Genomic DNA, 57,671 nt, shown 5'->3' on the forward strand with positions numbered 1-57,671 from the left:
AAAGCGGTGGCCGGCATGGCGCACGTGATGCTGCCGCATTCCTCGATGGCGCGCGGCGGGGACATCAACGTTGCCAAGTACGCCGACACGGCGGTGGAAGCGCTCATTCGGCTCGTCGTTGCCGCCGGGGGCCGGAAGGGAATGCTAAGAGCGAAGCTGGCCGGCGGAGCGCAAATGTTTTCGTTTTCTGCGGCCGGCGGAGATATGATGCGCATTGGCGCCCGCAATGTCGAAGAAGTCAAAAAACAGCTCGAACGGTTTCATATTCCGGTTGTCGCCGAAGACGTCGGCGGCCATAACGGCCGGACGATTGAGTTTCATCCGCAAACAGGCGTGCTGTCCATTCGCACGGCTAGCCAGGAACTCAAGGAAATATAACGCCGTTGTGCAAGACGAGGGGGAGAATGATGGGGAGCGCGGTAAAAGGTGAAGAGCGGAAATATTGGGATGACTGGGTCAACCGCCGCGACCGTCATGCGGCCGAGGAACTTGTGGTGCGCTATATGCCGCTCGTTTCCTACCACGTGCAGCGGCTTGCCGCCACGCTGCCGAGCTCCGTGCCCAAAGAGGAGCTTGTCAGCTTGGGGCTTGTCGGTTTGTACGATGCGCTTGAAAAGTTTGACCCATCGCGCGATCTCAAGTTTGACACGTATGCCTCGTTTCGCATCCGCGGCGCCATCTTGGACGGTTTGCGCAAGCAAGACTGGCTGCCGCGGAGCGTGCGCGACAAAGCGAAAAAAATCGAAGAAACGGCGGAGCGGCTCGTGCAGCAACATATGCGGTCGGTGACGGCAAAGGAAATCGCCGCCGAGCTTGGCATGACGGAGGATGAAGTGCAGGCGGCGGCCGGCGAGACGCTGTTTTCTCATTGGCTGCCGCTCGGCCAGACGGCGGCTGAAGAAGAGGACGAAGCGTTTTCGATCCGGGATGATCGTGCCGTGCTGCCGGAAGAACAGGTCGTCAAGCAGGAGCTGGTGGAAAAGCTGGCCGAGGGCATCAAACAGCTGAATGAAAAGGAGCAGCTTGTCATCAGTTTGTTTTACAAAGAGGAGTTGACGTTTACGGAAATCGGGAATCTTCTACGCTTGTCCACATCAAGAATTTCCCAAATTCATGCTAAAGCGTTGTGGAAATTGCGCCGCTTTTTCGATATACAGCGGTGATGGAAAGGGAGCGGGAAGATGGACGTTCAACTGCCGGCGCTGCAAAGCGTGATGCCGAAAGCGCCCGAAGCTGGAAACATGCAGGCCGCCGCGGCGCAGCATCCGTATACGGTGCAGGCGCAATTGGCGGCCGCAGCCGAAAAACAGCGGGAACAGGCGCGCCGCCGGGTGACCGACAAGCGGACGAACGACCAGGCTCGGTGGGAGGCGTCGCGGTTCGGAAGTCATCCGTATAAAGGAAAAACGATCGATCTTAAAGGATAGTGACCATCATGGAAGCGTTTTGGCTTGTCATTAGTCTGCTGTTGCATCTCTTTTCTTTTTTGTTGATTGTGTTGCTTTTTCTGCGGTTATCGCGGCTTAAAGAGGCCGAAGCGCGCGCTGCGGAGCTTGAAGAGGCGATGGCGGCGCAGCTCGCTCTCTGGAAAGAAGAAAACGACCGTTTTTTGGCCGAACTTGACCGCTTGCTGAACAACAAGGAGGCGTCGGCGGCGAGCCCGGTGCCGCCCCCGACCGGCCTGCTCACTGAAGAGGAGCCGCCCGCTGCGATGAGCGCGCAGCAGCATGGCCAACCGGCGACGCGGCCCGAAGAAGGCGCGGCGCTGCCAAGGGACGGTGAACGCGGCGCGGAACTTGGGCAAACCGCTCGAGGGAATCGTTTGGCATCCGATGTGACGGATGGCGAAACGGAACAACCGATGCAGGCGGGCGCCCCAACGAGCGAGGCTCAAGAGCAGGAAAAACGTGAGGCACCAAGTGACTTCCTGCCGGTCGACGCCATCGAAGATGTGCTTGATTTGTCCCCGTTGGCTCAGTCCGCTGAGCTCGTTCTCCGCCGCTATGAACAAGGAGCGACGGTCGAAGAGCTCGCCAAACAGCTTGGCAAAGGGAAGACAGAAGTGGAGTTGCTGCTGAAATTCGCGAGAAAAACGAGCCAATGAGCGAATCATCGCTTGATTTGCGCCCGATAAATATGATATATTTTTACATGGTGTGAATACACACGCCTGATGATTCCGGCAACGGTGCTGGTGCGGCCAGTCTTGCTGGGGGATGAGGCAGGCGGAGGAACGAAAACCATCAAAGAAACAGGAGGATTACTCATGTCGGTTATTTCCATGAAGCAATTGCTCGAAGCTGGCGTCCACTTTGGACATCAGACGCGCCGTTGGAACCCGAAAATGAAAAAATACATTTTTACGGAACGCAACGGCATTTACATCATCGACTTGCAAAAAACGGTGAAAAAAGTCGAGGAAGCGTATCACTTCGTCCGCGACTTGGCGGCGAACGGCGGCAAAATTTTGTTCGTCGGCACGAAAAAACAAGCGCAAGAATCCGTCAAGGAAGAAGCGGAGCGCTGCGGCATGTTTTATGTCAATCAGCGCTGGCTCGGCGGCACGCTGACGAACTTCGCGACGATCCAAAAACGGATCAAGCGGCTGCGCGAAATTGAAAAAATGGAAGAAGACGGCGTATTTGACGTTCTGCCGAAAAAAGAAGTCATCGGCTTGAAAAAAGAAAAAGAGCGGCTCGAGAAATTTTTGGGCGGCATCAAAGACATGAAAGAGCTGCCGGATGCGCTGTTCGTCATCGACCCGCGCAAAGAGCGGATCGCGGTGGCGGAGGCGCGCAAGTTGAACATCCCGATCATCGGCATCGTCGACACGAACTGCGATCCGGATGAAATCGACTACGTCATCCCGGCCAACGATGATGCCATTCGCGCGGTCAAGCTGTTGACTTCGAAAATCGCCGACGCTGTCTTGGAAGCGAAACAGGGCGAAGAGGCGGCCGTCGCAGCGGAGTAATGGCGCTCACGAAAGGTGATAAGAGGGAAAGCCTTTTATCACCTTTTTTTGAGACAGAAACGAGCAACTTTTGGCTATACTAACGAATAAGGGCAAAACAGGCATCCGCTGCCGGCATCGATACATATACGCAACAAAGCGAAGGAGGATTTTTTTATGGCGATTACAGCACAAATGGTCAAAGAGCTGCGCGAAAAAACGGGCGCAGGCATGATGGACTGCAAAAAAGCGCTCACCGAAACGAACGGTGACATGGAGAAAGCGATCGACTGGCTGCGCGAAAAAGGAATTGCCAAAGCGGCGAAAAAAGCGGATCGCATCGCGGCCGAAGGGGTCGCCTACATCGCTGTGGAAGGCAACACCGCTGTCATTTTGGAAGTGAACTCGGAAACGGACTTCGTCGCCAAAAACGAAGAGTTTCAAGCGCTTGTAAAAACGTTGGCCGCCCACTTGCTGAAACAAAAACCGGCTTCGCTCGATGAAGCGCTCGGACAAACGATGGACAACGGCTCGACCGTCCAAGACTACATCAACGAAGCGATTGCGAAAATCGGCGAAAAAATTACGCTCCGCCGCTTTGCCGTCGTCAACAAAGCGGACGGCGAAACGTTTGGCGCGTACTTGCACATGGGCGGGCGCATCGGCGTATTAACGTTATTAGCCGGCAGCGCGAGCGAAGACGTCGCCAAAGATGTCGCCATGCACATCGCGGCGCTTCACCCGAAATACGTCTCGCGCGATGAGGTGCCGCAAGAAGAGGTCGCGCATGAGCGCGAAGTGTTGAAGCAGCAGGCGTTAAACGAAGGCAAGCCGGAAAACATCGTCGAAAAAATGGTCGAAGGCCGGCTGAACAAGTTTTACGAAGACGTTTGCCTGCTTGAGCAAGCGTTCGTGAAAAACCCGGATGTGACGGTGCGCCAATACGTCGAGTCGAACGGAGCGGCTGTGAAGCAGTTCATCCGCTATGAAGTCGGCGAAGGGCTCGAAAAACGTCAAGACAATTTCGCCGAAGAAGTGATGAGCCAAGTCAGAAAGCAATGACGGACCGCAACAGGGAACACGCGCGTGTTCCCTGTTTTTCAAAGCGATTCGCATCATGGAGGTTTGACATGGAACAACCAAAGTACAAACGCGTCGTGTTAAAGTTGAGCGGGGAAGCGCTCGCCGGAAAACAAGGCTTTGGCATCCAGCCGGCCGTCATCCAGTCGATCGCCAAACAAGTCCAAGAGGTGGCTGACCTCGGTGTTGAGGTCGCCATCGTCGTCGGCGGCGGCAACATTTGGCGCGGAAAAACGGGAAGCGAAATGGGGATGGACCGGGCGACGGCCGACTATATGGGCATGTTGGCGACGGTGATGAACGCGCTCGCCTTGCAGGACAGCCTTGAGCAGCTCGGCGTGGAAACGCGGGTGCAAACATCGATCGAGATGCGGCAAGTCGCCGAACCGTACATTCGCCGCCGGGCGATCCGCCATTTGGAGAAAAAGCGGGTCGTCATTTTCGCCGCCGGCACCGGCAACCCGTATTTTTCCACCGATACAACGGCGGCGCTCCGGGCGGCGGAAATCGAGGCGGACGTCATTCTCATGGCGAAAAACAACGTCGATGGCGTCTACAGCGCCGATCCGAAGGTCGACGCCAATGCGGTCAAATACGAGGAACTATCGTACTTGGACGTCATTAAACAAGGCCTTGCCGTCATGGATTCGACCGCTTCTTCGCTTTGCATGGATAACAACATTCCGATTATCGTTTTTTCGATTATGGAAGAAGGAAACATTAAACGCGCTGTATTAGGCGAAAATATTGGAACGATCGTGAGGGGGAAATAACGATGGCCAAACACGTGATCCAACAGGCGAAAGAGAAGATGGATAAAGCGGTGCAAGCGTTCACTCGCGAGCTGGCGACGGTGCGCGCCGGGCGGGCGAACGCCGGGTTGCTGGAGAAAGTGACCGTCGATTATTATGGCGTTGCGACGCCGATCAACCAGCTCGCTTCCATCAGCGTGCCGGAAGCGCGCATGCTTGTCATTCAGCCGTATGACAAATCGGTCATTAAAGAGATGGAGAAAGCGATTTTGGCCTCGGATCTAGGGCTGACGCCGTCGAATGACGGATCCGTCATTCGCTTGGTCATTCCGCCGCTCACCGAAGAACGGCGCCGCGAGCTGGCGAAACTGGTCAAAAAATATTCCGAAGACGCGAAAGTCGCCGTGCGCAACATCCGCCGCGACGCGAACGATGAATTGAAAAAGCTCGAGAAAAGCGGCGAGATTACGGAAGACGAGCTCCGCAGCTACACCGATGAAGTGCAAAAGCTGACCGATGACCACATCGCCAAAATCGATGCCATTACGAAAGAGAAAGAAAAAGAAGTCATGGAAGTATAGGCAAAACGTTGCAAACCCTCTATGTTCATGGAGGGTTTTTTTGCTATAATGGAAAAGCAAAACACGTTCGCGGAGGACTTATATGTTTACTAAAAGGCGAAAAATGAACGAGGAAGGCGCACCGGTGACGAAAGAAGAGGTGCTTAGGCGGCCGATTCCGAACCATGTCGCCATCATCATGGACGGCAACGGAAGATGGGCGAAAAGGCGGGCGCTGCCAAGGGCGGCCGGCCATTACGAAGGGATGCAAGTGGTGCGCAAAATCACCCGCTTCGCTAACGGGCTTGGGGTTCGCGTCTTGTCCCTTTACGCGTTTTCCACCGAAAATTGGAAGCGACCGAAAGGTGAAGTCGATTACTTGATGAAGCTGCCCGAGCAGTTTTTGACGACGTTCCTTCCCGAGTTGATCGCTGAGAACGTGAAAGTGCAGGTCATCGGTCATATGGAGGCGCTGCCGGACCATACGCGCCGAGCGGTCGAAAAAGCCATTCAAGATACAAGCGGCAACACGGGGTTGGTGCTGAATTTTGCCCTCAACTACGGAAGCCGGGCGGAAATTACCGCCGCCGTCCAGCAAATCGCCAAAGAGGTCGAGCGCGGGGCGCTTGCGCCGGAAGACATTACCGAGCCGCTCATTTCTTCGTATTTGATGACGGGGGGGCTCCAAGATCCGGATTTGCTCATTCGGACGAGCGGAGAAATCCGCCTCAGCAATTTTATGCTTTGGCAGCTCGCGTATACGGAACTTTGGTTTACCGATGTGTTATGGCCCGATTTTACCGAACAGCATTTTTTAGAGGCGATTGCTGCCTACCAGCGGCGCGACCGCCGGTTTGGGGGGGTGTCGGCGCAATGAAACAGCGAATCATCACCGGAGTGATCGCGGCGGCGCTCTTTTTGCCGATTGTTATTTTTGGCGGATTTCCGTTTATAATAGTAACATATATCATAGCGACGGTTGGACTGTTCGAACTGCTGCGGATGAAAGGAATGCGGCCGCTGTCGTTGGCAGGGGCGGCCGGCTTTGCCGCTCTTTGGCTGCTGCTCGTTCCCGCTCGCTACGGCGGAGAGTGGCTGTCAGCCGGTGCGGCCAAATTCGCCGTGATCGTCGGCCTTGCCTTTTTGTTGCTCATCGCGACGGTAGTGACCAAAAACGCGTTGACGTTTGACGAGGCGGCGTTTGTCGTCTTGGCGGTGTTGTATGTCGGCGTCGGATTTTTCTGTTTTGCCGCCATTCGTTTAACCGGGTTGTCCTATTTGGTTTATGCGCTGTTCGTCATTTGGGCGACCGACATTGGCGCGTACTTTTGCGGGCGCGCATTCGGGCGGCGCAAGCTATGGCCGGAGATCAGCCCGAAAAAAACGGTGGAGGGAGCTCTTGGCGGCATTGTCTCGGCCGTTGTGGTCGCCGCCGTTTACGAGTGGGCGGCGGAGCCGTTTGCCAGCTTTGCCGCGGCGCTATCGCTCGCGTTGTTGCTTTCCGTGTTCGGCCAGCTCGGCGACTTGGTCGAGTCGGCGTTCAAGCGCCATTACGGGGTGAAAGACTCGGGAGCGATTTTGCCGGGACATGGCGGCGTCTTGGATCGGTTTGACAGCCTGTTGTTTGTGCTGCCGCTTTTATACATATTCATCGAAGCGATACGATAAGCGGGTGAGGAGTGAAACGATTGAAATCGATCAGTTTATTGGGGGCGAGCGGGTCGATCGGCACGCAGACGCTCGACGTCATCCGCGCCCATCCCGACCGCTTTCGTCTTGTCGCTGCGTCGGTCGGGAGAAACGTCGAAGCAGCGCGGAAATTGATGGCCGAATTTGCCCCGCGCCTTGTCGCCGTCGCCGATCGCGGCGCGTATGAGACGCTTTGCAGCGAATACGGCGGGCGGACAACGGTCGTGTACGGGGAGGACGGGCTGATTGAAGCCGCCGTCCATCCGGACGCTGACATCGTCGTCACCGCTGTCGTGGGCAGCGTCGGTCTTGTGCCGACGTTAAAAGCGATCGAGGCGGGCAAAACGATCGCGTTGGCCAACAAGGAGACATTGGTCGTTGCCGGTCATTTGGTGACCGCGGCGGCCGAAAAGCGCGGGGTGCCGCTGCTCCCGGTCGACAGCGAGCATTCCGCCATCTTCCAGTGCTTGCAAGGGGAGAAGCTCGAACAGGTTGACAAACTCATTTTAACGGCCTCCGGCGGCAGCTTCCGCGACAGGACGCGCGAGGAGCTTGCTGGGGTCACGGTCGAGGAGGCGCTTTGTCATCCGAATTGGTCGATGGGGGCGAAAATTACGATCGATTCGGCGACGATGATGAACAAAGGATTTGAAGTGATCGAAGCGCACTGGCTGTTCGGGCTGCCGTATGAGCGGATCGATGTCGTCCTGCACCGCGAGAGCGTCATCCATTCGCTCGTTCAGTTTCGCGATACGAGCGTGCTTGCCCAGCTCGGCACACCGGACATGCGCGTTCCGATTCAATACGCCCTCACCTATCCGGAACGGCTGCCGCTTTCTGCGGCGCAACCGCTCGATTTGGCGGCGATCGGATCGCTTCATTTTGCCCCGGTCGACTTCGAGCGCTATCGTTGCCTGCGATTGGCCTACGAGGCTGGAAGGCGGGGCGGCTCGCTGCCAGCGGTGTTGAACGCGGCCAATGAGGAGGCGGTGGCGGCGTTTTTAGCCGGGCGCATCCCGTTTTTGGCGATCGAAAAGTGGATCGAACGGGCCCTTGAGCGCCACCAGCCGATCAGCGATCCATCGCTTGAAGAGATTCGCGCGATTGACGCGGACACGCGCGCTTACGTTCGCACACTACTATCATAAAGGTGGTTGAAACGTTGGAATCGATCATTTCATTTATCGTCGTCTTTGGTGCCCTCGTCTTTTTCCACGAGTTGGGCCATTTGCTGTTAGCGAAGCGGGCCGGCATCCTTTGCCGTGAATTTGCCATCGGCTTTGGGCCGAAAGTGTTTTCGGTGAAGAAAAAAGAGACGGTCTACACCGTCCGGCTGCTTCCGCTTGGCGGTTTCGTCCGCATGGCCGGTGAAGATCCGGAAATGATTGAATTGAAGCGGGGACAAATCGTTGGTCTTTTGCTTGACGGTGACGGAAGAGTGGAAAAAATCATCGTCAACCATAAAGACGATTATCCAAACGCCCGCATTATTGAAGTGGAAGACGCTGATTTGGAGCATGGCATGTACGTGACCGGGTATGTCGACGGAGAGCGGCTTGAGCGTTTTGCCATCAAAGAGCCGGCGTTTTTCGTCGCCGATCGCCAAGAAATTCAAATCGCTCCGTACCACCGTCAGTTTGCCGCCAAAACGCTCGGGCAGCGCACGATGACGATCTTGGCCGGACCGCTCGCCAACTTTGTCTTGGCGCTTGTCGTCTTTATTTTGATCGGCCTTTTGCAAGGCTATCCGGTCGACAAGCCGGTGATCGGCGAGCTGACGCCTGACGGGGCAGCGCGCGCCGCTGGTTTGAAGCAAGGAGATGAAGTGGTGGCGATCAACGGCGAACGGATGGACACATGGACGGAAATCGTCAACACGATTCGCAGCCATCCGCAAGAAACGCTCCAGTTTCAAATTCGGCGGGACGGAAAAGACATGACCGTTGCCGTCACTCCGGAAGCGAAGACGATTCAAGGGGAGACGATCGGTTTGATCGGGGTCTATCAGCCGATGGAAAAGTCGGTGTTTGGCTCCGTGAAGCAAGGGTTGACCGAGACGTACTACTGGACGCGAGAAATTGTCGCCGGCCTCGGTCGGTTGATCACCGGCCAGTTTCATCTTGACATGCTGTCGGGACCGGTCGGCATCGCCGTATCGACTGGCAAAGTCGCCGAATCCGGCATTTACTACTTGATGAAATGGGGCGCGATTTTAAGCATCAACCTTGGGATTATCAACTTGTTGCCGTTGCCGGCGCTCGACGGCGGACGGCTGCTCTTTTTCGCCATTGAAGCGGTGCGCGGCAAGCCGGTCGACCGGCAAAAAGAAGGAATGGTCCATTTTATCGGCTTCGCTCTGCTCATGCTGCTCATGCTTGTGGTGACATGGAACGACATTCAAAAATTTTTCCTATAAAGAGAGAGAACGAGGTGGCGAATGAATGAGACAAAGTCAAGCGTTTATTCCGACGTTGCGTGAAGTGCCGGCGGACGCGGAAGTGAAAAGTCATCAGCTTCTGTTGCGGGCCGGTTTCATCCGCCAAAGCACGAGCGGCGTCTATACGTTTTTGCCGCTCGGGCAACGCGTTTTGCAAAAAGTAGAAGCGATCATCCGGGAGGAGATGAACCGCATCGGGGCGATGGAGCTCCTCATGCCGGCGTTGCAGCCGGCTGAGCTTTGGCAGCAGTCCGGCCGCTGGTATTCATACGGTCCCGAGCTCATGCGCCTGAAAGACCGCCATGAGCGCGATTTCGCCCTCGGGCCGACGCATGAGGAAATGATCACAGCGATCGTCCGCGACGAGGTGAAAACGTACAAGCGGCTGCCGCTCGTCTTGTACCAAATTCAAACGAAATTCCGCGACGAAAAACGTCCGCGCTTTGGGCTGCTGCGCGGACGGGAATTTATCATGAAAGACGCGTATTCGTTCCATACGTCGAAAGAAAGCCTCGACGAAACGTACAACAACATGTACGAAGCGTACGCGAACATTTTCCGCCGCTGCGGCTTAAACTTCCGCGCCGTCATCGCCGATTCGGGGGCGATCGGCGGCAAAGACACGCACGAGTTTATGGTGTTATCCGACATCGGCGAGGATACGATCGCCTATTCCGATGCGTCCGATTATGCGGCCAACATCGAGATGGCGCCGGTCGTCGCCACGTATGAAAAGCCTGATGAGCCACCGGCCGAGCTGAAAAAGGTGGCGACCCCGGGGCAAAAAACGATCGCGGAAGTGGCTTCGTACTTGCAAGTCGCGCCGGAGCGCTGCATCAAATCGCTCTTGTTTCACGTCGATGGCCGCTACGTGCTCGTGCTCGTCCGCGGCGACCACGAAGCGAATGAAGTCAAAGTGAAAAACGTCTTGGACGCGACGGTGGTGAGACTGGCGACGCCGGAGGAAACGAGGCAAGTCATGAACGCTCCGGTCGGCTCGCTCGGCCCGATCGGCGTCAAGGAAGAGGTGAAGGTGATCGCCGATCATGCCATCGCGGCAATCGTCAACGGCGTCTGCGGCGCCAATGAGGAAGGCTATCATTATACGGGGGTCAACCCCGGCCGCGATTTTCCCGTCAGCCAATATGCGGATTTGCGTTTCGTCCAAGAAGGCGACCCGGCTCCCGATGGCAAAGGGACGATCCGCTTCGCCCGCGGCATTGAAGTCGGCCATGTGTTCAAGCTTGGCACGAAATATAGCGAAGCGATGAACGCCGTTTATCTCGATGAAAACGGTCAAGCGCAGACGATGATCATGGGCTGTTACGGCATCGGCGTTTCCCGGCTTGTCGCGGCGATTGCCGAGCAATTTGCCGATGAACACGGGCTCGTCTGGCCGGTTTCAGTCGCGCCGTTCCACGTTCATTTGCTGACGGCGAACGCCAAAAGCGATGAACAGCGGGCGCTCGCCGAGGAATGGTACGACAAGCTTGGACAAGCGGGGTTCGACGTTTTGTACGACGACCGTCCCGAGCGCGCGGGAGTGAAATTTGCCGACAGCGACTTGATCGGCATCCCGCTCCGCGTCACCGTCGGCAAGCGGGCCGGTGAAGGCGTTGTCGAAGTCAAAGTGCGGAAAACCGGCGAGTCGTTTGATGTGCCGGTCGCCGATCTCATCGAGACGGTGCGCCGTCTCTTGCAAGGGTGAACGAACAGCGCTGGTGAACAAGACGATGGCTGTCTTTTTCGCCGGCGCTGTTGCCGTTCGTATGGTATGATAGAAAAAGAGAAACGATTTCATGCGAGGGGAAGCCATGATGAATGCGCAAAAAGAGCGGTTTCTTGTGCTGCTCGAGCAGCTGAACATGACGTCGGATGAATGGCTGCCGCATTTTCGGGAGGCGGCGATTCGCAAAGTGGTGATTGATAAGCACGAAAAGAGCTGGCATTTTTATTTTCGCTTCGCCAACGTGCTGCCGGCTGACGTCTATCAAACATTTGCCAACCGGCTGCAAGCGGCGTTTCGCCATATTGCCGCCGTTCGCCATACGGTCGAAGTCGACGCGCCGCACGTGACGGAGGCGGATGTGCAGGCGTATTGGCCGCTTTGCCTTGAGCAGCTGCAGGAAGGCGTCTCCCCGCTCGTGGACGCGCTCCGCCGTCAGACGCCGGCCGTGAGCGGAAACAAGCTCATCGTCAAAGCCCGGCACGAGGCGGAAGCGTTGGCCATGAAGCGGCGGTTCGCCAAAAAAATCGCCGATGTATACATGTCGTTTGGGTTTCCGTCTCTTCAGCTTGACGTTACTATTGAGCCGGTCGACCAAGAAATGGAGCAGTTTTTGGCGCAAAAGCGGCAAGAGGATGAAGAACGGGCGCTCGCCGTGCTGACCGATTTGGCGAAAGAAGAGGAAAAAACAGCGACAAGCGCTCCGTCTGGTCCGCTTGTCATCGGCTACCCGATTCGCGACGAGGAGCCGGTGCGCCTGCTCGAGACGATCGTCGAGGAAGAGCGGCGCGTCGTCGTCCAAGGGTACGTGTTTGCCGCCGAAGTGAGCGAACTCAAAAGCGGTCGCACGCTGCTGACGGCCAAAATCACCGATTACACGAACTCGATTTTAGTCAAAATGTTCTCGCGCGACAAAGAAGATGCCGAACTGATGCACAGCGTCAAAAAGGGCATGTGGGTGAAAGTGCGCGGCAGCGTGCAAAACGATACGTTCGTCCGCGATCTCGTTCTCATCGCCAACGATTTGAATGAAATCGCCGCCAATGAGCGGCACGATACGGCGCCGGAAGGAAACAAGCGGGTCGAGCTTCATTTGCATACACCGATGAGCCAAATGGATGCCGTCACACCGGTGGCAACGCTTATTGAGCAGGCGAAAAAATGGGGGCATCCGGCCGTTGCCATCACCGATCACGCGGTCGTTCAGTCGTTCCCGGAGGCGTACAGCGCGGCGAAAAAACACGGCATAAAGGTGATTTACGGCCTCGAAGCCAATATCGTCGATGATGGCGTGCCGATCGCCTACAATGAGGCGCATCGCCGCCTTTCCGATGAGACGTATGTCGTTTTTGACGTCGAAACGACGGGGCTGTCGGCCGTGTACAACACGGTCATCGAGCTGGCGGCGGTGAAGGTGAAAGACGGCGAGATCATCGACCGGTTCATGTCGTTTGCCGATCCGGGCCACCCGTTGTCCGTGACGACGATGGAACTGACCGGCATTACCGATGAGATGGTAAAGGGCGCACCGCAGCCGGAGGAAGTGCTGGCTCGCTTTATCGACTGGGCCGGCGACGCGACGCTCGCCGCCCACAACGCCAGCTTCGACATCGGCTTTTTAAATGCTGGCCTCGCGAAAATGGGGCGCGGCCACGTGCCGAATCCCGTCATTGACACGCTCGAGCTCGCCCGCTTTCTATACCCGGATTTGAAAAACCATCGTCTTAACACGCTATGCAAAAAGTTTGCTATCGAATTGACGCAGCACCACCGGGCGATTTATGACGCCGAGGCAACCGGTCATTTGCTCATGCGGCTGTTAAAAGAAGCGGAAGAGCGGGGCATTTTGTATCATGATGAACTGAACAGCCGCACGCACAGCGAGGCGTCCTACCGCCTTGCCCGCCCGTTTCACGCGACGCTGCTGGCGCAAAACGAGACGGGGCTGAAAAATTTGTTTAAGCTCGTGTCCTTGTCGCACATTCACTATTTTCATCGCGTGCCGCGCATCCCGCGCTCCGTGCTTGTGAAGCACCGCGAAGGCTTGCTTGTCGGTTCGGGCTGCGACAAAGGAGAGCTGTTTGACAACTTGATCCAAAAGGCGCCGGAAGAAGTGGAAGACTTGGCTCGCTTTTACGATTTTCTCGAAGTGCATCCGCCGGATGTGTACAAGCCGCTCATTGAAATGGGCTATGTGCAAGACGAAGAGATGATCAAAACCATCATCCGCCACATCGTCGCCCTTGGCGAGAAGCTGAATATTCCCGTTGTCGCCACCGGCAACGTTCATTACTTGAATCGGGAGGACAAAATTTACCGAAAAATTTTGATCCACTCGCAAGGCGGAGCGAATCCGCTCAACCGGCACGACCTGCCAGATGTGTATTTCCGGACGACGAATGAAATGCTCGATTGCTTCTCGTTTTTAGGGCCGGAAAAGGCGAAAGAAATCGTCGTCGACAACACGCAGAAAATCGCCTCGTTAATCGGCGATGTCAAGCCGATCAAAGACGAGTTGTACACCCCGCGCATTGACGGCGCGGATGAGGAAATCCGCGAGATGAGCTACCGGCGGGCGAAGGAAATTTATGGAGATCCGTTGCCAAAGCTCGTCGAAGAGCGGCTCGAAAAAGAGCTGAACAGCATTATCGGCCATGGGTTTGCCGTCATTTATTTGATTTCGCATAAGCTCGTGAAAAAATCGCTTGATGACGGCTACCTCGTCGGCTCGCGCGGGTCGGTCGGATCATCGTTTGTCGCGACGATGACGGAAATTACCGAAGTGAACCCGCTGCCGCCGCATTACGTCTGCCCAAGCTGCAAGCATTCCGAGTTTTTCAACGATGGGTCGGTCGGCTCGGGCTTTGACTTGCCGGATAAAAACTGCCCGCGATGCGGGGCGAAATACAAAAAAGACGGGCAAGACATCCCGTTTGAGACGTTCCTCGGCTTTAAAGGCGACAAAGTGCCGGATATCGACTTGAACTTCTCAGGGGAATACCAGCCGCGTGCCCATAACTATACGAAAGTGCTGTTTGGCGAAGACAACGTCTACCGCGCGGGCACGATCGGCACGGTGGCCGACAAAACGGCGTACGGATTTGTCAAAGGCTATGCGAGCGACCATAACCTCGAGCTGCGCGGCGCGGAAATCGACCGGCTCGCGGCCGGCTGCACCGGGGTGAAGCGGACGACCGGGCAGCACCCAGGCGGCATTATCGTCGTCCCCGATTATATGGAAATTTACGACTTTACGCCGATTCAATATCCGGCCGATGACACGTCCTCCGAATGGCGGACGACCCATTTCGACTTCCACTCGATTCACGATAATTTGCTGAAGCTTGATATTCTCGGGCACGACGATCCGACGGTCATCCGCATGCTGCAAGATTTAAGCGGCATCGACCCGAAAACGATCCCGACCGATGATCCGGATGTGATGGGCATTTTCAGCAGCACCGAACCGCTCGGCGTCACGCCGGAACAAATTATGTGCAACGTCGGCACGATCGGCATTCCAGAGTTTGGCACGCGCTTCGTAAGACAAATGTTGGAAGAGACAAAACCAAAAACGTTTTCCGAGCTCGTACAAATTTCCGGGTTGTCGCACGGCACCGATGTGTGGCTCGGCAATGCGCAAGAGCTCATTCAAAGCGGGACGTGCACGCTGTCGGAAGTGATCGGCTGCCGCGACGACATCATGGTCTATCTCATTTACCGCGGGCTCGAGCCGTCGCTGGCGTTTAAAATTATGGAATCGGTGCGCAAAGGGAAAGGATTGACGCCGGAATTCGAAGCGGAAATGCGCAAACACGACGTGCCGGAGTGGTACATTGAGTCATGCAAAAAAATCAAGTACATGTTCCCGAAAGCGCACGCCACCGCCTACGTGTTAATGGCGGTGCGTATCGCCTACTTTAAGGTGCATCATCCGCTCTTGTATTACGCGTCGTACTTCACGGTGCGGGCCGAAGATTTCGACCTTGACGCCATGATCAAAGGATCGGCCGCCATTCGCAAGCGGATTGAAGAAATTAACGCCAAAGGCATCCAAGCGACAGCGAAGGAGAAAAGTTTGCTCACCGTCTTAGAGGTGGCGCTGGAAATGTGTGAGCGCGGCTTTTCGTTCAAAAATATTGATCTGTACCGTTCACAGGCGACCGAATTCGTCATTGACGGCCATTCGCTCATTCCGCCGTTTAACGCCATTCCCGGCCTTGGCGACAACGTGGCACAAGCGATCGTGCGCGCCCGTGAGGAAGGTGAATTTTTATCCAAAGAAGATTTGCAACAGCGCGGCAAAGTGTCGAAAACGCTGTTGGAATATCTGGAACAGCGCGGCTGCCTCGACTCGCTTCCCGACCATAACCAGCTGTCACTGTTTTGACGGCGGAAAACGGCCTGCTTTTTTGCGGCCGTTTTCCGTTGCAATATCATTACCAATATGTTATAGTTTTAGTGGAATTGGCAAAGATAATGGCAGGCAAAGAGTGGGGAAACCCACTCTTTCGTCTTGAATCGGCATCCGTCTTTCGTTCATTCCCCGCCTTGAGCAGGGGATTTTCTCATTATGCCATACGTGCAGCTTGGCTCGGTAAGGAGGAAAACGATGGGCAAAAAAGTGACAGACACGGTCGAACAACTCGTGGCGCCCATTTTGGACGAAATGGGGCTGGAGCTCGTGGACATCGAATATGTGAAGGAAGGGAAGAACTGGTTCTTGCGCGTTTTTATCGATTCAGAGAACGGGGTCGATATTGAACAGTGCGGCGTTGTCAGTGAAAAACTGAGCGAAAAGCTCGATGAAGTCGATCCGATTCCCCACAACTATTTCTTGGAAGTCTCATCGCCGGGGGCGGAGCGGCCGCTGAAAAATGAAACCGATTTTTACAAAGCGGTCGGGAAACATGTCGTGATCAAAACGTATGAGCCGATTGAGGGAGAAAAACAATTCGAAGGCGAGCTGTCCGCTTTTGACGGAACGACCGTGACGCTGTCGGTAAAAGACCGCGGGCGGCAAAAAACGGTCGCCATTCCGTATGACAAAGTGGCAAGCGCAAGGCTAGCTGTCATTTTCTTCTAAGTGGCAAAAGGGGGATTTTCGTTTCATGAATACGCAACTGCTTGAGGCGTTAGCCGACCTGATGCGGGAAAAAGGCATCAGCCAAGAAGTCATCGTGGAAGCGATCGAAGCGGCGATCGTTTCGGCATACAAGCGCAATTTCGGCCAAGCGCAAAACGTGCGCGTCGACTTCAACATGGACACCGGCACGATCCGCGTGCTCGCGCGCAAGGACGTCGTCGAAGAAGTGACCGACCCGCGCCTCGAAATTTCGCTTGAAGAAGCGCAGCGAATCAATCCGAACTATCAGATCGGCGACGTCGTCGAACTGGAAGTGACGCCGCGCGATTTCGGGCGCATCGCGGCGCAGACGGCGAAGCAAGTCGTCACCCAGCGCGTGCGCGAAGCGGAGCGGAGCATTATTTACGCCGAGTTCGTCGACCGCGAGGAAGATATTATGACCGGCATCGTTCAGCGCATCGATCCGCGCTTTGTCTACGTCAGCCTCGGCAAAGCGGAGGCGCTTCTGCCGGCAAACGAACAAATGCCGAACGAAACGTACAAGCCGCACGATCGGCTGAAAGTCTACATTACCAAAGTGGAAAAAACGACAAAAGGGCCGCAAATTTTCGTTTCTCGCACTCATCCGGGCTTGCTGAAGCGGCTGTTTGAGCTGGAAGTGCCGGAAATTTACGATGGCACGGTCGAAATTAAGTCCATCGCCCGCGAAGCTGGCGACCGGTCAAAAATTTCCGTTCATTCCGACAACCCGGAGGTCGATCCGGTGGGCGCCTGCGTCGGGCCGAAGGGGCAGCGCGTCCAAGCGGTCGTTGATGAACTGAACGGGGAAAAAATTGATATCGTCCGCTGGTCGGCGGACCCGGTTGAGTTTGTCGCCAACGCCCTCAGCCCGGCGAAAGTGCTGCGCGTCATCGTGAACGAGGAACAAAAGGCGACGACCGTCGTCGTTCCCGACTACCAGCTGTCGCTCGCCATCGGCAAGCGCGGGCAAAACGCCCGGCTGGCAGCGAAATTAACCGGCTGGAAAATCGATATTAAAAGCGAATCAGAAGCGCGGGAAATGGGCATTGACCCATATGCGCCATCCACTTCGCTTGATTTCAGCGGCGCGGCGGCTGATAATGAACATAGTGAGGAAAGCGGCCAACCGTTCACTGAACCGGCAGACATCGAGTGAGGGGGAATGGAGATGGCAGCGCAAAAGAAAATTCCGTTACGCAAATGCGTCGTCACCGGAGAGATGAAACCGAAACGGGAAATGGTGCGCATCGTCCGCTCCAAAGACGGGGAGGTGTCGATCGACCCGACCGGCAAGAAGGCGGGGCGCGGCGCATACATGACGTTGGATCCGGAATGCATTTTGCTGGCCAAAAAGAAAAACATTTTGGCCCGCCATTTAAAGGCCGAAATTGCGGAAACGCTGTATGACGAGCTGCTCGCGTTGGCGGAAAAGGAGAAGCGCACGGGCCATGAACAATAGCCGCTGGGCATCGCTGCTAGGGCTGGCGCAGCGGGCCGGAAAAGTCGTTTCCGGCGAAGGGCTTGTCGTCAAAGAAGTGCAGCGGGGCAAAGCGCAGCTCGTTTTATTGTCCGAAGACGCATCGGCCAATACGGAAAAAAAAGTGACCGACAAGTGCGCGTTTTATGGCGTTCCGCTTTGCAAAGTGCCGGACCGCTATACGCTTGGCGGGGCGATCGGCAAAGACGCCCGCGTCGTCGTCGCCGTCACCGATGAAGGGTTCGCGCGTCAACTGCTGACGATGCTCGACCGATCTTAATGGGGGTGAATGTATGTCCAAAATGCGTGTCTACGAATACGCCAAAAAACAAAACGTGCCTAGCAAGGACGTTATCCATAAATTGAAAGAAATGAACATTGAAGTGAACAATCATATGACCATGCTCGAGGCCGATGTCGTCGAAAAGCTCGATCATCAATACCGCCCGAACACGGGGAAAAAAGACGGGCGAAAAGAGGAAAAGAAAGGGAAAAAGCCGGAGAAGCCGAAGCGGCCGACGCCGGCGAAAGCGACCGATTTTGCTGATGAAGAGCTGTTTGACGATGGAAAAGAAGCGGCGAAAAGCAAGCCGGTGAAGAAAAAAGGTGCGCCAAAAGGGAAGGAAACGAAAAAAACCGAAGCCCAGCAGCAGGAGAAAAAGCTGCTCCAAGCGGCGAAAAAGAAAGGCAAAGGGCCGGCCAAAGGGAAAAAACAAGCCGCCCCGGCCGCGAAGCAGCCGCCGCAGCCGGTGAAAAAAGAAAAAGAGCTGCCGAAAAAAATTACGTTCGAAGGTTCGCTGACGGTAGCCGAGCTGGCGAAAAAATTGGGCCGCGAGCCGTCGGAAATCATTAAAAAGCTGTTTATGCTCGGCGTGATGGCGACCATCAACCAAGATTTAGACAAGGACGCGATCGAACTGATCTGCTCCGATTACGGCGTCGAAGTCGAAGAAAAAGTGACGATCGATGAAACGAACTTCGAAACGATCGAGATTGTCGACGCGCCGGAAGATCTCGTGGAACGGCCGCCGGTCGTGACGATCATGGGGCACGTCGACCACGGAAAAACGACGCTGCTCGATGCGATCCGCCATTCGAAAGTGACGGAGCAAGAAGCGGGCGGCATTACCCAGCACATCGGGGCGTACCAAGTGACCGTCAACGACAAAAAAATTACGTTCCTCGATACGCCGGGGCATGAGGCGTTTACGACGATGCGGGCGCGCGGCGCGCAAGTGACGGATATCGTCATTCTTGTTGTCGCTGCCGATGACGGGGTCATGCCGCAAACGGTCGAAGCGATCAACCACGCCAAGGCCGCCAACGTGCCGATCATCGTCGCCATCAACAAAATGGATAAACCGGAAGCCAACCCAGACCGCGTCATGCAGGAGCTGATGGAATACAACCTCGTTCCGGAAGAATGGGGCGGGGATACGATTTTCTGCAAGTTGTCGGCGAAAACGAAAGAAGGCATTGACCACTTGCTTGAGATGATTTTGCTCGTCAGCGAAATGGAAGAATTAAAAGCGAACCCGAACCGGCGCGCCATCGGCACGGTGATTGAAGCGAAGCTTGACAAAGGGCGCGGCCCGGTGGCGACGCTGTTGATCCAAACCGGAACGCTTCGCATCGGCGATCCGATCGTCGTCGGCACGACGTACGGGCGCGTGCGCGCGATGGTGAACGACAGCGGCCGGCGCGTCAAAGAGGCGGGGCCATCGATGCCGGTCGAAATCACCGGTCTGCATGATGTGCCGCAAGCCGGCGACCGCTTTATGGTGTTTGAAGATGAGAAAAAAGCGCGGCAAATCGCCGAAGTGCGGGCGCAGCGGCAGCTGCAGGAGCAGCGGAGCGTCAAAACGCGCATCAGCTTGGACGATCTGTTTGAGCAAATTAAGCAAGGCGAAATGAAAGAGCTGAACTTGATCGTCAAGGCCGACGTCCAAGGATCGGTTGAAGCGCTTGTCGCCGCCTTGCAAAAAATCGACGTCGAAGGCGTGCGGGTGAAAATCATCCACGCTGCCGTTGGCGCCATCACCGAATCGGACATTTCGTTGGCGACGGCTTCAAACGCCATCGTCATCGGCTTTAACGTCCGTCCGGACGCCAACGCGAAGCGCGCCGCCGAATCGGAAAAAGTGGACATCCGCCTCCACCGCATCATTTACAACGTCATCGAGGAAATTGAGGCGGCCATGAAAGGAATGCTCGATCCGGAATACGAAGAAAAAGTGATCGGCCAAGCGGAAGTGCGGCAAACGTTTAAGGTGTCGAAAGTCGGCACGATCGCCGGCTGCTACGTCACCGACGGCAAAATCACTCGCGACAGCAAAGTGCGCCTCATTCGCCAAGGCATCGTCGTCTATGAAGGGGAAATCGATTCGCTCAAGCGGTACAAAGACGACGTGCGCGAAGTGGCGCAAGGCTATGAGTGCGGCGTGACGATCAAAAACTTCAACGATATTAAAGAAGGGGACGTCATCGAGGCGTACGTTATGCAGGAAGTGGCTCGGGCATGATCGGATTCGCCGCGTGCGAGTGCCTGATCTACAACGCCCGGTCGCTGAAGGACAAACGAGCCGTCTTGCAGCGGGTGCTGACGAGAATCCGGCAACGGTACAACGTGTCGGTGGCGGAAATCGATCATCAAGAAGCGTGGCAGCGGGCGAAAATCGGCCTCGTTGCCATCGCGTCCAGCCGCCGCGCTGCCGAACGGGAGCTCGAACGGGCGTTGGCGTTGCTCGATTCGTTTCCCGAGTTGGAGCGGGCGGCGACAGTATTCGAGTGGCTGTGATCGAGGTGATGGATGATGAATATACGGGCAACTCGCGTGGGCGAGCAGATGAAAAAAGAGCTGAGCGACATTATCGGTCGCAAGCTGAAAGACCCGCGCATCGGCTTTGTGACGGTGACCGATGTGCGCGTGACGGGCGATTTGCAGCAGGCCAAAGTGTACATCAGCATCTTGGGCGATGACAAACAGCGGGAAGAGACGCTGAAGGCGCTGGAAAAAGCAAAAGGGTTTATCCGCTCGGAAATCGGGCAGCGCATCCGCCTGCGCAAAACGCCGGACATTTTGTTTGAAATCGACGAAACGATCGAATACGGAAGCCGCATTGAGCAGCTGATCCGGCAACTTTCGGACAGCAAGGAAGCTGACGAGAATGCGGATAAGCAGTAGCAAGGGGGCTGACCGAAAAGGTTGGCTGCCTTCAAGATCGGCACGACCGATCGTGCGGCAGAAGCAGTCAGCACGTATATAGAGCAATAAAAGAGAGGATCCCGATCCTTTTGGGACACCCTCTTTGCCGCGCTTTATCCGCAAACGAGGACGAAAAGCGGCAGCGGACGTTCCTTTTCATTTGCGAGTATGGAAACAGAAAGGGTGCGCCGATGGACGGGGTATTGCTGCTCCATAAACCGAAAGGAATGACATCGCATGACTGTGTGGCGAGCGTGCGCCGCCTGCTCGGCGTCAAAAAAGCGGGGCACACCGGTACGTTGGATCCGAACGTGTCCGGTGTACTGCCCATTTGCCTTGGCAAGGCGACGCGCATCGCTGAATTTTTAACCGGCGCGACGAAAACGTACGAAGGAGAAGTGACGCTTGGCGCCGCGACGACAACGGAAGACGCCGATGGCGACATCATCGCCGCCCGCCCGATCGAGCGGGCGATCGCGCGCGCGGAGATCGAAGCGGTGCTGGACAGCTTGACTGGCGAAATAGAGCAAACGCCGCCGATGTACTCCGCGGTGAAAGTGGGCGGCAAAAAACTATATGAATACGCGCGCGCCGGCCTCGAAGTGGAGCGTCCGGTGCGGCGCGTGACGATTTATGAGCTGAAGCTGCTCGATGAGCGTGAGCAGTTCACCGGGGAAACGGTGTCGTTCCGCTTTCGCGTCACATGCAGCAAAGGCACGTATGTCCGTACGCTTGCGGTGACGATCGGCGAGCGGCTCGGCTACCCGGCGCACATGTCCGATCTGGTCCGGACGGCCTCGGGGCCGTTTCGGCTTGAGGAGTGCGTGACGTTGGCGGAGCTTGCCCGGCGAGCGGCTGACGGAACGGCCGCTTCCCTCATCATTCCGATTGAGCGAGCGCTCTTTCATTTGCCGAAATATCAAATCAATGATAAAGTAGCAGAGAAAGTAAAGAACGGGGCGCTGCTTCGCCTTCCCGCATTTTTCGAGCAGGTTGATGGACCGATTGTGCTCGTTTCGCCTGAGCGGGAAGCGCTGGCTCTGTACGTCAAGCACCCGACGCGCCCCGGCTTGATGAAGCCGCTCAAAGTGTTTCGTTCATGAAAAAGGCGCGGCGGAAACAAAGAAGGTGGGTTATCGATATGGAAACGCTGTTTCTTTCACATCCGCATCAGCTCGAACGGCAAGCGCTCCCCCCTGCCGTGATGGCGCTCGGGTATTTTGACGGCATCCACCTCGGCCACCAAAAAGTGATCAAAACGGCGGTCGAGGCTGCCAAGGAGCGCGGGTACGAAAGCGCGGTGATGACGTTCCATCCCCATCCGTCCGTCGTGCTCGGCAAACAGCCTGAACTTCGCGCCATCACGCCGCTTGGCAAAAAAGAGCGGCTCATTGCATCACTTGGCGTCGATCGGCTGTACGTGGTCGAATTTACGCCGACGTTTGCCGCCTTGGCGCCGGAGCAATTTGTCGACGAGTATTTGGACGGACTGCATGTCAAGCACGTGGTCGCCGGCTTTGACTTCACTTACGGGCGGTTCGGAAAAGGAACGATGGAGACGATGCCAACCCACGCCCGCGGCCGATTTGGGCAGACGGTCATTCCGAAACTCGTCGTCGATGGGGAAAAGGTAAGTTCCACCCGCGTGCGGAAGCTGCTTGAAAGCGGGGACGTGGATCAACTTCCCCGCCTGCTCGGCCGCTTTTATGATCTCGAGGGAACGGTCGTGGCCGGGGAGCGGCGCGGGCGGACGATCGGCTTCCCGACCGCGAACATCGCCTTAAACGGCGATTATATTTTGCCGGCAGTCGGCGTCTATGCCGTCAAGGTGACCGTCAATGGCAATGAGTATGAAGGGGTGGCGAACGTCGGATATAAACCGACGTTTCATGCGGCGCGCGAAGGGCTGCCGACGATCGAAGTGCATTTGTTCCATTTTTCCGGCGATCTTTATGGACAAACGCTCGTCGTCGAATGGCACCGCCGGCTGCGGAGCGAACGGAAATTTGCCAGCGTTGACGAACTGGCCGCGCAAATCGCCCGCGACAAGGAGGAGGCGGAGCAGTATTTCCGGCGCTTCAATGAAAAGACTTGCATTTTGCCGGAAAAAGAGGTATTCTAATCAGTGTATGTGAACCGTTGCTTGGCTAGGCGAGTCACCGACGCCCGCTCGGCAACCGGGGATTTCAAGCTAGGGAGGTGAACGAGGATGGCATTGACGCAAGAACGTAAACGCGAAATCATCGAGCAATTTAAAATCCACGAGAACGACACCGGTTCTCCGGAAGTGCAAATTGCGATTTTGACGGAGCAAATCAATACGTTGAACGAGCATTTGCGCGTCCATAAAAAAGACCATCATTCACGGCGCGGCCTGCTGAAAATGGTTGGGAAACGCCGCAATCTATTGACCTACTTGCGCAACAAAGATGTGACGCGCTACCGTGAATTGATTGAGAAACTTGGATTACGTCGATAAAAAAGCGGGAGCATTCCCGCTTTTTTGCTAGTTTGCAGGCGGGATTGACACGGCGATGATAACAATGACGCCGATTCGTCCATACTAATCATCAGCGGCATCCATCATTTCATTTGTACATAGAGAGGAGTACTCGTCTGTATGGAACAAGAGAAACGCGTGTTTTCCATCGAGGTGGCTGGGCGCCCGCTCATAATCGAGACCGGCGAACTGGCGAAACAGGCGAACGGCGCGGCGCTCGTCCGCTATGGCGACACGGTTGTGCTGAGCACGGCCACCGCATCGCGGGAAGCGAAAAGCGTCGACTTTTTCCCGCTGACCGTCAACTATGAGGAGCGGCTGTACGCCGTCGGGAAAATTCCCGGGGGGTTTATTAAGCGCGAAGGCCGGCCGAGCGAAAAAGCGATTTTGGTGAGCCGGTTGATCGACCGCCCGATTCGCCCGCTCTTTGCCGAAGGGTTTCGCAATGAAGTGCAGGTCGTCTCCATGGTCATGAGCGTTGACCAAGACTGCGCGCCAGAAGTGGCCGCCTTAATCGGTTCCTCGCTGGCGCTGACGATTTCCGACATTCCGTTTGAAGGACCGATCGCCGGCGTGATCGTCGGCCGCGTCGACGGCCAGTTTGTCATCAACCCGACGGTCGAACAAATGGAAAAAAGCGATCTGCATCTCGTTGTCGCCGGCACGAAAGACGCGATCAACATGGTGGAAGCCGGCGCGGACGAAGTGCCGGAAGAAGTGATGCTCGAAGCGATTATGTTCGGCCATGAGGAAGTGAAGCGGCTCATCGCCTTCCAAGAGGAAATCGCCGCCCAAGTCGGCAAAGAGAAAATGGAAGTCGTCCTGTATGAGCCGGATCCAGCGTTGGAGGCGGAAATTCGCCAGCTTGCGGAAGCCGATATTAAAAAGGCGGTGCAAGTGCCGGAAAAATTGGCGCGCGATGCGGCCATTGAAGACGTGAAAGCGGGCGTCATCGCCAAATACGAGGCGGAAGAAGCGGATGAAGAGAAGTTGAAGCAAGTGCAGGAAATTTTGCACAAGCTCGTGAAAGAGGAAGTGCGCCGTCTGATCACGGTGGACAAAATTCGTCCGGACGGGCGCAAAGTCGATGAAATTCGCCCGCTCTCGTCGGCGGTCGGCGTCCTGCCGCGCACGCACGGCTCCGGTCTGTTTACGCGCGGGCAAACGCAAGTGTTAAGCGTCTGTACGCTTGGGGCGCTCGGCGATGTGCAAATTTTGGACGGGCTTGATTTGGAAGAATCGAAGCGGTTTATGCACCACTACAACTTCCCGCCGTTTTCCGTCGGGGAAACGGGGCCGATGCGCGGGCCGGGGCGGCGTGAAATCGGACACGGGGCGCTTGGCGAGCGGGCGCTTGAGCCGGTCGTGCCGTCGGAGCGGGAGTTTCCGTATACGATCCGCCTCGTTTCCGAAGTGTTGGAGTCGAACGGCTCGACCTCGCAAGCGAGCATTTGCGCCAGCACGCTGGCGATGATGGACGCCGGGGTGCCGATTAAAGCGCCGGTCGCCGGCATCGCCATGGGATTGGTGAAAAACGGCGATCATTACACGATTTTGACCGACATCCAAGGCATTGAAGACCATCTTGGCGATATGGACTTTAAAGTCGCCGGCACGAGAAAAGGCGTCACCGCCCTGCAGATGGACATTAAAATTAAAGGACTGACGCGCGACATTTTGGAAGAAGCACTCATGCAAGCGCGCAAAGGGCGGCTGGAGATTTTGGACCATATGATGCAGACGCTCAGCGAACCGCGCAAAGAGCTGTCCCAATATGCGCCGAAAATTTTGATCATGCACATCAATCCGGACAAAATCCGCGAGGTGATCGGACCAAGCGGCAAGCAGATCAACAAAATCATCGACGAGACCGGCGTCAAAATCGACATCGAACAAGACGGCACGATTTTCATCTCGTCGGTCGACGAAGCGGCCAACCAAAAAGCGAAGCAAATCATCGAAGACATCGTCCGCGAAGTCGAAGTCGGCCAAGTGTATTTAGGCAAAGTGAAGCGGATCGAAAAATTCGGCGCCTTTGTTGAACTGTTCAACGGCAAAGACGGGCTTGTCCACATTTCCGAACTGGCCGAAGAACGGGTCGGCAAAGTCGAAGACGTCGTTTCGATCGGCGATGAAATTTTAGTCAAAGTCACAGAAATCGATAAACAAGGACGCGTCAACCTGTCGCGCAAAGCGGTGTTGCGCGACGCCCGCGGCATCGGCCAGGCGCCGAAAGAGACGCGGGAAAAACGGGGAAGACGGCCGGAGCGCCACCGCATGAAGCCTTAGGAATTTGTTTCTTAAGGCTCTTTTGTTATGTTCTACACTGTCCCCCGCCCACATATTTTGTAGTAATGAAAAAGGAGGGGGACAAGGGTGAACAACGCATCCATCCGCTATATGGCGCTGGCGGTCATGTTGCTTGCCGCCTGGATGGCCGTGCATTGGCCGCCGGTCGGCAACTATGTCGAGAGCTGGCGTCCGGCGGACACAACGGCGATGAAAAAGGAGCGCGACAAGCTGTATGAAACGATCGTCAAGCAGGCGAAGCAGTACGAAATTCCCGCCCAAGATGCGGTCATTGATAAAGTGTGGAAGGCGACGCCCGGGTATAACGGTCTGGCCGTCGATATTGACGCTTCCTATCAAAACATGAAAAAAACAGGAACATTCGATGAGCGCAAGCTTGTGTTCCGCCAAGTGCCGCCGCGCGTTCATTTGGACGATTTGCCACCGGCGCCGATCTACCGCGGCCATCCCGACAAACCGATGGTGGCGCTGACGGTCAATGTCGCTTGGGGGGAAGAATACCTTCCTGACATGCTCGAGACGCTGAAAAAGCATCAGGTGAAGGCAACGTTCTTTTTGGAAGGGCAATGGGTAAAAAAACATCCAGAGATGGCAAAAATGATCGCAGATGCCGGCCATGAGATCGGCAACCATTCCTACAGCCATCCTGATATGAAAATGCTCAGCGGCGACGACATTCGCCGCGAGCTCAAGAAAACGAACGAAGTGATCGAAGCGGCGACCGCGGTCCAATGCAAGTGGTTTGCTCCGCCAAGCGGCAGCTATCGCGACGAGGTCGTCGAGATCGCCGCGGAACTTGGCATGAAAACGATTCTATGGAGCGTCGATACAATTGATTGGCAAAAACCAGCCCCATCTGTTATAGTGAAACGGGTGGCAGCGAACATCCATCCCGGCGCCATCGTGTTAATGCATCCGACGATGCCGACGGCGGCGGCGCTTGATGAGCTGATCGTCTCAATCAAACGCCAAGGTTACGCGTTAGGCAGCTTGACGGCCTTATTCGATGAGAAAAGACTGGCAAACAAACAGGAGGAACATGGAGTTGATTAACAAATATACGTGCAAAAACGGTGTGCGAATCGTGCTCGAGCAAATCCCGACGGTTCGATCGGTGGCCATCGGCGTATGGATTGGCACAGGATCGCGCAACGAAACAGAACAAAACAATGGGATCTCGCATTTTTTGGAGCACATGTTTTTTAAAGGAACAACCACGCGCACGGCGCGAGACATTGCCGAAGCATTCGACAGCATCGGCGGGCAAGTGAACGCCTTTACCTCGAAGGAGTATACGTGTTACTACGCCAAAGTGTTGGATGAACACGCCCCGCTGGCGCTTGACATGCTCGCCGATATGTTTTTCCACTCAACGTTTGTGGAAGATGAGCTCCACAAAGAACGCAACGTTGTGCTCGAGGAGATCAAAATGTACGAAGACACGCCCGATGACATCGTCCACGATTTGCTCGGCAAGGCGTGTTACGCGAACCACCCGCTCGGCTATCCGATTTTAGGCACGGAAGAGACGCTGCGCACGTTTACCGGCGATACGCTGCGCCAGTATATGGCCGATTACTACACGCCGGATCGCGTTGTCGTTTCGGTGGCGGGCAACGTGGATGAGCGGTTTATCGACGAGATCGAGCGCTATTTCGGCTCGTTCACGGCAGCAAAGAGGCCGCCTTCTCCAGGGACGCCATCGTTTGCGCCGCAAAAGATGGCGCGCAAAAAAGACGTCGAACAGGCGCATGTGTGCATCGGGTTCAACGGGCTGCCGATCGGTCATCCGGATGCCTACCCGCTCTTGATTTTGAACAATATTTTAGGCGGCAGCATGAGCAGCCGGCTGTTTCAGGAAGTGCGCGAACAGCGCGGATTGGCGTATTCGGTGTTCTCGTACCATTCCGCCTACCAAGACAGCGGCCTGCTCGCCATTTACGCCGGCACCGGGAGCGAGCAGCTCGATGTTTTGTTTGCGACGATTCAAGAAACGATCCGGCAATTAAAAGAAGACGGCATTACCGAAAAAGAGCTGCATAACAGCAAAGAACAAATGAAGGGAAGTTTGATGCTCGGACTGGAAAGCACGAACAGCCGGATGAGCCGCAACGGCAAAAACGAACTGCTCCTTGGCCGCCATCGCTCGCTTGACGAAATCATTGAGGAGATTGAGAGCGTCACGGTGGAAAAAGTGAACGAGCTGGCGCGCACGGTGTTCACCGACGATTACGCGCTCGCCCTCATCAGCCCGGACGGCGTGCTGCCGCGTCCGCTTCGCTCATAAATGGGCGTAAAAAAGCTAACGACCTTTTCCTGAGGTGGTTAGCTTTTTTCTTTTTTGTCTCTTATTCTTCGGGAATGTCGATCATCACCATATCGGAGCCAATTTTGCGGATATAGTTCCACGGCACGCGGATTTCTTGATGGTCTTTCCGCAGCCCGAACCATTTTCCTGTCGGGATAAGGAGCGCCTCCACTTGCCCGGTTTGTTCGTTGATTTCCAAATCCGTTTGTCCGAGCACCCCGAGCCGCTCGGCCCTTCTGACATCCACGATTTCTTTGCCGCTTAGTTCGCTCAGCCTCACCGTCGGTTCCCTCCTTTTTGTCCCTTTATTCTATGTATAGAAACGGAACGGCAAAACATGACTGTTGCAGCCCAGCGCCGCGATGATGACGCCCATTTTTTCCCCCCGGGTCATTCACCCATGGTTTTTCCCCGACATAAGATGGGAAAAGAAATGAAGCAGTTTGCCAACAAAGAAGGTGAGCGTACAACATGATGCTGACAGGAATGCATGTCGCCATCATCGGCGGTGATGCGAGGCAGCTGGAAGTCATTCGCAAACTCGTGGAATTGGATGCCAAGTTATCGCTCGTTGGCTTTGACCAGCTGGCTCATCATTTTACCGGGGCCGTGAAGCTGCCGATTGACGAAGTCGATTTTCCTGATTTGGATGCCATTATTTTGCCGGTTCACGGCACGACGTTGGACGGAAAAGTAAACAGCGTGTTCGCCCAAGAACCGATTCCATTCACCGAAGAAATCGTGAAACGAACGGCCCAACGCTGCACCATTTACTCCGGCATCAGCAACTCGTATTTGGATGAGCTGGTGAGAAAGACCGAACGTAAGCACGTGCAGCTGTTTGCGCGCGATGATGTGGCCATCTACAACTCCATTCCGACCGCCGAAGGCACGGTGATGATGGTCATTCAGCACACCGATTTTACGATTCACGGCTCGCGCGTCGCCGTCTTAGGGCTCGGACGCGTCGGCATGACCGTTGCCCGGACGTTTGCCGCCCTAGGGGCGAAAGTGAAAGTCGGGGCGCGCCGGTCGGAGCATCTCGCCCGCATTACCGAAATGGGGCTCGTGCCGTTTCACCTAAACGATTTGGAAAAAGAAGTGCGCGATATTGACGTCTGCATCAACACGATTCCGCATTTGATTGTCACGGCGAGCGTGATCGCCAAAATGCCGGCCCATACGCTGATCATCGATTTGGCGTCCAAACCGGGCGGCACCGACTTTCGCTACGCCGAAAAACGCGGCGTGAAAGCCATTTTAGCGCCCGGGCTGCCCGGGATCGTCGCGCCGAAAACAGCCGGACAAATCATCGCCAACGTTTTGGCGCAGCTTTTGTATGAAGATTGGCAAAAACGGGAGGAGAACAAACGATGAGCGGAAACAGCCTGAAAGGAAAACGAATCGGCTTTGGCCTCACCGGGTCGCATTGCACGTATGATGCGGTGTTTCCCGAAATTGAAAAACTTGTCCATGAAGGGGCCGAAGTATTGCCGATTGTTACGTACACCGTTAAGACGACCAACACCCGTTTCGGCGAAGGGGAGGAATGGGTGAAAAAACTCGAACAGTTGACGGGAAACGAAGTGATTGACACGATCGTCAAAGCGGAGCCGCTCGGGCCGAAAATTCCGCTCGACTGCATGGTGATCGCTCCGCTCACCGGCAACTCGATGAGCAAGCTGGCCAACGCCATGACCGATTCCCCGGTGCTCATGGCGGCCAAAGCGACGATGCGCAACCACCGCCCGGTCGTGCTCGGCATTTCCACAAACGATGCGCTCGGCTTAAACGGCGTCAACTTGATGCGGCTGATGGCGGCGAAAAACATTTACTTTATTCCGTTCGGCCAAGACGCCCCGCAGGCGAAGCCAAACTCGATGGTCGCCTACATGCCGCTGTTGCGCGACACGGTTCTCGCCGCGCTGGAAGGAAAACAGCTGCAGCCGGTGGTCATCGAACGCTTCCGCTACAACTGAATCAAAAATCAAAGCGGCGCATAAAAATGTTCTCTCGTCCACAGCGGAATGTGATAAAATAAAGACTATGAATTCACTTCTTAGAGTGACGATGTGGAAGGAGAATGGTGGATGACTCAAAAGCAATATCATGTCGCTGTCGTCGGAGCAACGGGGGCCGTCGGGCAGCAAATGGTGCGGACGCTTGAGGATCGGAACTTTCCGGTTGGAACATTGACTTTGTTGTCATCGGAGCGGTCGGCTGGCAAAACAATGCGGTTCCGCGGCGAGGAAATTGAGGTGCAAGCGGCATCACCCGAGCGCTTTGAAGGGGTGGACATCGCCTTGTTCAGCGCCGGCGGGGCGGTATCGAAGGCATTGGCGCCGGAAGCGGTGCGGCGCGGGGCGGTCGTCATCGACAATACGAGCGCCTTTCGGATGGACGAAAACGTGCCGCTTGTCGTCCCGGAAGTGAACGGAAGCGATTTGACGTGGCATAACGGCATTATCGCCAATCCGAACTGCTCGACGATCCAAATGGTCGTGGCGTTGGAGCCGATTCGGAAGGCGTTTGGCTTAGAGCGCGTGATCGTTTCAACGTACCAAGCCGTCTCCGGGGCCGGGGCGCAGGCGATCGAAGAGCTGCATGCGCAGACGAAAGCGGTGCTCGAAGGGAAGCCGGTCGAGGCGAACATTTTGCCAGTGAAATCGGATCGGAAGCATTACCCGATTGCGTTCAACGCCATACCGCAAATCGATAAGTTCCAAGACAACGGCTTTACATTTGAAGAAATGAAAATGATCAACGAAACGAAAAAAATTATGCACATGCCCGAGCTGAAAGTGGCGGCAACGTGCGTGCGCATTCCGGTGGCGAGCGGGCACTCGGAATCGGTGTACATCGAAGTTGAGCAAGACGGCGTCACCGTTGCCGACTTGCACGAGGTGCTTCGCGAGGCGCCGGGTGTCGTGCTGCAAGATGATCCGAGCGAACAGCTGTATCCGATGCCGGTCCATTGCGTCGGCCAGTATGATGTGTTTGTCGGCCGCATCCGCCGCGATTTGGATCATCCGCGCGGCTTCCACCTCTGGATTGTCGCCGACAACTTGCTGAAAGGGGCGGCTTCGAACTCGGTGCAAATCGCGGAACATTTACGAAAGCTCGGGTTGATATAACGCCGTTTTTTCACGGCATCTCCCGCCTCAACGCGGCACGGCGTTCGCCTGACACAAGGCGGACGCCCAAGGATGGGCCAGCGTGACGGAGGCCCCGCCTTCCTCGCAGCGAAGGCCGGGAAAGTTTATCCAATCGTCGAGGTGTTACCATGAAAATTATCGTCCAAAAGTTCGGCGGCACGTCCGTCCGCGATGAACGCGGGCGAAACATGGCGCGCCGCCACATTGAAAAGGCGCTTGAAGACGGCTACAAAGTTGTTGTCGTCGTATCGGCCATGGGCCGATACGGCGATCCGTACGCGACCGACACGCTTCTTAGCCTGATCGGCGGCTCCGAGCATCATGTGACAAAGCGCGAACAAGACTTGCTCATGGCGTGCGGAGAAATCATCTCCAGCGTCGTGTTCAGCAACTTGTTGAACGCCCACGGCATCAAAGCGGCGGCGTTCACGGGCGCGCAAGCCGGATTCCGCACGAACAGCGACTATACGAACGCCAAAATCGTCGAGATGCGCTGCGACCGCCTCCTTGAGGCGCTTGAACAGCACGATGTCGCCGTCGTGGCCGGCTTTCAAGGGATGGCGGAAAACGGCGATATCACAACGCTCGGCCGCGGTGGCAGCGACACATCGGCGGCGGCGCTCGGCGCGGCGCTAAACGCCGAGCGGGTCGATATTTTCACCGATGTCGACGGCGTCATGACCGCTGATCCGCGCATTGTCGAAAACGCCCGACCGCTTGAGGTTGTCACCTATACGGAAATTTGCAACATGGCGTATCAAGGGGCGAAAGTCATTCACCCGCGCGCGGTCGAAATCGCTATGCAGGCGAAAGTGCCGCTGCGCATCCGCTCGACGTATTCGGATGCGCCGGGAACGCTTGTCACCTCCTCGATTCGTCCGCAAAAGGGGAGCGACGTGCGGGAGCGGCTAGTGACGGGCATCGCCCATGTCGCCAACGTCACGCAAATCAAGGTGCTGGCGAAAGAAGGGCATTATGAGCTGCAGTCGGACGTGTTTCAAGCGATGGCCCACGAAGGGATCAGCGTCGATTTTATCAATATTTCCCCATACGGCGTTGTCTACACGGTCAGCGGCGAGATGACGGACAAAGCGATTGCTGCTTTGCGCCGCATCGGCTATGAACCGGCCGTGACGCCGCGTTGCGCCAAAGTATCGGTCGTCGGCGCCGGCATCGCCGGCGTGCCCGGGGTGACGGCGAAAATCGTCACCGCCTTGTCAGAACAAGGCATTCAAATTTTGCAATCGGCTGACAGCCATACGACCATTTGGGTGTTAGTGAAAGAGGAAGATATGGAAAAAGCGGTCAACGCTCTCCATGACGCCTTTTGCCTATCTGAGGCGGGGGGAGACGAAGCGATTTGGAGTGAGGAGTGAAAACCGTGATTCAGTTCGGAAACGTCGTAACGGCGATGGTCACGCCGTTTGACCGAAAAGGGAATCTTGATTTGCCGAAAACGACGGAGCTGGTCAACTATTTGCTCGACCATGGCACGGATGCGCTCGTCGTCGCCGGCACGACCGGCGAATCGCCAACATTGACGACCGAAGAAAAACTGGCGCTCTTTCGCCATGTCGTCGCCGTCGTCAACGGCCGCGTGCCGGTCATTGCTGGGACGGGGACGAACAATACGCGCGCTTCGATCGAGCTGACCAAGCGGGCGGAAGAGGCGGGCGTCGACGCCGTCATGCTCGTTTCGCCGTATTACAATAAACCGAACCAAGAAGGGTTGTACCAGCATTTCAAAGCGATTGCCGAAAGCACATCGCTGTCGGTGATGCTCTATAACGTCCCGGGCCGCACAGCGGTCAGCCTCGCTCCGGAAACCGTCATCCGGCTGGCGGAAATCCCAAACATCGTTGCGGTCAAAGAGGCGAGCGGCAATTTGGACGCTATGGCCGAAATCATTGAACGGACCCCGGACGATTTTTTGCTTTATAGCGGCGATGACAGCTTGACGCTTCCGGTGCTCGCCATCGGGGGGGCCGGCGTGGTCTCGGTTGCTTCGCACATCATCGGCGATGAAATGCAGCGAATGATTCGCGCCTTCCAAGCTGGAGATCACCAGCAGGCGGCGGCGCTGCACCGAAGATGGCTGCCGCTCATGAAAGGGCTGTTTGCCGCTCCAAGCCCGGTTCCGGTGAAAACGGCGCTGCAGCTTTGTGGGCTGGATGTCGGCGCCGTTCGTCTTCCGCTCGTCCCGCTCACGGAACAGGAACGGAACGAGCTTCAGCGCCTGCTTTCTGCTCTGTCGTAACCGAGCGCCCTCAACGTCTCCTTGGCGGGCGTTGAGGGCGCTTTTCGCTGGTGAGAAATCCAGCGGTTGGCGCATTAGCCATCTTGTGTTTCTCAACATCGATTCGTTATAATAAAAGCAAGTGACTTTGAGCGGGTTAGCATCATGATTGGGAGGACGCAGCCTTGAAATCAAAAATAAAGCCGGTAGAGAAAATACGCCTTTTTGCCCTAGGGGGAGTAGGGGAAATCGGCAAGAACATGTATGTCGTCGAATTGGACGAGGACATTTTTGTCATCGATGCCGGGGTGATGTTCCCAGAAGATGAAATGCTCGGCATCGACAAGGTGATCCCCGACATCACCTATTTGGTTGAACGGCAGCACCGCATTCAAGCGATTTTCCTCACCCATGGGCATGAGGAGCACATGGGAGCGATCGCCTACGTGCTCAAGCAGCTGTCCGTTCCAGTTTACGGAACGAAGCTGACGATCGGATTGGCAGAGGCGTTGCTGAAGGAACAAGGAGTGTCGGGCGCCAAGCTGAACGAAATCCACCCGGATGTCGAGCTCGTGTTTGACAAAGCCAAGGTCACCTTTTTCCGCACGATTCACAGCATTCCCGATTCAGTCGGCATCAGCTTGCAAACATCGCAAGGCGCGATCGTGTACACGAGCGATTTTAAGTTTGACCAGACGCCATACGGCAACAGCCGCACCGATTTGGGCAAAATCGCGCAAATCGGCGAACAAGGGGTGCTCTGCTTGCTGTCGGACAGCACGAACGCCGAGCGTCCGGGCTACAGCGGCTCCGACACGGCCGTTGCCTATGAAATCGCCGACGTGATCGGCCATGCGCCAGGGCGGGTATTCGTGGCCTGCTACGCCTCAAACATTACCCGCATCCAACAGGTGCTTTATGCATCGCACGAGTCCGGGCGCAAAGTGGCGGTGATCGGCAAAACGCTGCATAAAGTGATGGACATCGCCGTGCGCCTTGGCTATTTGCACGTTCCAGACAAGGTGACGATCTCGACCCACGATCTCGAACGCTACCATGACCGTGAGCTCGTCATTTTGACCACCGGAGGGCATGGTGAGCCGATGAGCGCGCTGTGGCGAATGGCGCGCCAAACGAACAAGCACGTGAACATCAAGGAAGGCGATACCGTCATCGTCGCCGCGTCCGTCATGCCGGGCTATGAACTCGGGTTTGCGAAAACGATTGACGCCTTGTACCGCGCCGGGGCGAACGTCATTTACCGCGATCGGCAAGTGCACGTATCGGGGCATGGCTGCCAAGAAGAATTAAAGCTGATGCTCAACTTCATGCGGCCGAAGTACTTCATCCCCGTCCACGGGGAATACCGGATGCAAAAGGCGCACGCTCGGCTGGCGAAAGCGGTCGGCATCTCGGAAGAGCGGACGTTTTTGATCGACAAAGGCGAAGTGATCGAGTTTCGCGGCGGCGTCGCCCGTCCCGGCGGCAAAGTGCCGTACGGCAACATTTTAATTGACGGGCTTGGCATCGGCGATGTCGGCAACATCGTCCTGCGCGATCGGCGCTTATTGTCGCAAGACGGCATTTTAATCGCCGTCGTCACGCTGAATAAAGAAGCGAAAACGATCGCGGCGGGACCGGAAATCATTTCGCGCGGATTCGTTTATATGCGCGAGTCGGAGACGTTGCTTGAGGAAGCGGAGAAGATGGTGGCTTCGATCATCGAGCGCTGCCTTGAATCCTACATGCTCGAATGGTCGTCGCTGAAAGCGAACATCCGTGAAGCGCTCAGCCAATTTTTATTTGAAAAAACAAAGCGGAGGCCAATGATTTTACCGATTATTATGGAAGTGTAATTCTTCTTGCCACACTTGAGTCGCAAAACCTTGATATGTCAAGGTTTTCGGCTCTTTTTTTACTTTTTAAATCGTCCTTTGATCACATATTGACCACCTTTACGATGCTAAAGCGATTTGCTTCTAACCTGTTTGACAGCCAAGTCAAAGTTTCTGGCAAAGCTCTTTTGCATCGATGTAACATGAGCGTAGGTATTCAGTGTGATCGTAATATCAGCATATATCCCAGCGATTCGGGAGGCCAGATCCGCACGCAATCTTTTCTTTCCGCGTTCAATTTCACAAAACGTAGGGGTAATGTTTAACATTTTAGCGATGTGCGTCCCGGGTATGCCACGTTCTTTTCGGAGTTTTCGAATGTTATTATTCATTTCACATCTATTCTAATGGCCGAGAAAAAGCTGACGCCAAAGTTGTGAATCTACGGTAATCTGGTATTGAGCCATTTCAAAATCCCCTCTTCCTAGAATGGTGTGGGTAACTTCATTCTTATTGACTTAACTCTGTAAATATAGTAAACTGACAATTGGGAAAAAATTTGGCTCTTCACCACAAGTTGTACTTGATCATTTAAGGTAGGTGTGCATAGAGGGTACAAAAAATGCGAATTTTCCTGTATGGTAAAGGTGACCAAACCAAACCATGGAGGGAAATTCGCATGTACTCTCAGTTTATCAAAGAACTCATCGATTTACCAGATGTTTTGATTCAAAAGGTGCGAAAAGAAGGGGAACGTTGGATTTTCGAACTTTCTCTACCCGAACAATGCCCGTTATGTCCTGTCTGCTTGAAGCGCACGATCAAAATGACAGTCAAAAAGAAGCAATGGATGCATGGCTATGCTCAGCGAATAGGGATTTTTTGGATCGAACTTCCTGTCGAGCGCAGACGTTGTAGCACGTGTGGCGTGACGTTCAGCACGTCGTATCCAGCCATCTCTCCTCGAAGTGTGGCGACGGATGCTTTTCAGCGATGGGTCGCGCAATCTTGCATCGGAACATCCATTCAGGCGGTGGCTCGTATGCTCAAGCTTCCTTACACGACCGTTGAACGATGGTTTTATACCCATGCCCCTTCCTTCCTATCGAATGACGTCCAACCAAAGGCGGTTTGTGTCGATGAGTTTGCTTTTCGAAAAGGGCACGACTATGGAGTGGCGATCATGGATGCCGAAACGGGAGAAGTGTATGCCATGGAAGCAGGAAAGAACGAGGAAGCCATTGGGCGTGCATTGGCTCATGTGTCTCGTTCCGTTCAGTATGTCGTGAGTGACTTGGCTCCAGCGATGAAAAAAGCGATTCAACGGGTTTGCCCAGAGGCGACACATGTCGTCGACTATTTCCATGTCATTCAGCTGTTTACCGATGCGTTAGAACGTTGTCGCAAATATTTGGGCAAAGGAGGCAAGAAACACGGAAATGTTCGTTACGTTTGCCGTTTATTGAGCCAATGCCCAGAGAAATTGACGGAGGAAGAACGTCAAATCATACGAGAATGGTGTAATGAAAGCGATTACTTAAAGTCTGTTTACCAATCGCTCCAACATGTTCGCTATGTGTTCAAAAGCAAAGATGAGCAACAGGCGAAACGACGCTTGAAGGCTTGGATTCATCGGTATTTGTTTTGTCCTTGTTCTGCTGTTCGCGCCATCGCAAAATCACTCGTCAAACGAACAGACGAAATCATATCGTGCATTTTATCCCCTTATTCAAATGGGAAAATGGAGGGAACAAATAACAAGATCAAGCTGATGAAACGTCGGGGATACGGATACAGAAATATCCAGCGTTTTGCACTGCGGGTTCGGCTAGAAACAGCTAACATACTTTCATGACAGGTGCAAGTACATCTTTTGGTGATGAACCAAAAATTTTGAAATAAAGGAGTTGTTTGGGGATGACCTCTATTCGCAGCCAACCGGCCACGTTCCAACTGGTTTCCTATCAAGCCAATCAACGTACGACCCAGACCGAGCGCGTACTTTCCAGCAAAGAAGCAGGACTGGCAACAGGGGGAAGCGAAAAGGATTCGGCCGATGCCGTGCAGATCAGCAGACAGGCGCAAGCGCTCTATCAAGCCTCGCTGCTGGCGAAGCCGGATGCGGCAGAGGCAGTCGCGACTGCGACAGCCAAAGAAAACAAAGGAGATGAACTTCGCGGCAAAATTCTGAGTCAGGCCAAGCGCTGGGTGGGGAAAATCCCGTATGCTCAACCCGGTGCGGGTACAGTCAACCTAAACAAGGTGACACCCAAATCGATGGATTGCTCCGGTTTTACTTCGTCTGTATATTTGACGGAATTGAATATAAACATCGGCCGGACCACATCTGACCAGATCAAACGGGGCAGCGAAGTGACAAAAGGCAAAACACCTGATGAAACCAATTTGAAAATCGGGGATCTGATCTTCTTTGACTGGGATGAGGACAAAAAAGTGGATCATGTGGCGATGTACGCAGGAAAAGATACCAACGGCAATCATTTGTACATCCACGAAGGGGGAACCGGGTCATCCGCCAATGTCAGAATTGACAAGCTGGATTATATCTGGAGTAAAAACGTGATGAAAATCAAACGGATCATTCAGGATGATGGCAGCCTGACAAACTAGGGAGGTCAACTCATATGAAACGCAAACAATGGATCGGGGTCATGGCATGGTGCCTAGCGATAGGAGGGAGCAATCTGCTGACATATGTCTGGAGTCACACCCCGTCTCCCGTCGTACATGCGGATGCTCCGACTCCCTATGCGTCCAAGGAAAATATTCTGAAAATGAATGAATACATGGATGAGTCTGAACAGTATTATCGGCGTCTGTACCATTTCTACCAACAAAATGCTCCTGCACCTTTGGCAAAAAATGAAAAAATTCGGGTCGTTTACGAATTTGTCGAAAGCTACTTTCACCGTGACCCGAAGGAACTGCTGAAGTGGATCGAGGGAGACAAGGCAATGCAAAAGTGGAAACAACATCCTCGTCTGCAGAATACAAGCAATGACATCAGGCAAATCGTGTGTTACGATCCGGTACAACCACTGAAGGAATGCAGTCCGAATCAGGTTGAGGTCACCATTATTCGCAACAAGTTGCCCGAATTTGACCGGTTCAACGACTACGCCGACCGGATGGAACGATTTGATACCTATCGGGAGAAGTGGGTTCTCCAACTGAAAAAGAAGGGGAACACCTATAAAGTCATCGACTGGTCGATCCAGGCCAAATAGACACAGCGACCGGATGCCGGTGATTTTGTGGCCAGAGGATGAAGATATGGCTCGATCGGGAGAAATACGATCCCGACTTGTTCCAATCGCTGCTTATTCCATTTGACCCTGGACGGATACGAGCGTACCCAGTACCTAAGATTGTTGGAAGTCCGAAAAATGATTTCCCTGAGTGCATTGAGGGGGTGCGTGGCAGTAGCCGCAACCTCCTGTCTTTTTGTCGAAGACCGATTCTCGTACAAGCCTTTTTCAACATCCGAGGGACGCTTTAATGTTAATGCAAAATAGCTAAGAATATATCAAGACGCTTCATATATTTTTCAGAAGGCCGGTACTCATCATATTATCCTCGTGCTCAACCCAAAAATCTCTCCAAATTCTCTTTTGTTATATCCATGATACAGTCGAGCCTTCTTGATCCGCTGGCCTAGTGTATGTTCCGGAAGGTTCTCAAAACAACCAAGGTAAGCGATTGACACCCCCAAAGCTTTAGATCATCTTCTAAGATTAGGCGGGCTTACTGTTGACTTGTTCTGTTCGGCCAGACGAAGAGAACGGACACTGAGACCGGTTGCAGCAGCAAGATCGACAAGCAACATGTTTTTCGCTAAACGAGCACGTCTTATGCACCCACCGGGTGTATCATCTTCTGGCAATGCAGGTGACGTTGAAGTTTCCCTGTAAATCGCCAGTTCTAGGTGGTTATCTTCACGCGTGCCCCTGCGGATTTTTCGGCTCGCGGGAACAGCGGCAGTGTACCTGCACACCGCCGCAAATCCAGCGATACCGCGCCCGTTTGTCAGGGCCGCTGTTGGATCGGATCGACATCCACCTTGAGGTGCCGGGCGTAACCTTTGCGCTTTTACCACATTGACCACAATTTTGCCCACTAGCTTATTTTATTTCGTTTGCTGAAATAAAAGTGTAATGCAATCATGCTCAAAGTCCAACGAAAAATGCTGGGAACGGTCGGTTGTTGCCGGCATTTTTCTTTCTTTTTTCGGCCATACTAAACGTATGACCGACAAGAAAGGAGACGAAACAATGGAGAAGGAGCGTTATTTCCAAGCGGAAGCCGAGGGCGAACAGCCGGAGACAAAGACCGAGGAAGCAACCGCCGCCATCACCCAACTCGGGCAGACGAACGTTCCGCAAATGGAACTCGATACGAACATTCATTGCTTGACGATCGTCGGCCAAATTGAAGGCCATATTCAGCTGCCGCCGCAAAACAAAGCGACGAAATACGAGCATGTCATTCCGCAGATCGTCGCCATTGAGCAAAATCCGAAAATCGAAGGGCTGCTTGTCATTTTGAACACTGTTGGCGGCGATGTCGAAGCCGGGCTCGCCATCGCCGAAATGCTTGCGTCGCTGTCGAAACCGACCGTTTCCATCGTGCTTGGCGGCGGCCATTCGATCGGCGTGCCGATTGCCGTTTCGTGCGACCATTCGTTCATCACCGAGACGGCGACGATGACGATCCACCCGATCCGTCTGACCGGGCTTGTGATCGGGGTGCCGCAGACGTTTGAGTATTTGGATAAAATGCAGGAGCGCGTCGTCCGCTTCGTGACGAAACATTCGAAGATCAGTGAGGAAAAGTTTAAAGAGCTCATGTTTTCCAAAGGCAATTTGACGCGCGACATCGGCACGAACGTCGTCGGACCCGACGCCGTCCGGTACGGGCTGATCGACGAGGTGGGCGGCGTGTCGCAAGCGATGGCGAAGCTGCGCGAGCTGATTGAGATGAAAAAAAGCGGCGAAGGGAAGATCGTTCAATGATTTTGTATACGATGATGCCCGAGTATTTAGTGTTCCCCACCGACAGGGCGGCGTACGAAAAGCAGAAATTGGTGTATTATGACGGCATCCCGTTTCTTGTGCAAGCCACGGAAACCGGCGAGTATGAAATCGTGCAAAATTTAAGCACCAATCCTTACCACTTTTTAGAGGCGAAATACGCCCCGGGGGCCCGGTTTCCCGCTTCAGCGGCAACATCGTAATGAATTGTTTCGCCATTCATGGTATAATAGTAGACAAACAGAAAAAGCAGCCATTGTTGGCTGCTTTTTTCCGGCTTTGCCACTGAAAAGATGTTGGAGTGAACGACACATGGCGAAACGAAAGCGACGAAAAAAAGGAAAACGGCCAAAAGGGCAGTCATGGGTGGACACTGTTCGCTTTGAATTGATCGGCCTTAGCTTGCTCGCTGTGGCCGTGGTGGCGATAGCCCGCCTTGGGCTCGTTGGGGAAACGCTCGTGCTCATCAGCCGCTTTTTTTTCGGCGAATGGTACATGCTATTGTTGATCGGCCTTTTGGCGTTATCAGCGGCGCTTATCTGGCAGCGGCAGTGGCCGTCATGGACGAGCCGCCCGTTTGTCGGCGTGGCGGTCATCGCGGCGGCGCTCCTGCTTTTAAGCCATGACAGGCTGTTTGCGCTGATGTCGCGCCGCGGACAGTGGGATCCGAGCGTCATGCGGACGACGTGGGCTTTGTTTTGGAATGAAGCGAGCGGCAAGACGGCCGATGCCGATTTAGGCGGGGGGATGGTAGGCGCTCTGCTGTTTGCCGCCAGTTATCAGCTGTTTGATTCAACTGGGACGAAATGGATTTGTTTCCTCTTGTTTCTCATCGGTTTGATCATTCTTACCGGAAAGCCGCTGCGTGACACAGCCGGCCGATGGATCGAGCTTGCCGCATCGGTTGTTCGTCAAGAATGGCGGGCGTTTCTTGAGGATGTGAAGCAATGGCGGACGGGAAGGAAGGGCAAAGCGAACCGCAGCCAAAGCCGGCGGACGCGGCGCGCGGCCCGGCCTGAGGAGGAGCCGGCGGACGCGGCGGAGCTGGAAGAGGAAATGCTGTCTCCGCCCCCGATCATCTCCGATTTTGCCGCTGTCCGTTCGGCGGCTGAGCCGGAAGAGGAGAGCGAACGGGCGGAAGATGATGGGGACAGAGGGAAGCCGACGCCGCCGTTGGCTTTTTCCGCCCATGAAAATACGAACTACGACTTGCCGCCGCTCGATTTGCTCCGCTTGCCGAAACCGGCCGGGCAGTCGGCCGACCATGCCAACATTTACGCCAACGCCCGCAAACTGGAGAAAACGTTCCAAAGCTTTGGCGTCAAGGCGAAAGTGACGCAAGTGCATCTCGGCCCGGCGGTGACGAAGTACGAAGTGTATCCGGACGTCGGGGTGAAAGTGAGCAAAATCGTCAGCTTAAGCGACGATTTGGCGCTCGCGTTGGCGGCGAAAGACATCCGCATCGAGGCGCCGATTCCCGGCAAATCGGCGATCGGCATTGAAGTGCCGAACGAAGAAATCGCGACCGTCTCGCTGCGCGAGGTGCTGGAAGCCGTTGAGCATACCAAGGCGGAAGCGAAGCTTTTAATTCCGCTTGGCCGTGACATCTCCGGAGAAGTCGTGGCGGCGGAACTAAACAAAATGCCGCATTTATTAATCGCCGGCGCGACCGGCAGCGGCAAGAGCGTCTGCATCAACGGCATCATCGTCAGCCTGCTTATGCGCACGAAGCCACATGAAGTCAAGCTGATGATGATCGACCCGAAAATGGTCGAGCTGAGCGTGTATAACGGCATTCCTCATTTGCTGACGCCGGTCGTCACCGATGCGAAAAAAGCGGCCCAAGCGCTGAAAAAGGTCGTCCAAGAAATGGAGCGCCGCTACGAGCTGTTCTCCCACACCGGCACGCGCAACATTGAAGGGTATAACGAACAGATCCGCCAGCAGAACGAAACGGTGCCGGAACAGCAACCGCTCTTGCCGTACATCGTCGTGATCATCGACGAGCTAGCGGATTTAATGATGGTGGCGTCATCGGATGTAGAAGAAGCCATCACCCGCTTGGCGCAAATGGCACGGGCGGCCGGCATCCACTTGATTATCGCCACCCAGCGGCCATCGGTTGATGTCATCACCGGCGTCATTAAGGCGAACATCCCGTCGCGCATCGCCTTTAGCGTCTCATCGCAAATCGATTCGCGCACGATTTTGGACATGGGCGGAGCGGAAAAGCTGCTCGGGCGCGGCGACATGCTGTTTTTGCCGATGGGAGCTTCCAAACCGGTGCGCGTGCAAGGGGCGTTCGTTTCCGATCAAGAGGTCGAAGACGTTGTTCAGTACGTCATCGGCCAGCAGCGAGCGCAATACTATGAAGAAATGATGGTCGAGGACGGCGAGCCATCGGCCGGCGACCTTGATGACGACTTGTACGACGAGGCCGTCCGCTTGGTGGTCGAAATGCAGAGCGCGTCCGTTTCGATGCTGCAGCGCCGCTTCCGCATCGGCTACAACCGCGCCGCCCGCTTGATCGACGCCATGGAAGAGCGCGGCGTCGTCGGGCCGTATGAAGGAAGCAAACCGCGCGCGGTGCTGTGGTCGAAAGAGGACATCAAAAAGACATCCTAAACCGAATAAGGCGGGCAAAAATCAGCGCCGCCCGCCTTATGATGCATCTTATTGGAAGCGTTATCAAACCTGTTTCTTTTTCTTCGACAAAATTTGATATCGCCTATTTATTTGCCCAAGAAAACGTGATATAGTATTTTCGAAAAGGTTATATGTCTAATGTCAGAGGTCTGATCTTTAGCGGAAACGTGGAGGACATTGTCATGTCAATCAAAGCAGACAGCCGCCATCTGTATTTGCAAGTGATCGATCGCTTAAAACGGGATATCGAAACAGGCGTGTACAAAGAAAAGCAAAAACTGCCGTCTGAGTTTGAACTGGCCAAGCAGCTCGGAGTCAGCCGGGCGACGCTGCGCGAGGCGCTTCGGGTGCTCGAAGAAGAAAACGTCATCATTCGCCGCCATGGCGTCGGAACGTTTGTCAATGCTCGTCCGCTGTTTACGTCCGGCATCGAGCAGCTCTCAAGCGTGACCGATATGATCCGCCAAGCCGGACGCAAACCGGGGACGATTTTTTTATCCTCTTCGATTCAGCATCCGACCGAGGACGACATGCGCCGCTTTCAATGCGGGCCGGACGAGGGGTTATTGCTGATCGAGCGGGTGCGTACGGCCGATGGCGAACCGGTCGTTTACTGCATCGACAAAATTCTGTGCAAATATTTGCCAAGGGGCATTTCGTATGAGCAGGAATCGCTGTTTGAAAGCCTGCACAACCAAGCGCACCGCGACATCGCCTATGCGGTCGCGCGCATCGAGCCGCTCGGCTATCACGAAAAAGTGTCGCCGATTTTGCAATGCGATCCGGAAACGGCTTTGCTTGTTTTGAAACAAATGCATTTCGATAAAAACGACGAAGCCATCTTTTATTCGATCAACTATTTTCGCTCCGACAAATTCAGCTTCCATGTCATGCGGAAGCGGTTTGGCTTTTAAGGAGGTGAAAACGGGTACATAGAAGCAGAAAGGCAGTTCCATACTAAGTGAAGAAACCAATTTTTATGTAGGGGGTAAATGGATGATGAAAAAGCGGCTTGGTTTTCTAGTGTCAACGTTGTTTGCCGCCAGCACGATGCTCGCCGCCTGTGGCGGTCAAGGGGGAAATAATGCCGGGGGCAACGGAAAAGATACGTTCAGCGTCGCCATGGTCACCGACGTTGGCGGGATCGACGACAAATCGTTCAACCAGTCGGCTTGGGAAGGATTGCAAAAATTCGGCAAAGACAATGGGCTTGAAAAAGGCCGCGGCGGCTATGACTACTTGCAGTCATCGAGCGATTCCGACTACGCCACGAACTTAAACAAACTCGTGCGCAGCGATTTTGATTTGATTTACGGCATCGGCTACTTGATGGGCGACGCGGTGAAAGAAGTCGCCAAGCAAAACCCGAAAAACCATTTCGCCATCGTCGACACGGTGGTGAACGAGCCGAACGTCGCCAGCATCACGTTCAAAGAACATGAAGGTTCGTTCCTCGTCGGCGTGGTCGCCGGGTTGATGACGAAAACAAACAAAATCGGGTTTGTGGGCGGCATGGAAATTCCGCTGATCGAGAAATTTGAAAGCGGGTTCCGCGCCGGCGTCAAAGCCGTCAACCCGAAAGCGAAGGTGGAAGTGCAATACGCCGGGGGGTTCGACCAAGCGGACAAAGGGAAAGCGATCGCCTCGAGCATGTACGCGTCTGGCATCGATATCATCTACCATGCCTCTGGAGCGACCGGAAACGGCGTCTTCTCAGAAGCGAAAGACTTGAAGAAAAAAGATCCGAACCGTAAAATTTGGGTCATCGGCGTCGACAAAGACCAAGCGCCGGAAGGGGAAGTGAAAGTGGGCGACAAAACGTACAACGTCACGCTCACTTCGATGGTAAAACGCGTCGATGTGGCGGTGTATGACTTGGCGAAACAGGCGAAAGCCGGAAACTTCCCGGGCGGCAAAACGATCGAGTACGGATTGCCCGAAAACGGAATTCGCGTCGCTACGACTGGCGGCAACGTTCCGGAAAACGTTTTGAAAGCTGTTGATGAGTGGAAACAAAAAATAATTAAAGGTGAAGTGAAAGTCCCGACCAACCGGAAAGAGTATGAACAATTCGCTGCGACGATCAAGTGACGAACAACGGTAAAGAAGGCTAGTGCGTGCGCTAGCCTTTTTCAAAATCATGAAATGAAGGGCGGCCGTTCCGCTGCCGCCTCTCATTTTGTGATTTTGACCTTGCCGAAATGGGGAGTGAAGCGTTTGGAATACGTGATTGAAATGCTCAACATCCGCAAAGTGTTTGGCGCGTTTGTCGCCAACGACAACATTACGCTGCAAGTGAAAAAAGGGGAGATCCACGCCCTCCTTGGCGAAAACGGGGCCGGCAAGTCGACGCTCATGAACGTGCTGTTTGGCCTTTATCAGCCCGATGGCGGCGAAATCCGCGTCAAAGGGAAGCCGGTGCGCATCACCGACCCGAACGTCGCCAACGATCTCGGTATCGGCATGGTGCATCAACATTTTATGTTGGTCGATACGTTCACCGTCACCGAAAACATTATTTTAGGCAGCGAGCCGACGCGGGCGGGAACGATCGATATCAAGCGGGCCGAGCAGGAGGTGCGCGAGCTGTCGGAACGATACGGGCTTGCTGTTGATCCGACGGCGAAAGTCGCTGACATTTCGGTCGGCATGCAGCAGCGCGTGGAAATTTTAAAGACGCTCTATCGGGGCGCCGACATTTTGATTTTTGACGAACCGACAGCGGTGTTGACGCCGCAGGAAATTCGCGAGCTGATGGACATTATGCGCACCCTTGTCCGCGAGGGGAAATCGATTATTTTGATCACCCATAAGCTCAAGGAAATTATGGAAGTGTGCGACCGCGTCACCATCATCCGCCGCGGCAAAGGGATTGCGACGCTCAATGTAGCGGAGACGAACCCGAACGAACTGGCGGCGCTCATGGTCGGCCGCGAGGTGCAATTCACGACGGAAAAACGGCCGGCCGAACCGGGAACGCCGGTGCTTGAAATTGAAGGGTTGGTCGTCAAAGACGCCCGCGGGCTCGCCGCGGTCAATGGGTTGAATTTGACGGTGCACGGCGGTGAAATCGTCGGCATTGCCGGAGTCGACGGCAATGGGCAGACCGAGCTGATCGAAGCGATAACCGGCTTGATCAAAGCAGAATCCGGGACGATTCGGCTCAACGGCCGAGACATTACGAACTTGCCGCCGCGCCAAATCATCGAAGCCGGCGTCGGCCATATTCCGCAAGACCGGCATAAGCATGGGCTGGTGCTCGATTTTCCGATCGGCGAGAACATGGTGCTGCAGACGTATTACAAGCCGCCATACTCCAAGCGGGGCTTGTTGAACTTCACGGCGATTTATGAAAAAGCGCGCCAGCTCATCCGCGAGTTTGACGTGCGCACGCCGGATGAGTATACGAAAGCAAGGGCGTTGTCGGGTGGCAACCAGCAAAAAGCGATCATCGGCCGCGAAGTCGACCGCGATCCGGACTTGTTGATCGCCGCCCAGCCGACGAGGGGGCTTGACGTCGGAGCGATCGAGTTTATTCATAAACGGCTCATCGAACAGCGCGACCGCGGGAAAGCGGTGCTGCTCGTTTCGTTTGAGCTCGATGAAGTCATGAACGTCAGCGATCGGATCGCCGTCATTTACGAAGGAAAAATCGTCGCCATCGTCGATCCGAAAGCGACGACGGAGCAAGAGCTTGGGCTGTTGATGGCCGGAAGCAAACGGAAGGAAGCGGGTGTGTCGTCATGAAATCCAATCGCCTTCAACAACTTTTCATTCCCGTGCTGGCGGTCTTGCTTGGCATGATTGCCGGCTCGATCGTGATGCTCGCAAGCGGCTACAATCCGATCGCTGGCTTTTCCGCTCTCGTATACGGAGCGTTTGGCGATACGTACTATATCGGCGAAACGATCCGGCAGACGACGCCGTATATTTTGACCGGCTTGGCGGTCGCGTTCGCGTTTCGCACCGGCTTGTTTAATATCGGGGTCGAAGGGCAGCTGATCGTCGGCTGGCTCGCCGCCGTTTGGGTCGGGGTGTCGTTTGATTTGCCCAAAATCGTCCATTTGCCGCTCGCCATTTTGGCAGCCGCTGCGGCTGGGGCGTTGTGGGGCTTGCTTCCCGGCGTGTTAAAGGCCTATTTGAAAGTCCATGAAGTCATTATTACGATCATGATGAACTATATCGCCTTGCACGTCACGAACGCCATCATCCGCTCGGTGCTGTCGGATGAAGGATTCAAATCGGATCCGGTCAAGCCGAGCGCCTCGCTCCAGTCCGAGTTTTTCGGGGCGATCACGCACCACTCGACGATGCATTACGGCATTTTCATCGCCATCGCCGCGGCGTTCATCATGTGGTTTTTGTTGGAGCGGACAACGAAAGGGTTTGAGCTGCGCGCGGTCGGCTTCAATCAGCACGCGTCACAGTACGCCGGCATGAACGTGCGCGCCAACATCATTTTAGCCATGGTCATCTCCGGTGCTTTTGCCGGTGTCGCCGGGGCGATGGAAGGGCTTGGGACGTTTGGAAACATCTCTACGAAAGCCGGATTCACCGGCCTTGGGTTTGACGGCATTGCCGTCGCCTTAATCGGCGGCAACAACGCGTTTGGCATTTTGCTCTCTGCCTTGTTGTTTGGCGCCTTGAAAGTCGGGGCGCTGGAAATGCCGTCAAGCGCCGGCGTGCCGACTGAGCTCGTCGATATCATTATCGCGCTCATTATTTTCTTTGTCGCATCCAGCTACATGATCCGCTGGCTGTTATCTCGTGGACAAAAGGGGGCGGAGTAAGTGAGCGTGTACGATGTCTTGCAGACGATTATCCCGACGGCCATTTTCTTTGCGGCCCCCCTTATTTTCACCGCGCTTGGCGGCGTGTTCAGCGAACGGTCCGGCGTTGTGAACATCGGGCTGGAAGGGCTTATGACCATCGGCGCGTTTGTCGGGATTGTGTTTAATTTGACGTTTGCCGATCGATTGGGCGCATGGACACCATGGCTCGCCTTAGTGGCGGCCGTGATCGTCGGGGCTGTCTTTTCCTTGCTGCACGCTGTCGCGTCGGTGACGTTTCGCGCCGATCAAGTCGTCAGCGGGGTGGCGATCAACTTTTTGGCTCTCGGCTTGTCGTTGTTTTTGGTGAAAAAAATGTACGGCAAAGGACAAACCGACCAAATTCAAGTCGGATTTGACAAAATGGATGTGCCGGTATTAAGCGATATCCCGATCATTGGGCCGCTGTTGTTTTCCAACGCCTATGTGCCGTCGTACATTGCCATTGCTTTGGCGTTTGTATCATGGTATGTCATTTATAAAACGCCGTTTGGCCTGCGGCTGCGCGCGGTCGGCGAACATCCGATGGCGGCCGATACGATGGGGATTAACGTCGCCAAAATGCGCTATATCGCCGTCATGATCAGCGGGGCGCTCGGCGGGCTGGGCGGCGCGGTGTACGCGACGATCATCTCCCGCGACTTCAGCCATGCGACGATCTCGGGGCAAGGGTTTATGGCGCTCGCGGCGATGATTTTTGGCAAATGGCATCCGGTCGGGGCGATGGGGGCGGCGCTCTTTTTCGGCTTGGCGCAAAGTTTGAGCATCGTCGGCCAAACGATTCCGCTGTTGAAAAACGTGCCGACCGTTTACTTGCTTATCGCCCCTTACGTGCTTACCATTTTGGCGTTGGCCGGTTTCATCGGCCGGGCGGAAGCGCCCAAAGCGGCCGGCACGCCATACATTAAAGGAAAACGGTGACGAAAACGGCTGTCCGAACAACGGACGGCCGTTTTTGACTGGATGGAATGATTTGCATTTTTCGCTGGCCAAAAGGTATATTGTTGCTAAGGAGTTTTACAATAAAAAAGGTAGCGCACTTTGGGCAACAGTAAGGAGGAGTTGGATTGGTCGACGAAAAAGTCACAGCGGTCGGACCGGTACGCGTTCATACGATTCCGACCGATAAGTACAAAACGAACACGATCGTTTGGAAAATGAAGGCCCCTCTTGCCAAGGAGACGGTGACGATGCGCGCGCTGCTGCCGCATGTGCTGCAAAGCGGCACCGCTGACTATCCAAGCGTAAAGGCGCTGCGCACCCATCTCGATGAGCTGTACGGAGCGACGCTTCAGGTCGATTTGAGCAAAAAAGGCGAACAGCATGTGGTGACGATTCGCATCGATGTCGCCAACGAACAGTTTTTGCCGGAACGGCCGGCGCTTTTCGATAAAGCGCTCCAGCTTCTCGCCGATCTGCTGCTTCGCCCGGCGCTCGATGGCGGCCGGTTTGTCCCTGAGATCGTCGAACAAGAGAAACGGGCGCTCCGCCAGCGCATTCAGGCGGTGTACGACGACAAAATGCGTTATGCGAACATGCGCCTTGTGCAGGAAATGTGCAAAGGCGAGCCGTACGCCCTCTCGCCGAACGGCGAGCTCGAAGATGTCGATGCCATTACCGCCGAGGGGCTGTATCGCTATTATGAGCAGGCGTTGGCGGACGATGAGCTCGATTTGTATGTCATCGGCGACGTCGAAGAAGAAAAGGTGCTCGCTGCGGTCACGAACCGCTTCGCTTTGCCAACACGCTCGCCATCCGCACAGGCGCCGCTCGCTCCGACCAAAGCGCGAGGGGAAGTGAACGAAGTGATCGAGCGGCAAGATGTCAAGCAAGGGAAACTGAACATGGGCTATCGGACTGACGTGACGTACGAGGACGACGATTACTACGCCTTGCAGCTGTTTAACGGCATTTTCGGCGGGTTTTCTCACTCGAAGCTGTTCATCAACGTCCGCGAAAAAGCGAGCCTCGCCTACTATGCCGCCTCTCGGCTGGAAAGCCATAAAGGGCTGTTGATGGTGATGTCGGGCATTGAGCCGGCCCATTACGAGAAGGCGCGCCGCATCATTGATGAACAGATGCAGGCGATGAAAAACGGCGATTTCACCGATGAAGAAATGGTGCAGACGAAAGCGGTCATCCGCAATCAGCTGCTTGAGACGCTCGATACGCCGCGCGGACTCGTCGAAGTGCTGTACCATAACGTCGTTTCCACGCGGCAGCGCTCGATCGAGGAATGGCTGACCGGCACCGATCAAGTGACGCGCGAAGACGTGGTGCGCGTCGCAGGCAAAGTGGCGCTCGATACCGTCTACTTTTTGACCGGAATGGAAGGGGGGGCGGACGATGGAAAAACAGGTGTATGAAACGCTAGGCGAGACGCTGTTTTACGAAAAAATGGAAAACGGCTTGGACGTCTATATATTGCCGAAAAAAGGATTCCATAAAACGTATGCGACGTTTACGACGAATTACGGTTCGGTTGACAATCAGTTTGTGCCGCTCGGAAAAACGGAAATGAAACGCGTCCCGGATGGCATCGCCCATTTTTTGGAGCATAAGCTGTTTGAAAAAGAGGATGGCGATGTGTTTCAGCAGTTCAGCAAACAAGGCGCGTCGGCGAACGCCTTTACGACGTTCACCCGCACCGCCTATTTGTTCTCAAGCACCGATAACGTTGAGAAAAACTTGGAGACATTGATCGATTTTGTGCAAACGCCGTATTTTTCCGACAAAACGGTCGAAAAAGAAAAAGGCATCATCGGCCAAGAAATCCGCATGTACGATGACAACCCGGACTGGCGCGTTTACTTCGGCGCCATTGAAAGCATGTATCACAACCATCCGGTCAAAATCGACATCGCCGGTACGGTCGAATCGATCGCCAAGATTACAAAAGAGCTGCTGTATGAGTGCTACGAAACGTTTTATCACCCAAGCAACATGCTGTTGTTTGTCGTCGGGCCGGTCGATGAGCAAAAAATGATGCAGCAAATCCGCGACAATCAGGCGAAAAAGTCGTTTCCGCCGGCGCCGGAAGTGAAGCGGTTTGCGTACGAAGAGCCAAGCGCCGTGGCGGAAAAGAAAAAAATCATTCCGATGCACGTGCAGACGAATAAATGTTTTGTCGGCATCAAAGCGCCGTCCGTGCCGAATACCGGCGGGCAAAAGCTGCGCCATGAGCTCGCGTTTCACGTGCTGCTCGATTACTTGTTCGGCAAAAGCTCACCGCATTACGAACGGCTGTACCGCGAAGGGCTGATCGATGATACGTTCATGTACGATTATACCGAAGAGCGAGAATTCGGCTTTGCCCTCGTCGGCGGCGATACGCGCGATGCTGAGCGCCTCGCTTCAGAAATTCAAACGGTGCTGTTGTCGTTGGATGTCGACGCCATAAAGAAAGAAGAAATCGAGCGGGTGAAAAAGAAAAAGATCGGCGCTTTTTTGCGCGCGCTCAACTCGCCGGAATACATCGCCAACCAGTTTACGCGCTACGCGTTTTACGGCGCCAGCTTGTTTGACATTTTGCCGGTGCTCTCCGCGCTGACGATCGATGAGATAGCGGACGTCGCTTCGGCTTGCTTCCGCGATTCGCAGCTCGCGGTTTGCGAAGTCGTGCCCAAAGAGTCATAAAGAGGTTTGCGCTCCGGTTCGTCTGCGACATGGACGCATGTCCAAGACGATGCGGATGCGCGCCGTTGATCGGGAAGAGGGCGTTTCCTCGCTGTTTGGCGGGCCCTCTTTTTTCGTGAGCATTCCCCAAAACGGCGATGCTCACCTTGGGGCGGAGGGCGCACCACTGTTCGCGAGTCTGACGCAAGACGCTCCCGCCGGCCGTGAAAGATTTTGTGGAGGGCGCACCGCTGTTCGCGAGTCTTGGCAATATCGGCGGTCGCCGGCTTGCCGATCGCGCGGAAGTTGCGATTTGCGGGTCTTTTCAGCGAACAAGGCTCGGTCTATGGTGTTTATACGAAGCGGTGAACGCGGCTCGCTCATCAATCATTAATGGGGTGGATGGAAAAGGAGGGGAAACGTTATGCGCTACGCTTTGATTACCGGCGCTTCCGGGGGGATTGGACAAAGCATCGCCCGCGAATTGGCTAAAAGCGGCTATGGGCTGTTTCTTCATTACTATCGGCGGCGGGCTCCGGTCGCTGCGCTGCAGCGAGAATTGGCCGGCACGCATGTCGTTCCGGTGGAAGCCGACTTGTCGATGCCTTCCGAAGTCGATCGGCTGCTCGCGCAAATCGACCGGCCGATCGACGCCATCGTTTACAATAGCGGGGCCAGTTATTACGGGCTGCTGACGGATATGAATGACGAACTGATAGAGCGCATGGTGCATCTTCATGTCACGAGCCCCGCTTTGTTGATCAAACGGTTGCTCCCGCCGATGATTGCGAACAAGCGCGGTCATATTGTGTTCATTTCCTCCATTTGGGGGGTGTGCGGCGCTTCCTGTGAAGCCGTCTATTCGATGACCAAAGGCGGGCAGAACGCGTTTGCCAAAGCGCTCGCCAAAGAACTGGCCCCAAGCGGCATTCGCGTGAACGCGGTCGCCCCTGGAGCGATCGAGACCGACATGCTGCGGCCGTTAGGCGCCGAAGATCTTCAAGCGCTGGTCGATGAAATTCCCGCCGGCCGGCTCGGCACCCCGGAGGAGGTGGCGAAAACGGTGGCGTTTCTCTTATCAGACGCCGCTTCCTACATTACGGGCCAAGTCATTTCCGTCAACGGCGGCTGGCATTGCTAAATGCCTATGGGGCTGGTGTTTCGTGCAAAATACTGCTGATTCCATCCATTTCTCAATTCGAGAAACCTTGCACAATCAGCGTGAAAATGCCGCACTGGCGCAGGATTTTCATCCCCTGGGTGGAGGGCGAATCCACTGTCCATGGATCTTTTCCGTGAAAATGCCGCACTGGCGCAGGATTTTCATCCCCTGGGTGGAGGGCGAATCCACTGTCCATGGATCTTTTCCGTGAAAATGCCGCACTGGCGCAGGATTTTCATCCCCTGGGTGGAGGGCGAATCCACTGTCCATGGATCTTTTCCGTGAAAATGCCGCACTGGCGCAGGATTTTCATCCCCTGGGTGGAGGGCGAATCCACTGTCCATGGATCTTTTCTGTGAAAATGCAGGACTGACGCGGATTTTCATCCCTAGGTGGAGGGCAAACGTTGCCTATGGAACTTTTCTGAATGAAAAGGCTGCCGAGCGGTGTGTGACATCGATGTTTCACCTTCGATGTTGGTGCCCGTTTTGTTCTTGCCCAATCGGGACCGCTAAGGCGGCGAAACGTATATTTTGGCTTCGGACAGGCAAACTATCCTTGAAACGTTCATCAAGGAGGGAATAGACATGTCGGTATTGGACAACTTTGAACAATGGAAAGAATTCTTAGCTGAACGTCTGCAGCAGGCGCAGCAACAAGGGTTGAACCAGCAAGTCATCTCCGATGTCGCTTATCAAATCGGGGACTATTTGGCCAAACACGTCGATCCGAAAAACCCGGAAGAGCGGGTGCTTGCTGACCTTTGGAGCGTAGCCGATGAAAGAGAACAGCATGCGCTCGCCAATATGATGGTGAAGCTCGTTCAACATCGCCAACACTGAACAAACAAACGGGGTGTCCCAAACGAAAGAGCGGGGCACCTTTTCTGCTGGAAGCCGGCTGCGGCTTTCGCCCCGAACATGCGGCCAAGGCCGCCGCTGGAGACGATCCGGCCGGGCAGATCCCCTTGCTGTTCCCCTCGCATGGAAATGGCGTTTTTCCTCCTCCTTTTCGGTTGCTTTTCCATTTGCGGTTATAGTAGTATGAATTTAGCATAAGGCGTTTGTGCGGACACCGGCAAGGAGGAGACGGAATGGGCAAGCAGGAATGGTATTTGGAATACGAAATTCATGTCAACCGCCCAGGGCTGCTCGGCGATGTCGCTTCGCTGCTCGGCATGTTGTCCATCAACATCGTGACGATCAACGGTGTCCGGGACTCGCGCCGCGGCATGCTGCTCCTTTGCGACAGCAATGAGCAAATCGAGCGGCTGGCGACGATTTTGCGGACGATGGACAACATTACGGTGACGAAACTGCGCCAGCCGAAGCTGCTTGACCGTCTCGCCGTTCGCCACGGCCGTTATATCCAGCGCGATGCCGATGACAAAAAAACGTTCCGTTTTGTCCGCGATGAGCTCGGTTTGCTTGTCGATTTTATGGCGGAAATTTTTAAAGAAAAAGGGCACAAGCTGATCGGTATTCGCGGCATGCCGCGCGTCGGCAAGACGGAGTCGATCGTTGCCGCCAGCGTGTGCGCCAACAAGCGGTGGATGTTTGTCTCATCGACGCTCATCAAGCAAACGGTGCGCACGCAGCTCATGGAAGACGAATATAGCGTCGACAATATTTTTATCATTGACGGCATCGTCTCAGCGCGCCGCGGAAATGAGCAGCATTGGCAGCTGGTCCGCGAGCTGATGCGCCTTGAGGCGACGAAGGTCGTCGAACATCCGGATTTGTTTGTCCGCCATACGGAATACACGCTCGACGATTTTAACTACATTATTGAGCTGCGCCATGAACCGGATGAAGAGATTTCGTATGAAGCGATTGAGCGCCCGACGTTGTTAGGCGGCGACGGGTTTTCCGAGTTCGGATTGTAATAGGGCGCCCCCTATAAGGCTGGTGAACAACGGCTCATTCCCTTTATCAATGAGAGAATGAGCGAAAAGCAGGACCGATGTAACGAGATTTTAACATCGTAAAGCCGTAGCCGCGAGTAAATCACCAGCCTCCTACGCGTTTGGCAAAGGTCATCAGTGAATCGCTTTTCTTTGCTTCAAGTCTAAAAAACGGAAGGTGTTGTCCGTTGACAGAACTAGGGAAACGTTTGCGAGAAGCGCGGGAAGAAAAGAAGATGAGTTTGGATGAGCTGCAGGAGTTGACGAAAATTCAAAAGCGGTATTTGCTCGGTATTGAGGAAGGAAATTACGCCATTATGCCGGGAAATTTTTACGTGCGCGCTTTCATCCGGCAGTATGCCGAGGCGGTCGGCCTCGATCCGGACGAGCTGTTTGAGCAATACAAGCAGGATATTCCCCAATCGTATCAAGAGGACATTCCACAACCGCTCTCGCGCGTGAAAACGCGCCAACAATTGTCCGCGGAGGGAGCGAAATGGCTCGATTGGCTGCCGAAACTGCTCGGCGTTGCCGCGGTGATCGGCGCCGCGGTTCTCGTCTGGCTGCTCCTTCAGCGCAACACGGCGGAAGTGCCGCCGGCGAAGACAAGCACGAAAACGGCGGAAGTGGAAAAGTCGAACCATTCGCCGCTTGAGCAGTCGAAAAAGCCGAAAGAAGAGGAGCAAACGACCCGTGAAGGCGGTGAAGAAAACGAGCAGTCTGCTCCGGCTAAAAGCGAAGAAAAGCCGGCCGCGACGCTCAGTGTAAAGGAGAAAAGCGGCAATACGGCGACGATTGAAGTGCAACATGCCGATACCTTCACCATCGAGCTGTCATCGCGCGGGAAATCTTGGGTCGACGTGTACAACACGAAAGGCCATTCGTTTTTCCGCAACAATTTAATGAAAGGCCAGACGAAAACGTTCGATTTGTCCGCGGAAAGCGAAGTCTGGGTGAAAATCGGCAACGCGCTTGACGTTGATGTAAAAGTAAACGGGGAGCCGTTTGCCTATCCGTTTGATCCAAACGATGAAGTGTTTCAAAAACTGCGATTCATCTTGAAAAAGTGACGGCAAGAGGCGGCCTTTCGCAGCGAAAGCCGCTTCTTTGCCCGCATCGATGTTGAGTAGCGGAGGTATTCGTTGTGAACTTGCCGAATAAAATTACGGTAGCGCGCATCATGTTGATCCCGTTTTTTTTGATTGTGATGCTCGTCCCGTTCGGTTGGGGCAGCATTCGCATCGGCGGCGAGGTGCTCCCGATCGCCCATCTTGTCGGCGCTCTCATTTTCATCGTGGCGTCAACGACGGATTGGATTGACGGCTATTATGCTCGCAAGTATGGGCTTGTCACCAATTTGGGCAAGTTTTTGGACCCGCTTGCCGATAAGCTGCTCGTATCGGCGGCGCTCATTGTGCTCGTTGAACTCGGGTTCGCGCCGGCTTGGATGGTGATCATCATCATCAGCCGCGAGTTTGCCGTCACTGGCTTGCGGCTCGTGCTTGCCGGTGAGGGGGAAGTCGTGGCAGCCAATATGCTCGGCAAAATTAAAACGTGGACGCAAATTATCGCGATTGCCGCCTTGTTGCTTCATAATCTACCGTTTTCGCTCATCCCGTTCCCGTTTGCCGACTTGGCGCTTTGGGTGGCGGTCATTTTCACCGTTTGGTCGGGATGGGATTATTTTGCGAAAAACAAACATGCGTTCGCTCGCTCTAAATAATAGGGTAGCCGCGAAGGAGGAGGCTGTTCATTGAACGCGGAGATCATCGCCGTCGGCTCGGAACTGCTGCTTGGCCAAATTGTCAACACGAACGCCCAGTTTTTGTCGCAGCAGCTTGCCGCCTTGGGCATCAATGTTTATTTCCAGACGGTTGTCGGTGACAACGCCGGCCGCCTTGAGCAGGCGGTGAAAACGGCGCAAACGAGGGCGAATCTCATCATCTTCACCGGCGGTCTCGGCCCGACGAAGGATGATGTCACGAAGGAGACGATCGCCCGTTTGCTTGGCCGCCGGCTCGTCATCGATGAAGAGGCGCTGCGGGCAATCGAAGCGTACTTTGCCCGCGCCCATCGGCCGATGACAGACAACAACAAAAAGCAAGCGCTCGTTTTGGAAGGAGCGACCGTCCTGAAAAACGAAAACGGCATGGCGCCGGGGATGGCGCTCACCGTCGCGGGCATCACGTACATGTTGCTGCCCGGGCCGCCGAAAGAAATGCGCCCGATGTTTATCCGGTACGGGATCCCCTTTTTACGCGCTGCGTTCCCGCTGTCCGGACGCATTGAGTCGCGTGTGCTCCGCTTTTTTGGCATCGGCGAAGCGGCGCTGGAGACGGCGCTCGCCGATTTGATTGACGCGCAATCGAATCCGACGATCGCGCCGCTGGCCGGTGACGGCGAGGTGACGCTCCGCTTGACGGCGAAGCACGGGGACGCGGCGGAAGCGCAGCGGCTGCTTGATGAAGCAGAAGCGGCGATTTTGGCGCGCGTTGGCCGCTACTGTTACGGCTATAACGACGAAACGCTGTTTACGAAGACAAGCGAACGGTTAAAAGAAAGAGGATGGACGATCGCGGCGGCCGAGAGCCTGACCGGCGGGCTGTTTCTCGAACAGCTCACCGCCGTTCCCGGGGCGTCGCGGATCGTTCAAGGCGGCGTCGTTTGCTACACGAACGGCGTCAAACAACAGGTGCTTGGCGTGCCGCGGCCGCTTCTCGAAACGGACGGGGCGGTGAGCGAATCGTGCGCGCGCGTGTTGGCGGAAAACGTCCGTTCGCTATGCGGCGCCGATGTCGGCATCAGCTTCACCGGCGTCGCCGGCCCCGACCCGCTTGAAGGCCATCCGCCCGGCACCGTCTATATCGGCATTGCCATGCACGAGCGCGGCACCGCTGTCCGCCGTTTGACGTTGTCCGGCACGCGCGGCGACATCCGTATCCGCGCCGCCAAATACGGTTGTTTTCTGCTGCTGGAGCTGCTTGCGGCCGACCGCTGATCTCGGCCGCTCCCTCCTTTCACACCCTCCACCGCCCATCGTTTGTTTCCGCCGGATCAGCATGGCGATTGTTGCTAGTTTCCCCACCAAAAAAACGAATGAACGTTCGATTTTTTGCTTGGCAATGGTCAGAAAAC

General features: G+C 55.0%; 54 protein-coding genes (1 of these 54 cut by a window edge). 53 read left to right on the forward strand and 1 reads right to left on the reverse strand.

The features are described from left to right. From ACTVIM_RS06070 to ACTVIM_RS06200, 27 genes are all read left to right on the forward strand, one after another. Positions 1–378, forward strand: the 3' portion of a protein-coding gene (locus ACTVIM_RS06070; RefSeq protein ID WP_033023057.1) for a chemotaxis protein CheD. Its footprint begins 120 nt before the window's first position; the window shows 378 of its 498 coding nt (coding positions 121–498); the start codon falls outside the window, past its left edge; its stop codon occupies positions 376–378. Positions 379–407: 29 nt separating this feature from the next. Continuing rightward, a complete protein-coding gene (locus tag ACTVIM_RS06075; protein WP_445613964.1) occupies positions 408–1,163 on the forward strand; it encodes a FliA/WhiG family RNA polymerase sigma factor in 756 nt (251 codons plus the stop codon). Between the two features lie 18 nt (positions 1,164–1,181). Beyond that, a complete protein-coding gene (locus ACTVIM_RS06080) occupies positions 1,182–1,427 on the forward strand; it encodes a hypothetical protein (protein ID WP_033023061.1) in 246 nt (81 codons plus the stop codon). An 8-nt stretch (positions 1,428–1,435) separates the two neighbouring features. After that, a complete protein-coding gene (locus tag ACTVIM_RS06085; RefSeq protein WP_445613965.1) occupies positions 1,436–2,104 on the forward strand; it encodes a hypothetical protein in 669 nt (222 codons plus the stop codon). Between the two features lie 162 nt (positions 2,105–2,266). Next, a complete protein-coding gene (gene rpsB / locus ACTVIM_RS06090; RefSeq protein ID WP_033023265.1) occupies positions 2,267–2,974 on the forward strand; it encodes a 30S ribosomal protein S2 in 708 nt (235 codons plus the stop codon). 156 nt (positions 2,975–3,130) lie between these two features. Next, positions 3,131–4,015 (forward strand): translation elongation factor Ts, encoded by an 885-nt coding sequence (gene tsf, locus ACTVIM_RS06095; RefSeq protein ID WP_033023063.1) that lies wholly within the window; start codon positions 3,131–3,133, stop codon positions 4,013–4,015. A gap of 68 nt (positions 4,016–4,083) precedes the next feature. Continuing rightward, a complete protein-coding gene (gene pyrH / locus ACTVIM_RS06100) occupies positions 4,084–4,806 on the forward strand; it encodes a UMP kinase (protein WP_033023064.1) in 723 nt (240 codons plus the stop codon). Positions 4,807–4,808: 2 nt separating this feature from the next. Then, positions 4,809–5,366 carry a ribosome recycling factor gene (gene frr, locus ACTVIM_RS06105; RefSeq protein ID WP_033023066.1) on the forward strand — a complete coding sequence of 186 codons (558 nt, stop codon included), beginning with the start codon at positions 4,809–4,811 and terminating at the stop codon, positions 5,364–5,366. A gap of 82 nt (positions 5,367–5,448) precedes the next feature. Next, positions 5,449–6,222, forward strand: a complete 774-nt coding sequence (locus tag ACTVIM_RS06110) for an isoprenyl transferase (protein ID WP_445613966.1) — start codon at positions 5,449–5,451, stop codon at positions 6,220–6,222. After that, positions 6,219–7,013 carry a phosphatidate cytidylyltransferase gene (locus ACTVIM_RS06115; protein WP_033023075.1) on the forward strand — a complete coding sequence of 265 codons (795 nt, stop codon included), beginning with the start codon at positions 6,219–6,221 and terminating at the stop codon, positions 7,011–7,013. Before ACTVIM_RS06110 ends, ACTVIM_RS06115 begins: the two co-directional genes overlap by 4 nt. Positions 7,014–7,033: 20 nt before the next feature. Further along, on the forward strand, positions 7,034–8,182 hold the full coding sequence (dxr, locus tag ACTVIM_RS06120; protein ID WP_445613967.1) for a 1-deoxy-D-xylulose-5-phosphate reductoisomerase: 1,149 nt from the start codon (positions 7,034–7,036) through the stop codon (positions 8,180–8,182). 2 nt (positions 8,183–8,184) lie between these two features. Next, on the forward strand, positions 8,185–9,450 hold the full coding sequence (gene rseP, locus ACTVIM_RS06125; RefSeq protein WP_445613969.1) for an RIP metalloprotease RseP: 1,266 nt from the start codon (positions 8,185–8,187) through the stop codon (positions 9,448–9,450). A 25-nt stretch (positions 9,451–9,475) separates the two neighbouring features. Further along, a complete protein-coding gene (locus ACTVIM_RS06130) occupies positions 9,476–11,179 on the forward strand; it encodes a proline--tRNA ligase (protein ID WP_445613970.1) in 1,704 nt (567 codons plus the stop codon). Positions 11,180–11,285: 106 nt separating this feature from the next. Beyond that, positions 11,286–15,587 (forward strand): PolC-type DNA polymerase III, encoded by a 4,302-nt coding sequence (locus ACTVIM_RS06135; RefSeq protein ID WP_445614316.1) that lies wholly within the window; start codon positions 11,286–11,288, stop codon positions 15,585–15,587. Between the two features lie 222 nt (positions 15,588–15,809). After that, a complete protein-coding gene (gene rimP / locus ACTVIM_RS06140) occupies positions 15,810–16,283 on the forward strand; it encodes a ribosome maturation factor RimP (RefSeq protein ID WP_033023085.1) in 474 nt (157 codons plus the stop codon). A gap of 25 nt (positions 16,284–16,308) precedes the next feature. Then, positions 16,309–17,460 (forward strand): transcription termination factor NusA, encoded by a 1,152-nt coding sequence (gene nusA / locus ACTVIM_RS06145; RefSeq protein WP_033023087.1) that lies wholly within the window; start codon positions 16,309–16,311, stop codon positions 17,458–17,460. A gap of 12 nt (positions 17,461–17,472) precedes the next feature. Continuing rightward, entirely contained in the window at positions 17,473–17,763 is a 291-nt protein-coding gene (rnpM, locus tag ACTVIM_RS06150) for an RNase P modulator RnpM (protein ID WP_033023089.1), read from the forward strand. Continuing rightward, positions 17,753–18,061 carry a YlxQ family RNA-binding protein gene (locus ACTVIM_RS06155; RefSeq protein WP_033843530.1) on the forward strand — a complete coding sequence of 103 codons (309 nt, stop codon included), beginning with the start codon at positions 17,753–17,755 and terminating at the stop codon, positions 18,059–18,061. Before rnpM ends, ACTVIM_RS06155 begins: the two co-directional genes overlap by 11 nt. A 13-nt stretch (positions 18,062–18,074) precedes the next feature. Continuing rightward, the gene (gene infB / locus ACTVIM_RS06160; RefSeq protein WP_445613971.1) at positions 18,075–20,303 is read left to right on the forward strand and encodes a translation initiation factor IF-2; all 2,229 of its coding nucleotides are present in this window, start codon (positions 18,075–18,077) and stop codon (positions 20,301–20,303) included. Further along, positions 20,300–20,578, forward strand: coding sequence for a DUF503 domain-containing protein (locus ACTVIM_RS06165; protein WP_033023101.1), 279 nt, complete (start codon positions 20,300–20,302; stop codon positions 20,576–20,578). The genes infB and ACTVIM_RS06165 overlap by 4 nt, the downstream gene beginning before the upstream one ends. Before the next feature lie 15 nt (positions 20,579–20,593). After that, positions 20,594–20,965 (forward strand): 30S ribosome-binding factor RbfA, encoded by a 372-nt coding sequence (rbfA, locus tag ACTVIM_RS06170; RefSeq protein ID WP_033023102.1) that lies wholly within the window; start codon positions 20,594–20,596, stop codon positions 20,963–20,965. Positions 20,966–21,177: 212 nt separating this feature from the next. After that, positions 21,178–22,089 carry a tRNA pseudouridine(55) synthase TruB gene (truB, locus tag ACTVIM_RS06175; protein ID WP_033023103.1) on the forward strand — a complete coding sequence of 304 codons (912 nt, stop codon included), beginning with the start codon at positions 21,178–21,180 and terminating at the stop codon, positions 22,087–22,089. 38 nt (positions 22,090–22,127) lie between these two features. Beyond that, positions 22,128–23,108, forward strand: a complete 981-nt coding sequence (gene ribF, locus ACTVIM_RS06180; RefSeq protein WP_033023104.1) for a bifunctional riboflavin kinase/FAD synthetase — start codon at positions 22,128–22,130, stop codon at positions 23,106–23,108. Positions 23,109–23,195: 87 nt separating this feature from the next. Further along, a complete protein-coding gene (gene rpsO / locus ACTVIM_RS06185) occupies positions 23,196–23,465 on the forward strand; it encodes a 30S ribosomal protein S15 (RefSeq protein ID WP_033023106.1) in 270 nt (89 codons plus the stop codon). A 141-nt stretch (positions 23,466–23,606) separates the two neighbouring features. After that, entirely contained in the window at positions 23,607–25,775 is a 2,169-nt protein-coding gene (pnp, locus tag ACTVIM_RS06190) for a polyribonucleotide nucleotidyltransferase (RefSeq protein ID WP_033023107.1), read from the forward strand. Positions 25,776–25,862: 87 nt separating this feature from the next. Beyond that, positions 25,863–26,849, forward strand: coding sequence for a polysaccharide deacetylase family protein (locus ACTVIM_RS06195; protein ID WP_339232163.1), 987 nt, complete (start codon positions 25,863–25,865; stop codon positions 26,847–26,849). Beyond that, a complete protein-coding gene (locus ACTVIM_RS06200; RefSeq protein ID WP_033023110.1) occupies positions 26,836–28,083 on the forward strand; it encodes a M16 family metallopeptidase in 1,248 nt (415 codons plus the stop codon). The genes ACTVIM_RS06195 and ACTVIM_RS06200 overlap by 14 nt, the downstream gene beginning before the upstream one ends. 61 nt (positions 28,084–28,144) lie before the next feature. Here the strand turns inward: ACTVIM_RS06200 and ACTVIM_RS06205 are convergent, their stop codons facing one another. Next, a complete protein-coding gene (locus ACTVIM_RS06205) occupies positions 28,145–28,384 on the reverse strand; it encodes a YlmC/YmxH family sporulation protein (protein ID WP_033023112.1) in 240 nt (79 codons plus the stop codon). Positions 28,385–28,575: 191 nt separating this feature from the next. Between ACTVIM_RS06205 and dpaA the strand changes: the two genes are divergently transcribed. The 26 genes from dpaA to ACTVIM_RS06335 all read left to right on the forward strand — a co-directional run bounded on the left by dpaA (position 28,576) and on the right by ACTVIM_RS06335 (position 57,534). Continuing rightward, positions 28,576–29,481, forward strand: coding sequence for a dipicolinic acid synthetase subunit A (dpaA, locus tag ACTVIM_RS06210; protein ID WP_033023113.1), 906 nt, complete (start codon positions 28,576–28,578; stop codon positions 29,479–29,481). Next, the gene (locus ACTVIM_RS06215; protein WP_033023114.1) at positions 29,478–30,083 is read left to right on the forward strand and encodes a dipicolinate synthase subunit B; all 606 of its coding nucleotides are present in this window, start codon (positions 29,478–29,480) and stop codon (positions 30,081–30,083) included. Before dpaA ends, ACTVIM_RS06215 begins: the two co-directional genes overlap by 4 nt. Positions 30,084–30,194: 111 nt before the next feature. Next, a complete protein-coding gene (asd, locus tag ACTVIM_RS06220; RefSeq protein ID WP_033023115.1) occupies positions 30,195–31,238 on the forward strand; it encodes an aspartate-semialdehyde dehydrogenase in 1,044 nt (347 codons plus the stop codon). A gap of 149 nt (positions 31,239–31,387) precedes the next feature. Continuing rightward, positions 31,388–32,635, forward strand: a complete 1,248-nt coding sequence (gene dapG, locus ACTVIM_RS06225) for an aspartate kinase (RefSeq protein WP_033023119.1) — start codon at positions 31,388–31,390, stop codon at positions 32,633–32,635. Positions 32,636–32,640: 5 nt separating this feature from the next. Next, positions 32,641–33,516, forward strand: a complete 876-nt coding sequence (gene dapA / locus ACTVIM_RS06230; protein WP_033023121.1) for a 4-hydroxy-tetrahydrodipicolinate synthase — start codon at positions 32,641–32,643, stop codon at positions 33,514–33,516. Positions 33,517–33,680: 164 nt separating this feature from the next. Continuing rightward, a complete protein-coding gene (locus ACTVIM_RS06235) occupies positions 33,681–35,351 on the forward strand; it encodes a ribonuclease J (protein WP_033843538.1) in 1,671 nt (556 codons plus the stop codon). 658 nt (positions 35,352–36,009) lie between these two features. Next, positions 36,010–37,185, forward strand: coding sequence for an ISL3 family transposase (locus ACTVIM_RS06240; RefSeq protein ID WP_445614317.1), 1,176 nt, complete (start codon positions 36,010–36,012; stop codon positions 37,183–37,185). A 62-nt stretch (positions 37,186–37,247) separates the two neighbouring features. Then, complete coding sequence (locus tag ACTVIM_RS06245) at positions 37,248–37,961, forward strand: C40 family peptidase (RefSeq protein ID WP_033023126.1); 714 nt, start codon at positions 37,248–37,250, stop codon at positions 37,959–37,961. A gap of 14 nt (positions 37,962–37,975) precedes the next feature. Then, positions 37,976–38,578: a hypothetical protein gene (locus ACTVIM_RS06250; protein WP_033023127.1), complete on the forward strand. Its 603-nt coding sequence runs from the start codon at positions 37,976–37,978 to the stop codon at positions 38,576–38,578. A 655-nt stretch (positions 38,579–39,233) separates the two neighbouring features. Next, positions 39,234–39,452 (forward strand): ATP-binding protein, encoded by a 219-nt coding sequence (locus ACTVIM_RS06255; protein WP_081917079.1) that lies wholly within the window; start codon positions 39,234–39,236, stop codon positions 39,450–39,452. 170 nt (positions 39,453–39,622) lie between these two features. After that, a complete protein-coding gene (locus ACTVIM_RS06260) occupies positions 39,623–40,363 on the forward strand; it encodes a ClpP family protease (RefSeq protein WP_033023128.1) in 741 nt (246 codons plus the stop codon). Then, positions 40,360–40,584, forward strand: coding sequence for a YlzJ-like family protein (locus ACTVIM_RS06265; RefSeq protein ID WP_033023129.1), 225 nt, complete (start codon positions 40,360–40,362; stop codon positions 40,582–40,584). The genes ACTVIM_RS06260 and ACTVIM_RS06265 overlap by 4 nt, the downstream gene beginning before the upstream one ends. Positions 40,585–40,693: 109 nt before the next feature. Continuing rightward, entirely contained in the window at positions 40,694–43,006 is a 2,313-nt protein-coding gene (locus tag ACTVIM_RS06270) for a DNA translocase FtsK (RefSeq protein WP_033023131.1), read from the forward strand. A gap of 203 nt (positions 43,007–43,209) precedes the next feature. Then, complete coding sequence (locus ACTVIM_RS06275) at positions 43,210–43,941, forward strand: GntR family transcriptional regulator (protein ID WP_033023133.1); 732 nt, start codon at positions 43,210–43,212, stop codon at positions 43,939–43,941. An 85-nt stretch (positions 43,942–44,026) separates the two neighbouring features. Further along, on the forward strand, positions 44,027–45,118 hold the full coding sequence (locus ACTVIM_RS06280) for a BMP family lipoprotein (protein WP_033023266.1): 1,092 nt from the start codon (positions 44,027–44,029) through the stop codon (positions 45,116–45,118). Between the two features lie 126 nt (positions 45,119–45,244). Next, positions 45,245–46,774, forward strand: coding sequence for an ABC transporter ATP-binding protein (locus tag ACTVIM_RS06285; RefSeq protein ID WP_033023268.1), 1,530 nt, complete (start codon positions 45,245–45,247; stop codon positions 46,772–46,774). Beyond that, a complete protein-coding gene (locus ACTVIM_RS06290; protein ID WP_033023135.1) occupies positions 46,771–47,817 on the forward strand; it encodes an ABC transporter permease in 1,047 nt (348 codons plus the stop codon). The genes ACTVIM_RS06285 and ACTVIM_RS06290 overlap by 4 nt, the downstream gene beginning before the upstream one ends. Further along, complete coding sequence (locus tag ACTVIM_RS06295; RefSeq protein ID WP_033023137.1) at positions 47,818–48,777, forward strand: ABC transporter permease; 960 nt, start codon at positions 47,818–47,820, stop codon at positions 48,775–48,777. Between the two features lie 146 nt (positions 48,778–48,923). Continuing rightward, positions 48,924–50,222, forward strand: coding sequence for an EF-P 5-aminopentanol modification-associated protein YfmF (gene yfmF / locus ACTVIM_RS06300; protein ID WP_033023139.1), 1,299 nt, complete (start codon positions 48,924–48,926; stop codon positions 50,220–50,222). Next, entirely contained in the window at positions 50,203–51,492 is a 1,290-nt protein-coding gene (yfmH, locus tag ACTVIM_RS06305) for an EF-P 5-aminopentanol modification-associated protein YfmH (RefSeq protein ID WP_033023140.1), read from the forward strand. The genes yfmF and yfmH overlap by 20 nt, the downstream gene beginning before the upstream one ends. 403 nt (positions 51,493–51,895) lie before the next feature. Further along, positions 51,896–52,612, forward strand: coding sequence for an elongation factor P 5-aminopentanone reductase (gene ymfI, locus ACTVIM_RS06310; RefSeq protein WP_033023141.1), 717 nt, complete (start codon positions 51,896–51,898; stop codon positions 52,610–52,612). Positions 52,613–53,220: 608 nt separating this feature from the next. Further along, positions 53,221–53,475 carry a DUF3243 domain-containing protein gene (locus tag ACTVIM_RS06315; RefSeq protein ID WP_033023142.1) on the forward strand — a complete coding sequence of 85 codons (255 nt, stop codon included), beginning with the start codon at positions 53,221–53,223 and terminating at the stop codon, positions 53,473–53,475. Between the two features lie 251 nt (positions 53,476–53,726). Then, entirely contained in the window at positions 53,727–54,518 is a 792-nt protein-coding gene (locus ACTVIM_RS06320) for a DUF3388 domain-containing protein (RefSeq protein WP_033023144.1), read from the forward strand. Positions 54,519–54,724: 206 nt separating this feature from the next. Beyond that, entirely contained in the window at positions 54,725–55,606 is an 882-nt protein-coding gene (locus tag ACTVIM_RS06325; protein WP_033023146.1) for a helix-turn-helix domain-containing protein, read from the forward strand. A 74-nt stretch (positions 55,607–55,680) separates the two neighbouring features. After that, the gene (gene pgsA, locus ACTVIM_RS06330) at positions 55,681–56,259 is read left to right on the forward strand and encodes a CDP-diacylglycerol--glycerol-3-phosphate 3-phosphatidyltransferase (RefSeq protein ID WP_033023148.1); all 579 of its coding nucleotides are present in this window, start codon (positions 55,681–55,683) and stop codon (positions 56,257–56,259) included. A 30-nt stretch (positions 56,260–56,289) separates the two neighbouring features. Beyond that, positions 56,290–57,534 carry a competence/damage-inducible protein A gene (locus ACTVIM_RS06335; protein ID WP_445613972.1) on the forward strand — a complete coding sequence of 415 codons (1,245 nt, stop codon included), beginning with the start codon at positions 56,290–56,292 and terminating at the stop codon, positions 57,532–57,534. The last annotated feature ends 137 nt before the right edge of the window (positions 57,535–57,671 follow it).

The organism is Geobacillus sp. YF-1 (assembly GCF_052692335.1).

What these genes read in the sequence shown, in the direction of transcription:
- ACTVIM_RS06075 (WP_445613964.1), top strand. Translation starts at nt 408, where the DNA reads ATGGGGAGCGCGGTAAAAGGTGAAGAGCGGAAATATTGGGATGACTGG.
- ACTVIM_RS06080 (WP_033023061.1), top strand. Translation starts at nt 1,182, where the DNA reads ATGGACGTTCAACTGCCGGCGCTGCAAAGCGTGATGCCGAAAGCGCCC.
- ACTVIM_RS06085 (WP_445613965.1), top strand. Translation starts at nt 1,436, where the DNA reads ATGGAAGCGTTTTGGCTTGTCATTAGTCTGCTGTTGCATCTCTTTTCT.
- rpsB (WP_033023265.1), top strand. Translation starts at nt 2,267, where the DNA reads ATGTCGGTTATTTCCATGAAGCAATTGCTCGAAGCTGGCGTCCACTTT.
- tsf (WP_033023063.1), top strand. Translation starts at nt 3,131, where the DNA reads ATGGCGATTACAGCACAAATGGTCAAAGAGCTGCGCGAAAAAACGGGC.
- pyrH (WP_033023064.1), top strand. Translation starts at nt 4,084, where the DNA reads ATGGAACAACCAAAGTACAAACGCGTCGTGTTAAAGTTGAGCGGGGAA.
- frr (WP_033023066.1), top strand. Translation starts at nt 4,809, where the DNA reads ATGGCCAAACACGTGATCCAACAGGCGAAAGAGAAGATGGATAAAGCG.
- ACTVIM_RS06110 (WP_445613966.1), top strand. Translation starts at nt 5,449, where the DNA reads ATGTTTACTAAAAGGCGAAAAATGAACGAGGAAGGCGCACCGGTGACG.
- ACTVIM_RS06115 (WP_033023075.1), top strand. Translation starts at nt 6,219, where the DNA reads ATGAAACAGCGAATCATCACCGGAGTGATCGCGGCGGCGCTCTTTTTG.
- ACTVIM_RS06130 (WP_445613970.1), top strand. Translation starts at nt 9,476, where the DNA reads ATGAGACAAAGTCAAGCGTTTATTCCGACGTTGCGTGAAGTGCCGGCG.
- ACTVIM_RS06135 (WP_445614316.1), top strand. Translation starts at nt 11,286, where the DNA reads ATGATGAATGCGCAAAAAGAGCGGTTTCTTGTGCTGCTCGAGCAGCTG.
- rimP (WP_033023085.1), top strand. Translation starts at nt 15,810, where the DNA reads ATGGGCAAAAAAGTGACAGACACGGTCGAACAACTCGTGGCGCCCATT.
- nusA (WP_033023087.1), top strand. Translation starts at nt 16,309, where the DNA reads ATGAATACGCAACTGCTTGAGGCGTTAGCCGACCTGATGCGGGAAAAA.
- rnpM (WP_033023089.1), top strand. Translation starts at nt 17,473, where the DNA reads ATGGCAGCGCAAAAGAAAATTCCGTTACGCAAATGCGTCGTCACCGGA.
- ACTVIM_RS06155 (WP_033843530.1), top strand. Translation starts at nt 17,753, where the DNA reads ATGAACAATAGCCGCTGGGCATCGCTGCTAGGGCTGGCGCAGCGGGCC.
- infB (WP_445613971.1), top strand. Translation starts at nt 18,075, where the DNA reads ATGTCCAAAATGCGTGTCTACGAATACGCCAAAAAACAAAACGTGCCT.
- ACTVIM_RS06165 (WP_033023101.1), top strand. Translation starts at nt 20,300, where the DNA reads ATGATCGGATTCGCCGCGTGCGAGTGCCTGATCTACAACGCCCGGTCG.
- rbfA (WP_033023102.1), top strand. Translation starts at nt 20,594, where the DNA reads ATGAATATACGGGCAACTCGCGTGGGCGAGCAGATGAAAAAAGAGCTG.
- truB (WP_033023103.1), top strand. Translation starts at nt 21,178, where the DNA reads ATGGACGGGGTATTGCTGCTCCATAAACCGAAAGGAATGACATCGCAT.
- ribF (WP_033023104.1), top strand. Translation starts at nt 22,128, where the DNA reads ATGGAAACGCTGTTTCTTTCACATCCGCATCAGCTCGAACGGCAAGCG.
- rpsO (WP_033023106.1), top strand. Translation starts at nt 23,196, where the DNA reads ATGGCATTGACGCAAGAACGTAAACGCGAAATCATCGAGCAATTTAAA.
- pnp (WP_033023107.1), top strand. Translation starts at nt 23,607, where the DNA reads ATGGAACAAGAGAAACGCGTGTTTTCCATCGAGGTGGCTGGGCGCCCG.
- ACTVIM_RS06200 (WP_033023110.1), top strand. Translation starts at nt 26,836, where the DNA reads ATGGAGTTGATTAACAAATATACGTGCAAAAACGGTGTGCGAATCGTG.
- dpaA (WP_033023113.1), top strand. Translation starts at nt 28,576, where the DNA reads ATGATGCTGACAGGAATGCATGTCGCCATCATCGGCGGTGATGCGAGG.
- ACTVIM_RS06215 (WP_033023114.1), top strand. Translation starts at nt 29,478, where the DNA reads ATGAGCGGAAACAGCCTGAAAGGAAAACGAATCGGCTTTGGCCTCACC.
- asd (WP_033023115.1), top strand. Translation starts at nt 30,195, where the DNA reads ATGACTCAAAAGCAATATCATGTCGCTGTCGTCGGAGCAACGGGGGCC.
- dapG (WP_033023119.1), top strand. Translation starts at nt 31,388, where the DNA reads ATGAAAATTATCGTCCAAAAGTTCGGCGGCACGTCCGTCCGCGATGAA.
- ACTVIM_RS06240 (WP_445614317.1), top strand. Translation starts at nt 36,010, where the DNA reads ATGTACTCTCAGTTTATCAAAGAACTCATCGATTTACCAGATGTTTTG.
- ACTVIM_RS06245 (WP_033023126.1), top strand. Translation starts at nt 37,248, where the DNA reads ATGACCTCTATTCGCAGCCAACCGGCCACGTTCCAACTGGTTTCCTAT.
- ACTVIM_RS06250 (WP_033023127.1), top strand. Translation starts at nt 37,976, where the DNA reads ATGAAACGCAAACAATGGATCGGGGTCATGGCATGGTGCCTAGCGATA.
- ACTVIM_RS06255 (WP_081917079.1), top strand. Translation starts at nt 39,234, where the DNA reads ATGCAGGTGACGTTGAAGTTTCCCTGTAAATCGCCAGTTCTAGGTGGT.
- ACTVIM_RS06260 (WP_033023128.1), top strand. Translation starts at nt 39,623, where the DNA reads ATGGAGAAGGAGCGTTATTTCCAAGCGGAAGCCGAGGGCGAACAGCCG.
- ACTVIM_RS06265 (WP_033023129.1), top strand. Translation starts at nt 40,360, where the DNA reads ATGATTTTGTATACGATGATGCCCGAGTATTTAGTGTTCCCCACCGAC.
- ACTVIM_RS06270 (WP_033023131.1), top strand. Translation starts at nt 40,694, where the DNA reads ATGGCGAAACGAAAGCGACGAAAAAAAGGAAAACGGCCAAAAGGGCAG.
- ACTVIM_RS06275 (WP_033023133.1), top strand. Translation starts at nt 43,210, where the DNA reads ATGTCAATCAAAGCAGACAGCCGCCATCTGTATTTGCAAGTGATCGAT.
- ACTVIM_RS06280 (WP_033023266.1), top strand. Translation starts at nt 44,027, where the DNA reads ATGAAAAAGCGGCTTGGTTTTCTAGTGTCAACGTTGTTTGCCGCCAGC.
- ACTVIM_RS06290 (WP_033023135.1), top strand. Translation starts at nt 46,771, where the DNA reads ATGAAATCCAATCGCCTTCAACAACTTTTCATTCCCGTGCTGGCGGTC.
- yfmH (WP_033023140.1), top strand. Translation starts at nt 50,203, where the DNA reads ATGGAAAAACAGGTGTATGAAACGCTAGGCGAGACGCTGTTTTACGAA.
- ymfI (WP_033023141.1), top strand. Translation starts at nt 51,896, where the DNA reads ATGCGCTACGCTTTGATTACCGGCGCTTCCGGGGGGATTGGACAAAGC.
- ACTVIM_RS06315 (WP_033023142.1), top strand. Translation starts at nt 53,221, where the DNA reads ATGTCGGTATTGGACAACTTTGAACAATGGAAAGAATTCTTAGCTGAA.
- ACTVIM_RS06320 (WP_033023144.1), top strand. Translation starts at nt 53,727, where the DNA reads ATGGGCAAGCAGGAATGGTATTTGGAATACGAAATTCATGTCAACCGC.